This is a genomic window from Nocardia terrae (assembly GCF_009760405.1).
Taxonomy (GTDB): Bacteria; Actinomycetota; Actinomycetes; order Mycobacteriales; family Mycobacteriaceae; genus Nocardia; species Nocardia terrae.
Genome location: NZ_WRPP01000003.1, coordinates 571,748 through 627,657, shown reverse-complemented (window position 1 = coordinate 627,657; position 55,910 = coordinate 571,748). Strand labels below are relative to the sequence as shown.

Annotated in this window: 54 protein-coding genes and 1 riboswitch (2 of these 55 running past the window's edge); of the genes, 23 read left to right on the top strand and 31 right to left on the bottom strand. The window is 68.9% G+C overall.

Going from position 1 to position 55,910, the window contains the following annotated elements; all coding sequences use genetic code 11:
• The 3 genes from GPX89_RS18125 to GPX89_RS18115 form a co-directional block, all read left to right on the top strand.
• Positions 1–483, top strand: the 3' portion of a protein-coding gene (locus GPX89_RS18125; RefSeq protein ID WP_172416781.1) for a GTP-binding protein. 120 nt of this gene lie to the left of the window's left edge; 483 of the gene's 603 nt are visible here — the last part of the coding sequence; its start codon lies beyond the left edge, outside the window; the stop codon is at positions 481–483.
• A 57-nt stretch (positions 484–540) separates the two neighbouring features.
• On the top strand, positions 541–2,085 hold the full coding sequence (locus GPX89_RS18120) for a carboxyl transferase domain-containing protein (protein ID WP_328601954.1): 1,545 nt from the start codon (positions 541–543) through the stop codon (positions 2,083–2,085).
• 63 nt (positions 2,086–2,148) lie between these two features.
• Positions 2,149–3,006 carry an aldo/keto reductase gene (locus tag GPX89_RS18115; protein ID WP_328601953.1) on the top strand — a complete coding sequence of 286 codons (858 nt, stop codon included), beginning with the start codon at positions 2,149–2,151 and terminating at the stop codon, positions 3,004–3,006.
• Positions 3,007–3,027: 21 nt separating this feature from the next.
• On the opposite strand, the gene GPX89_RS18110 is transcribed toward GPX89_RS18115, so the two are convergent.
• Positions 3,028–4,158: an FAD-dependent oxidoreductase gene (locus tag GPX89_RS18110; RefSeq protein ID WP_328601952.1), complete on the bottom strand. Its 1,131-nt coding sequence runs from the start codon at positions 4,156–4,158 to the stop codon at positions 3,028–3,030.
• An 80-nt stretch (positions 4,159–4,238) separates the two neighbouring features.
• On the opposite strand from GPX89_RS18110, the gene GPX89_RS18105 reads away from it, so the two are divergent.
• From GPX89_RS18105 to GPX89_RS18090, 4 genes are all read left to right on the top strand, one after another.
• On the top strand, positions 4,239–4,964 hold the full coding sequence (locus tag GPX89_RS18105) for an enoyl-CoA hydratase (RefSeq protein ID WP_157388742.1): 726 nt from the start codon (positions 4,239–4,241) through the stop codon (positions 4,962–4,964).
• Positions 4,965–5,005: 41 nt separating this feature from the next.
• Positions 5,006–6,127, top strand: coding sequence for an MBL fold metallo-hydrolase (locus GPX89_RS18100; protein ID WP_157388740.1), 1,122 nt, complete (start codon positions 5,006–5,008; stop codon positions 6,125–6,127).
• 26 nt (positions 6,128–6,153) lie between these two features.
• Positions 6,154–6,465, top strand: a complete 312-nt coding sequence (locus GPX89_RS46250; protein ID WP_407939409.1) for an antitoxin — start codon at positions 6,154–6,156, stop codon at positions 6,463–6,465.
• 128 nt (positions 6,466–6,593) lie between these two features.
• Positions 6,594–8,888, top strand: coding sequence for an ATP-dependent DNA ligase (locus tag GPX89_RS18090; protein ID WP_157388739.1), 2,295 nt, complete (start codon positions 6,594–6,596; stop codon positions 8,886–8,888).
• Between the two features lie 55 nt (positions 8,889–8,943).
• On the opposite strand, the gene GPX89_RS18085 is transcribed toward GPX89_RS18090, so the two are convergent.
• Together GPX89_RS18085 and GPX89_RS18080 are read right to left on the bottom strand one after the other, a co-directional pair.
• Positions 8,944–9,588 (bottom strand): cysteine hydrolase family protein, encoded by a 645-nt coding sequence (locus GPX89_RS18085; RefSeq protein ID WP_157388737.1) that lies wholly within the window; start codon positions 9,586–9,588, stop codon positions 8,944–8,946.
• A gap of 52 nt (positions 9,589–9,640) precedes the next feature.
• Positions 9,641–10,648 (bottom strand): NAD-dependent epimerase/dehydratase family protein, encoded by a 1,008-nt coding sequence (locus tag GPX89_RS18080; protein ID WP_157388735.1) that lies wholly within the window; start codon positions 10,646–10,648, stop codon positions 9,641–9,643.
• A gap of 88 nt (positions 10,649–10,736) precedes the next feature.
• Here GPX89_RS18080 and GPX89_RS18075 point away from each other — a divergent pair, with 88 nt between their 5' ends.
• Both GPX89_RS18075 and GPX89_RS18070 read left to right on the top strand, forming a co-directional pair.
• Positions 10,737–11,366 carry a TetR/AcrR family transcriptional regulator gene (locus GPX89_RS18075; protein ID WP_157388733.1) on the top strand — a complete coding sequence of 210 codons (630 nt, stop codon included), beginning with the start codon at positions 10,737–10,739 and terminating at the stop codon, positions 11,364–11,366.
• A 43-nt stretch (positions 11,367–11,409) separates the two neighbouring features.
• Complete coding sequence (locus tag GPX89_RS18070) at positions 11,410–12,171, top strand: dienelactone hydrolase family protein (RefSeq protein ID WP_157388732.1); 762 nt, start codon at positions 11,410–11,412, stop codon at positions 12,169–12,171.
• Positions 12,172–12,419: 248 nt separating this feature from the next.
• On the opposite strand, the gene GPX89_RS18065 is transcribed toward GPX89_RS18070, so the two are convergent.
• The 4 genes from GPX89_RS18065 to yczE all read right to left on the bottom strand — a co-directional run bounded on the left by GPX89_RS18065 (position 12,420) and on the right by yczE (position 15,502).
• Positions 12,420–13,730, bottom strand: coding sequence for a family 1 glycosylhydrolase (locus GPX89_RS18065; protein WP_157388730.1), 1,311 nt, complete (start codon positions 13,728–13,730; stop codon positions 12,420–12,422).
• 67 nt (positions 13,731–13,797) lie between these two features.
• Positions 13,798–14,358, bottom strand: a complete 561-nt coding sequence (locus GPX89_RS45915; RefSeq protein WP_328601951.1) for a TetR-like C-terminal domain-containing protein — start codon at positions 14,356–14,358, stop codon at positions 13,798–13,800.
• On the bottom strand, positions 14,351–14,773 hold the full coding sequence (locus tag GPX89_RS44665) for a DUF4260 family protein (RefSeq protein ID WP_235947489.1): 423 nt from the start codon (positions 14,771–14,773) through the stop codon (positions 14,351–14,353). Before GPX89_RS44665 ends, GPX89_RS45915 begins: the two co-directional genes overlap by 8 nt.
• Positions 14,774–14,860: 87 nt before the next feature.
• The gene (gene yczE, locus GPX89_RS18050) at positions 14,861–15,502 is read right to left on the bottom strand and encodes a membrane protein YczE (RefSeq protein WP_157388727.1); all 642 of its coding nucleotides are present in this window, start codon (positions 15,500–15,502) and stop codon (positions 14,861–14,863) included.
• Positions 15,503–15,789: 287 nt separating this feature from the next.
• On the opposite strand from yczE, the gene GPX89_RS18045 reads away from it, so the two are divergent.
• Positions 15,790–17,022, top strand: a complete 1,233-nt coding sequence (locus tag GPX89_RS18045; RefSeq protein ID WP_207710596.1) for a lipase family protein — start codon at positions 15,790–15,792, stop codon at positions 17,020–17,022.
• A gap of 28 nt (positions 17,023–17,050) precedes the next feature.
• Here GPX89_RS18045 and GPX89_RS18040 read toward each other — a convergent pair whose 3' ends face one another.
• The 4 genes from GPX89_RS18040 to GPX89_RS18025 all read right to left on the bottom strand — a co-directional run bounded on the left by GPX89_RS18040 (position 17,051) and on the right by GPX89_RS18025 (position 22,300).
• Positions 17,051–17,689 carry an ammonium transporter gene (locus tag GPX89_RS18040; protein ID WP_157388723.1) on the bottom strand — a complete coding sequence of 213 codons (639 nt, stop codon included), beginning with the start codon at positions 17,687–17,689 and terminating at the stop codon, positions 17,051–17,053.
• 159 nt (positions 17,690–17,848) lie between these two features.
• On the bottom strand, positions 17,849–18,616 hold the full coding sequence (locus GPX89_RS18035) for an energy-coupling factor transporter transmembrane component T family protein (protein ID WP_157388721.1): 768 nt from the start codon (positions 18,614–18,616) through the stop codon (positions 17,849–17,851).
• A complete protein-coding gene (locus tag GPX89_RS18030) occupies positions 18,613–20,685 on the bottom strand; it encodes an ABC transporter ATP-binding protein (protein ID WP_235947626.1) in 2,073 nt (690 codons plus the stop codon). The genes GPX89_RS18035 and GPX89_RS18030 overlap by 4 nt, the downstream gene beginning before the upstream one ends.
• Positions 20,686–20,845: 160 nt before the next feature.
• Positions 20,846–22,300, bottom strand: coding sequence for a flavin-containing monooxygenase (locus GPX89_RS18025; protein ID WP_157388718.1), 1,455 nt, complete (start codon positions 22,298–22,300; stop codon positions 20,846–20,848).
• A gap of 95 nt (positions 22,301–22,395) precedes the next feature.
• Here GPX89_RS18025 and GPX89_RS18020 point away from each other — a divergent pair, with 95 nt between their 5' ends.
• Positions 22,396–23,457: an AraC family transcriptional regulator gene (locus GPX89_RS18020; protein ID WP_157388716.1), complete on the top strand. Its 1,062-nt coding sequence runs from the start codon at positions 22,396–22,398 to the stop codon at positions 23,455–23,457.
• Here GPX89_RS18020 and GPX89_RS18015 read toward each other — a convergent pair.
• The 4 genes from GPX89_RS18015 to GPX89_RS18000 all read right to left on the bottom strand — a co-directional run bounded on the left by GPX89_RS18015 (position 23,438) and on the right by GPX89_RS18000 (position 27,493).
• On the bottom strand, positions 23,438–24,217 hold the full coding sequence (locus GPX89_RS18015) for a metallophosphoesterase (protein ID WP_157388715.1): 780 nt from the start codon (positions 24,215–24,217) through the stop codon (positions 23,438–23,440). The two genes, GPX89_RS18020 and GPX89_RS18015, sit on opposite strands and share 20 nt — an antisense overlap.
• 134 nt (positions 24,218–24,351) lie before the next feature.
• Complete coding sequence (locus tag GPX89_RS18010) at positions 24,352–25,134, bottom strand: RluA family pseudouridine synthase (protein ID WP_157389144.1); 783 nt, start codon at positions 25,132–25,134, stop codon at positions 24,352–24,354.
• Between the two features lie 27 nt (positions 25,135–25,161).
• Positions 25,162–26,520 (bottom strand): WS/DGAT/MGAT family O-acyltransferase, encoded by a 1,359-nt coding sequence (locus GPX89_RS18005; RefSeq protein ID WP_157388713.1) that lies wholly within the window; start codon positions 26,518–26,520, stop codon positions 25,162–25,164.
• A gap of 277 nt (positions 26,521–26,797) precedes the next feature.
• Positions 26,798–27,493 (bottom strand): HalD/BesD family halogenase, encoded by a 696-nt coding sequence (locus tag GPX89_RS18000; RefSeq protein WP_157388711.1) that lies wholly within the window; start codon positions 27,491–27,493, stop codon positions 26,798–26,800.
• A gap of 226 nt (positions 27,494–27,719) precedes the next feature.
• On the opposite strand from GPX89_RS18000, the gene GPX89_RS17995 reads away from it, so the two are divergent.
• Complete coding sequence (locus tag GPX89_RS17995) at positions 27,720–28,577, top strand: LLM class flavin-dependent oxidoreductase (RefSeq protein ID WP_157388709.1); 858 nt, start codon at positions 27,720–27,722, stop codon at positions 28,575–28,577.
• 3 nt (positions 28,578–28,580) lie between these two features.
• On the opposite strand, the gene GPX89_RS17990 is transcribed toward GPX89_RS17995, so the two are convergent.
• Positions 28,581–28,985, bottom strand: coding sequence for a hypothetical protein (locus GPX89_RS17990; RefSeq protein ID WP_157388707.1), 405 nt, complete (start codon positions 28,983–28,985; stop codon positions 28,581–28,583).
• A gap of 325 nt (positions 28,986–29,310) precedes the next feature.
• Between GPX89_RS17990 and ctaD the strand changes: the two genes are divergently transcribed.
• From ctaD to GPX89_RS17975, 3 genes are all read left to right on the top strand, one after another.
• On the top strand, positions 29,311–31,047 hold the full coding sequence (gene ctaD, locus GPX89_RS17985) for an aa3-type cytochrome oxidase subunit I (RefSeq protein WP_328601950.1): 1,737 nt from the start codon (positions 29,311–29,313) through the stop codon (positions 31,045–31,047).
• A 181-nt stretch (positions 31,048–31,228) separates the two neighbouring features.
• Positions 31,229–32,137: a quinone oxidoreductase family protein gene (locus GPX89_RS17980; protein ID WP_198347487.1), complete on the top strand. Its 909-nt coding sequence runs from the start codon at positions 31,229–31,231 to the stop codon at positions 32,135–32,137.
• A 347-nt stretch (positions 32,138–32,484) separates the two neighbouring features.
• Positions 32,485–34,029 carry an AMP-binding protein gene (locus tag GPX89_RS17975; RefSeq protein WP_157388705.1) on the top strand — a complete coding sequence of 515 codons (1,545 nt, stop codon included), beginning with the start codon at positions 32,485–32,487 and terminating at the stop codon, positions 34,027–34,029.
• Between the two features lie 52 nt (positions 34,030–34,081).
• On the opposite strand, the gene GPX89_RS17970 is transcribed toward GPX89_RS17975, so the two are convergent.
• A complete protein-coding gene (locus GPX89_RS17970) occupies positions 34,082–36,337 on the bottom strand; it encodes a M28 family peptidase (protein ID WP_157388703.1) in 2,256 nt (751 codons plus the stop codon).
• A gap of 42 nt (positions 36,338–36,379) precedes the next feature.
• Complete coding sequence (locus GPX89_RS17965; protein ID WP_157388702.1) at positions 36,380–37,141, bottom strand: SDR family oxidoreductase; 762 nt, start codon at positions 37,139–37,141, stop codon at positions 36,380–36,382.
• A 119-nt stretch (positions 37,142–37,260) separates the two neighbouring features.
• Between GPX89_RS17965 and GPX89_RS17960 the strand changes: the two genes are divergently transcribed.
• The gene (locus GPX89_RS17960; RefSeq protein ID WP_157388700.1) at positions 37,261–38,103 is read left to right on the top strand and encodes a helix-turn-helix transcriptional regulator; all 843 of its coding nucleotides are present in this window, start codon (positions 37,261–37,263) and stop codon (positions 38,101–38,103) included.
• Positions 38,104–38,115: 12 nt separating this feature from the next.
• Here GPX89_RS17960 and GPX89_RS17955 read toward each other — a convergent pair whose 3' ends face one another.
• The 8 genes from GPX89_RS17955 to GPX89_RS17920 all read right to left on the bottom strand — a co-directional run bounded on the left by GPX89_RS17955 (position 38,116) and on the right by GPX89_RS17920 (position 44,304).
• Positions 38,116–39,114 carry a cation diffusion facilitator family transporter gene (locus GPX89_RS17955; protein WP_157388698.1) on the bottom strand — a complete coding sequence of 333 codons (999 nt, stop codon included), beginning with the start codon at positions 39,112–39,114 and terminating at the stop codon, positions 38,116–38,118.
• 65 nt (positions 39,115–39,179) lie between these two features.
• Complete coding sequence (locus tag GPX89_RS17950; protein WP_157388696.1) at positions 39,180–39,356, bottom strand: hypothetical protein; 177 nt, start codon at positions 39,354–39,356, stop codon at positions 39,180–39,182.
• A 229-nt stretch (positions 39,357–39,585) separates the two neighbouring features.
• On the bottom strand, positions 39,586–40,242 hold the full coding sequence (locus tag GPX89_RS17945) for a hypothetical protein (RefSeq protein WP_157388695.1): 657 nt from the start codon (positions 40,240–40,242) through the stop codon (positions 39,586–39,588).
• A gap of 254 nt (positions 40,243–40,496) precedes the next feature.
• Positions 40,497–41,300, bottom strand: coding sequence for an alpha/beta fold hydrolase (locus GPX89_RS17940; RefSeq protein ID WP_157388693.1), 804 nt, complete (start codon positions 41,298–41,300; stop codon positions 40,497–40,499).
• Between the two features lie 58 nt (positions 41,301–41,358).
• Entirely contained in the window at positions 41,359–42,540 is a 1,182-nt protein-coding gene (locus tag GPX89_RS17935; protein WP_157388691.1) for an MFS transporter, read from the bottom strand.
• A gap of 102 nt (positions 42,541–42,642) precedes the next feature.
• Entirely contained in the window at positions 42,643–42,828 is a 186-nt protein-coding gene (gene dmpI / locus GPX89_RS17930) for a 4-oxalocrotonate tautomerase DmpI (protein ID WP_036545806.1), read from the bottom strand.
• Between the two features lie 150 nt (positions 42,829–42,978).
• Positions 42,979–43,869 (bottom strand): LysR family transcriptional regulator, encoded by an 891-nt coding sequence (locus GPX89_RS17925; protein WP_198347486.1) that lies wholly within the window; start codon positions 43,867–43,869, stop codon positions 42,979–42,981.
• A 15-nt stretch (positions 43,870–43,884) separates the two neighbouring features.
• The gene (locus tag GPX89_RS17920; RefSeq protein WP_198347485.1) at positions 43,885–44,304 is read right to left on the bottom strand and encodes a DUF6463 family protein; all 420 of its coding nucleotides are present in this window, start codon (positions 44,302–44,304) and stop codon (positions 43,885–43,887) included.
• 65 nt (positions 44,305–44,369) lie between these two features.
• Between GPX89_RS17920 and GPX89_RS17915 the strand changes: the two genes are divergently transcribed.
• Positions 44,370–44,960 (top strand): TetR/AcrR family transcriptional regulator, encoded by a 591-nt coding sequence (locus GPX89_RS17915; protein WP_157388689.1) that lies wholly within the window; start codon positions 44,370–44,372, stop codon positions 44,958–44,960.
• Positions 44,961–44,966: 6 nt separating this feature from the next.
• Here GPX89_RS17915 and GPX89_RS17910 read toward each other — a convergent pair whose 3' ends face one another.
• Positions 44,967–45,899 (bottom strand): dienelactone hydrolase family protein, encoded by a 933-nt coding sequence (locus GPX89_RS17910; RefSeq protein WP_157388687.1) that lies wholly within the window; start codon positions 45,897–45,899, stop codon positions 44,967–44,969.
• A gap of 156 nt (positions 45,900–46,055) precedes the next feature.
• Between GPX89_RS17910 and GPX89_RS17905 the strand changes: the two genes are divergently transcribed.
• The 4 genes from GPX89_RS17905 to GPX89_RS17890 all read left to right on the top strand — a co-directional run bounded on the left by GPX89_RS17905 (position 46,056) and on the right by GPX89_RS17890 (position 49,396).
• Positions 46,056–46,676 carry a hypothetical protein gene (locus GPX89_RS17905; protein WP_198347484.1) on the top strand — a complete coding sequence of 207 codons (621 nt, stop codon included), beginning with the start codon at positions 46,056–46,058 and terminating at the stop codon, positions 46,674–46,676.
• A gap of 74 nt (positions 46,677–46,750) precedes the next feature.
• Complete coding sequence (locus GPX89_RS17900) at positions 46,751–47,575, top strand: class I SAM-dependent methyltransferase (RefSeq protein WP_157388685.1); 825 nt, start codon at positions 46,751–46,753, stop codon at positions 47,573–47,575.
• 91 nt (positions 47,576–47,666) lie between these two features.
• Complete coding sequence (locus GPX89_RS17895; protein WP_157388682.1) at positions 47,667–48,611, top strand: ATP-binding cassette domain-containing protein; 945 nt, start codon at positions 47,667–47,669, stop codon at positions 48,609–48,611.
• Positions 48,608–49,396, top strand: a complete 789-nt coding sequence (locus GPX89_RS17890; protein ID WP_157388681.1) for an ABC transporter permease — start codon at positions 48,608–48,610, stop codon at positions 49,394–49,396. Before GPX89_RS17895 ends, GPX89_RS17890 begins: the two co-directional genes overlap by 4 nt.
• On the opposite strand, the gene GPX89_RS17885 is transcribed toward GPX89_RS17890, so the two are convergent.
• Together GPX89_RS17885 and GPX89_RS17880 are read right to left on the bottom strand one after the other, a co-directional pair.
• Positions 49,380–52,526, bottom strand: a complete 3,147-nt coding sequence (locus GPX89_RS17885; RefSeq protein ID WP_328601949.1) for a BTAD domain-containing putative transcriptional regulator — start codon at positions 52,524–52,526, stop codon at positions 49,380–49,382. The genes GPX89_RS17890 and GPX89_RS17885 overlap by 17 nt on opposite strands.
• Positions 52,527–52,608: 82 nt before the next feature.
• Positions 52,609–53,250, bottom strand: a complete 642-nt coding sequence (locus tag GPX89_RS17880; RefSeq protein ID WP_157388680.1) for a DUF4097 family beta strand repeat-containing protein — start codon at positions 53,248–53,250, stop codon at positions 52,609–52,611.
• Between the two features lie 204 nt (positions 53,251–53,454).
• A riboswitch (M-box (ykoK) riboswitch) is annotated at positions 53,455–53,624 on the top strand.
• Between the two features lie 313 nt (positions 53,625–53,937).
• On the opposite strand from GPX89_RS17880, the gene GPX89_RS17875 reads away from it, so the two are divergent.
• Positions 53,938–54,123 carry a hypothetical protein gene (locus tag GPX89_RS17875; RefSeq protein ID WP_157388678.1) on the top strand — a complete coding sequence of 62 codons (186 nt, stop codon included), beginning with the start codon at positions 53,938–53,940 and terminating at the stop codon, positions 54,121–54,123.
• Between the two features lie 9 nt (positions 54,124–54,132).
• Here GPX89_RS17875 and GPX89_RS17870 read toward each other — a convergent pair whose 3' ends face one another.
• Positions 54,133–54,681 (bottom strand): CGNR zinc finger domain-containing protein, encoded by a 549-nt coding sequence (locus GPX89_RS17870; RefSeq protein ID WP_157388676.1) that lies wholly within the window; start codon positions 54,679–54,681, stop codon positions 54,133–54,135.
• Positions 54,682–54,801: 120 nt separating this feature from the next.
• On the opposite strand from GPX89_RS17870, the gene GPX89_RS17865 reads away from it, so the two are divergent.
• Complete coding sequence (locus GPX89_RS17865; RefSeq protein ID WP_157388675.1) at positions 54,802–55,665, top strand: NAD(P)-dependent oxidoreductase; 864 nt, start codon at positions 54,802–54,804, stop codon at positions 55,663–55,665.
• Positions 55,666–55,668: 3 nt separating this feature from the next.
• Here the strand turns inward: GPX89_RS17865 and GPX89_RS17860 are convergent, their stop codons facing one another.
• Positions 55,669–55,910 carry the 3' portion of an SDR family oxidoreductase gene (locus GPX89_RS17860; RefSeq protein ID WP_157388673.1) on the bottom strand. 484 nt of this gene lie beyond the right edge of the window, so only the last 242 of its 726 coding nucleotides appear in the window; its start codon lies beyond the right edge, outside the window; the stop codon is at positions 55,669–55,671.

The window sequence follows — 55,910 nt, the reverse complement described above, 5'->3', positions numbered from 1 at the left end:
GTGTCGGAGATCGTTCCGCTGCGCACCGAGGCTTTGGTGACCAATGCCAGTGTGGGCGTGGACTCCCTGACCGGGGTCCCGTCGAAGGCCACCACCACGGTGGCCATGGACTTCGGCCGTATCAGCCTGGCCGATGACCTGGTGCTGTATCTGTTCGGTACGCCGGGCCAGTACCGCTTCTGGTTCATGTGGGACGACCTGATCAAGGGCGCCATCGGCGCGGTGGTGCTGGTCGACACCCGCCGGTTGGAGGACAGTTTCGCCGCCGTCGACTACTTCGAGGCGCGCAACCTACCCTTCCTGGTGGCCATCAACGAATTCGATGATGCGCCACGGTATCCGGTCGAGGACATTCGCCAGGCTCTCGCGGTGCCGGCGGACGTGCCGATCCTCTCCATCGATGCTCGTCGCCGGGAGCCGGTGAAGGGCGCGCTGGTCGCGGTCACCGAATACGCACTGCGCAAGGTAGTCCAGGGCTACTGACACACCCGGCCACCGCCGTCGGCCGTAGCCGCGACGGTGCCGGTTAAGCTCGCGCCCGTGAAGACCTCGGCGCGGGAGCTGCTCGGCGAATTGCTCGATCCCGGTTCCTTCGTGAGCTGGGATCGGCCACCGGTCGACGTACCGGCATCGCCGGAGTATCGCCGTGAGTTGCTTTCTGCTGCGGCAACGGCGGGTATCGATGAAGCGGTGCTCACCGGGGAGGGGTTGCTGCGCGGACGGCGGGTCGCCGTGATCGCGTGCGAATTCGCGTTTCTCGCGGGGTCGATCGGCGTCGCCGCGGCCGAGCGCATCGTGACGGCGGTGGAGCGCGCGACCGAGCTGGGTCTGCCGCTGCTCGCCTCGCCCACCTCCGGCGGTACCCGAATGCAGGAGGGCACAGTCGCTTTCGTGCAGATGGTGAAGGTCGCCGGGGCCATCGCGACGCACAAGGCGGCAGGGCATCCGTATCTGGTGTATCTGCGCGATCCGACCATGGGTGGGGTGTTCGCCTCGTGGGGATCGTTGGGGCACATGACTTTCGCCGAACCGGGCGCGCTGGTCGGCTTTCTGGGGCCGCGAGTGTACAAGGCGCTCTACGGCAAGAAGTTCCCCGACGGCGTGCAGACGGCCGAAAACCTTTACCGCAACGGGGTTATCGACGGTGTGGTGCCCGTGCGGGTCTTCCGTCGCATCGTGCACCGGACCCTCGCCGTCCTCTGCGATGCTCCCGCGCCGCTGCCTCGAAACGTCAGCGACGCAACGCCGCCCGGCCGGGGATCGTTCCTCGCCGGTCCTCAGGAGCGCGGCGGCCTCGCCGTGCTCGACACCCCCGAGGTGCACGCCTGGCAGACCGTGCTGATCTCGCGGCGGGCCGATCGCCCGGGCATTCGTGAGCTGCTGCGGCACGTCACCGACCGAGTTCCGTTGTCCGGCACCGGACAAGGCGAACTGGACCGGACCGTGGTGCACGCGCTGGCGCGCTTCCGCGGTCAGCCGTGCGTGGTCTTCGGCCACGATCGCGCGGGCCAGTCGCCCGAGCACACCATGGGTCCGGCGGCCCTGCGGGAAGCGCGGCGCAGTATGGCGTTGGCCGCCGAGCTGCGCGTGCCGCTGGTCCTGGTGATCGACACCGCGGGCGCGGCGCTGTCGCGCGAGGCGGAGGAGCGCGGCCTGGCTCCCGAGATCGCGCGCTGTCTGGCCGATCTCGTCACGCTGGACACGCCCACGGTCTCGGTGCTGCTGGGCCAGGGCAGCGGTGGCGGCGCGCTGGCCCTGTTGCCCGCCGACCGCGTGCTGGCGGCCGCCAATGGCTGGCTGGCCCCGCTGCCGCCGGAGGGGGCCAGCGCCATCGTGTACCGCGATACCGGGCACGCCCCGCACGTGGCCGCCGCCCAGCGGATTCGTGCGGTGGACATGGAGGCGGACGGCATCGTCGACCGCATCGTCCACGAATATCCGGACGCCGCCGAGGAACCGGTGGACTTCGCCTTGCGAATGGTGGAGGCGATCGCCGAGGAGCTGGCCGGGCTGACGGCGCTGCCGATGGCGAAGCTCCGCGAGCAGCGACATCGGCGTTATCGGCGCTTGGGTCTTCCGTCCTGATCAGGTGAGATCGCTGGCGTGCTGAGAATTAACTGGCTTGTCTGATTTGCTACGGTCGGAATGGTGACGTACCGCAGTGAGACCAGCGCGATCCCCGCGATCGTCCTGGGTGACGGACAGATCATGCCGAAGCTCGGGTTCGGTGTGTACAAGATTGCCGGGGATGAGGCTGCCGGCACCATTTCGACGGCCCTCGAGCTCGGGTACCGCAGTCTCGACACCGCCTCCTTCTACGGCAACGAGGAGGAAGTGGGCCGGGCCGTGCGGGAGTCCGGGCTGCCGCGCGATGAGGTCTTCGTCACCACCAAGCTGTGGAACGCCGACCACGGATACGACGCGGCCATGCGCGCCTTCGACGCCAGCGCGAAGCGGCTGGGTCTGGACACCATCGATCTGTATCTCATCCACTGGCCGCTGCCGTCGGCCGATCTGTACGTCGACACCTTCCGGGCGTTGCAGGCGCTCAAGCGGCAGGGGCGGGTGGTCTCGATCGGCGTCTCCAATTTCACGCGGGCGCATCTGGAACGGGTGATCGGGGAGACGGGGGAGGTCCCGGCCGTCAATCAGGTTGAGCTGCACCCGTATTACGCGCAGTCGGAGCTGCGGGCCTTCCACGCCGCGCACGGCATCGTGACCGAGGCGTGGAGTCCGCTGGGGCGCGGGGCCGAGTTCAACGACTCGGTGATCATCGCGCTGGCCGACAAGCTCGGGCGCACTCCGGCGCAGATCATCCTGCGCTGGCACATGCAGCTCGGGAATGTGGCCATTCCGAAGTCCATGACGCCCGCGCGTATGGCGGAGAACCTGGCGGTGTTCGACTTCGAGCTCACCGGGCGGGAGATGACCCAGATCGCCGGGATCGACAAGAACGCGCGGCAGGGCGCGGATCCCGACCTGATGGATATGGACGCGCCCGCCTGATATGGCCGACCCCGCCGGCGTTCACTCCGCCGCGTGCGTGGGCATGCCCAGGTAGGAGGTCAGTTCGACGGCGGCCGCGCGGCCCGCGCGGTTCGCGCCGATGGTGCTGGCGGAGGGGCCGTAGCCGATCAGGTGGATGCGCGGATCGGCGTCGACCTGGGTGGCCAGGCGGCCGGCCATCTTGATGCCGCCGCCCGGCCCGCGTAGTCGCAGCGGGGCCAGATGGTCGAGGGAGCTGCGGAATCCGGTGGCCCACAGGATGACGTCGGCGCGCTGGAAAGTGCCGTCCGCCCAACGGATTCCGTCGGGTTCGATGCGGTCGAACATGGGGTGACGCTCCAGCACGCCCCGGGCCTGCATGGCCTTCACCCGCGGATCCTCCCGCAGCCCGGTCACCGAGACCACCGAGCCGGGCGGAAGTCCGCGCCGCACACGGTCTTCCACCATGGCCACGGCCGCGCGGCCGTCCTCGGGCGCGAATTGCCCTCGGCGGAAGACGGGTTCGCGCCGGGTCACCCAGGTGGTGTCGGTCACCTGCGAAATCTCGTCCAGCAGTTGGATGGCGGTGATGCCGCCGCCCACCACGACCACGTGCTTGCCGTCGAACTCCATGGCGGTGCGGTAGTCGTGGGCGTGCAGCTGGCGGCCCGCGAAGGTCTCCGCGCCCCGGTAATAGGGAATGAACGGCTTGTCCCAGGTGCCGGTGGCGTTCACCAGTCCCCGCACCTTCACGGCCTCGCCCGGCTTGAGCTCGGCGTGCAGCAGCCCGTCGACCTCCTGATTCGGGCAGGTGAGCGAGGTGGCGCGGTCGCACACCACGGTCACCGACACCGGCCGGTGCACCCGCAGGTCGAAGCGCTTCTCGTAGAGCTCGAAGTAGTGCGGCACGGCCGTGGCGGCCTGCGCGTTCTCCGAGCCCCCGGGCAGGGTCTCCTCGAAGGACATGCCCGGCAGGTCGTGCACCCGGTTGACGGTGCTCAATGTCAGTGACGGCCAACGGAACTGCCACGCGCCGCCGGCGGCGGGGTAGTGGTCGACGATCAGGAAATCCCGCTCCGGCCGTAATCCGAGGCGGTGCAGGTGGTAGCCGACCGACAATCCGGCCTGCCCCGCCCCGATCACAAGGATGTCGACATCGGGTGTTGCAGTCACGGACCCGACGGTACGCCCACTTAGAGTGAAGGCCGATCATGTAAGTAGCGCAGGTGAGTTGCACAGTGGGGAAGGGACAGATGCTGGAAGTCAGCCGCGATGGCGAGGTCGTGACCATCGAACTGCAGCGTCCGGATCGCCGGAACGCCCTGAACGAGGAGCTCATCGGCCTGCTGCGGGCAGCACTCGAGGAGGCCGCGACCTCGGCGCGGGTGATCGTGCTGACCGGCCAGGGACCGATCTTCAGCGCCGGCGCGGATCTGGACGGGGTGTATTCGGACCGTTTCCTCAACGGTCTGATGGGCATGCTGCGCACCATCGAGACCATTCCGGTGCCGGTGATCGCGGCGATCAACGGCGGGGCGCTGGGCGCGGGGGTGCAGCTATCGCTGGCGTCGGACCTACGGGTCATGACGCCGGACTCGTTCATCGCCGTTCCGGCCGCGAAACTCGGTATCTCCGTTGACCGTTGGACCGTGCGGCGGCTGTCGAACCTGATCGGACCCGGTCCGGCGCGCACCATTCTGCTGGGCGCGGAGCGGGTCTCGGCCGCGGACGCCTACACCTTCGGCTTCGCCAACAAGATCGGCACGCTGGCCGACGCACAGGCCTGGGCCAAGCAGATCGCCGAGCTCGCGCCGCTGTCGCTGCGGCACATGAAGCTGGTCTTCAACGACGACGACACCCGCGGCCCCGACACCGCCGAGCAGTCCGCGGCCCTGGACGCGGCGTGGCAGAGCGACGACGCGCAGGAGGCGCGCGCGGCGCGCCAGCAGAAGCGGCCCGCGAAGTTCGAGGGCCGATGAACGGGCAGCGCGCGACCGCGAAGACGCGGAAACTGGTAGGTATGGCTGCGGGTGCATTCGGTATTTCCTGGTTGGTCCGGGCGGCGTGGGGGATTCCCTCCGCCATGGGCGCGTCCATCTCCGCGATCGCGCCGACCGCGCACGGGTCGGCGTCCTATCGCAATCGGCAGTTCCACAACACGGAGCCGAGCAGTCAGATCACCGGTTCCCCGGTCGAGCTGATGTATCAGCTGGTCACCCAGCGCAACAACGGCCGCCCGCCGGGCGAGATCCCGCTGGTGACGCCCGAGCTGCCCGCGCAGGCCGCGGATCTGGCGGTCACCTGGTACGGGCACGCCACCTGCCTGATGGAGGTGGACGGCTATCGGGTGCTGGCCGATCCGGTGTGGAGCGAACGGGTTTCGCCGTCGCCGCTGATCGGTCCGGCCCGGCTGCATCCGGTGCCCTCGCCGCTGGCGGCGTTGCCGCCGCTGGACGCGGTGCTCATCTCGCACGACCACTACGACCACCTCGATCGCGACACCGTGATCGGCCTGGTGGACAGCCAGGACTGCGTGTTCATCGTGCCGATCGGCATCGGCGCGCATCTGCGGCACTGGGACGTGCCCGAACAGCGCATCGTCGAATTGGATTGGGCGGCATCGGTTTCGCTGTCCGAGCTGGAGCGCGATCACGGTGACGGCACCGATCTGGTGATCACCTGCGCGGAGGCCCGGCACTTCTCCGGCCGCGGTCTGGTGCGCAATACGACGCTGTGGGCATCCTGGTCCATCGCCGGTCCCACCCGGCGCGTCTACTTCGGCGGCGACACCGGCTACACCAAGGCGTTCGCGGAGGCGGGCGCGCGGCTGGGCCCGTTCGACCTGACGTTGCTGCCCATCGGGGCCTACGACCGGCACTGGCCCGATGTGCACATGAACCCCGAGGAGGCGGTGCGCTCCCACGCCGATCTGTGTGTCGGCGATCCGGAGTACGGACTGCTGGTGCCGATCCACTGGGCCACCTTCAATCTGGCCTTCCACGGCTGGTCGGAGCCGGTGCGGCGGCTGGCGGACGCGGCGCGCGAGGCGGGGACACGCATCGCCGTGCCGAAGCCCGGGCAGCGGATAGACGCGATTGCCCAGCCACCACGCGAGACGTGGTGGGAAGATGTTTGCCAATAATGGACCGAGATTGAAGGAGCAGTGCTGTGGGTTTCGTGGACACGCTCAAAGGCTTGGTCGGCAAGGGCAAAGAGGTGGCGGCCCAGAACGCCGAGAAGATTGAGCAGGCCGTCGACAAGGCCGGCCAGGTGATCGACGAGAAGACCGGGGGGAAATTCTCCTCCCAGATCGACAAGGGCGCGGAGGCGGTCAAGAACGCCATTCCGACCGAGCAGGCGGCCGAGGCTCCTGCCGAGGCGGCCGCGGAGTCAGCACCCGCCGAGGCGGCGGCCGAACCCGCCCCGGCGCCGGAAGCGGCGCCGGAACCCGCTCCCGAGGGCGAGAAGCCCGCGGAGTAGTCGTACCGGTCGTTCCACGGGCCGTTCGGAGGCAGGCGAGAGGCGTTGCTGACCCGAACGGCCCGTTGGCTTTTCGCGGGTTCTGTAGGTTACGGGGATTTGTCGGTGGGCGGACCTAGACTGCTGTTATGGGGTCCCGCAGGGATTTCGGGGGTATCGAGGTTGGGCTGACCAACCTCGACAAAGTGCTGTATCCGGCCGTCGGGACCACCAAAGGCGAGGTCATCGACTATTTCACGGCGATCGCGCCCGCTTTGCTGCCGCATATCGCCGAGCGGCCCGTGACGCGCAAGCGGTGGCCGAACGGGGTCGAGGAGCAGTCGTTCTTCGAGAAGAATCTGGCCGAGCACGCGCCGAAATGGTTGGAGCGGAGGACGGTTCAACATTCCGACCGGCCGGTGACTTATCCGCTCATCGACAATGTCGCGGGCATGGCCTGGCTGGGCCAGCAGGCGGCGCTGGAACTGCATGTGCCGCAATGGCGTTTCGACGGCGCCGAGGTGGGGGACATCACGCGCCTGGTCTTCGATCTGGATCCCGGTCCGGGGGCCGGGCTGGCGCAGTGCGCCGAGGTGGCCTTGATCCTGCGGGATGTGGTGCGCGAGGTGGGGTTGGCGGCGTACCCGGTCACCAGCGGCTCCAAGGGGATTCACGTCTATGTGCCGCTGGATCGCAAGCTCGGGCCCAACGGGGCCTCGGCGGTGGCCAAACAGGTGGCCACGAACCTGCAGCAGCTGCGGCCGGAGCTGGTGACGGCCACTATGTCCAAGGCCGCGCGGGGCGGGAAGGTGTTCCTGGACTGGAGCCAGAACAATCCGGCAAAGACCACCATCGCGCCCTACTCGCTGCGCGGGCGGGTCGAGCCGTGGGTCGCCGCGCCGCGGGCGTGGGAGGAGATCGAGAAGCCGAAGCGGTTGCGGCACTTACGGTTCGAAGACGTGCTGCGGCGGTGGGAGGAAGACGGGGATCTCCTGGCAGGGCTCGACGAGCCGCTGCCCGAAGAGCCGGACCAGGTTCTGCCCGAACCGGTTCCGGACCGGCTCGACACCTACCGTTCCCTGCGCGATCCGCGGCGGACGCCCGAACCGGTGCCGCCGGGCCCGCCCGCCGCCGGACCGGGGAATCGGTTCGTGGTGCAGGAACACCACGCGCGGCGACTGCACTGGGACCTGCGGCTGGAACGCGACGGCGTGCTGGTGTCCTGGGCGGTGCCCAAGGGCCCGCCGACCGATACCGGCGAGAACCGACTGGCCGTGCACACCGAGGACCATCCGATGGAGTACCTCACCTTTCACGGGACGATCCCCAAGGGCGAGTACGGCGGCGGCGAGATGACCGTGTGGGACACCGGCACCTACGAGACCGAGAAGTGGCGCGACGACGAGGTCATCATCTGGTTGCGCGGGGAGCGGCTCGACGGCCGGTACGCGCTGATCCAGACCAATGGGAATCAGTGGCTCATGCACCTGATGAAGGACCAGTCGCGCCCCGGCGCGGAAGGCAATGGGGCGAAGCCGGTTTCGCCGCCGCGCACGCCCGCGCCCCTGCCGCACGGCCTGACGCCCATGCTGGCCACGCCGGGCGATGTGACGACCCTCGACGCCGAGCACTGGGCCTTCGAGACCAAGTGGGACGGGTTCCGCTTGATCGCCGAGATCGAGGACGGGGCGGTGACCTTGCGCAGTCGCGCCGGGCATGTCGTCACCGGGAAATACCCCGGCGTGGCGGTGCTGGGGTCCGAACTGTCCGGCCACAGTGCGGTGCTCGACGGCGAGGCGGTGGTCTTCGACGACCACGGCGGGGCGAACCTCGGTCTGCTGCGGGAGGATTCCAAGCGCGCGGTCTTCCTGGCCTTCGACCTGCTGTATCTGGACGGGACCTCGCTGGTGCGCAAGCGCTACGACGATCGACGGCGGGTGCTGGAAGCCCTTGCCGCACAGGCGCGTTCGCTGATCGTGCCGCAGCAGCTGAAGGGTTCGGGCGCGGAAGCCCTGCGCTACAGCCAGGATCACGGCATGGAGGGTGTGGTCGCCAAGCGGCGGGATTCGGTCTACCTACCGGGGCGGCGGGGCCAGTCGTGGATCAAGACCCGCAATTGGCGCACGCTGTCGGTGGTGGTCGGCGGGTATCGCCGTTCGGAGGTGCGGCAATTCGCCTCGCTGCTGGTCGGTGTGCCGCACGAGGGGGAGTTGTACTACCTCGGCCGGGTGGGCACCGGATACAGCGAGCAGGAGATGAGCGAGCTGGCCGATCGCCTGCGCCGCCTGGAACGCAAGACCAGCCCGTTCGGCAACGAGCTCACCGCCGACGAGCGCAAGGACGCGGTGTGGGTGACCCCGAAGCTCACCGGCACGGTCCGGTTCATGAACTGGACCGAGACCGGACGCCTCTGGCATCCGGCCTGGATCCCCAGCTCCGACTAGCAATTACCCGACTCCCGGGAACTCTCGGGGGCAAGCCCCTGAAACCCTGTGGAGGTCAGGCGGTCTTCTCCAGCAGCGGCACGATGGTGTCGATATCGGTGACGATGGCATGCCCCTGGAACGCGAAATCGTCCCAGGCGCGCTGCTTTCCGGCCTCGTCGCGCCCGCCGACGCCGTCGCGGATCACCACCGGCAGGAAGCCCAGATCGGTCGAATGGCAGACCGTGGGCGCGATGCCGATCTCGAGGGCGACACCGACGATGGCGTACGCGCCGATGCCGAGGTCGCGCAGGGTGGAGGCCAGCGGCGTGCCTTCGAAGGCCGACATGGAGGTCTTGTCGAAGACGGTCTCGCCTTCTTGGGGCTGCAACTCCGGAACCAGGTGGAACCCGGGGGTATCCCGCTGCAGGATCGGCACGACCTGGTCGGCACTGTCCACGCCCTGCCAGCTCATCGCCATGCGCAGCGCGAACGAGCCCATGAGGCGCTTCGGCAGGAAGATGTGCCGCAGGAAGATCACCGGGTAGCCGCCGCGCCGGGCCGCCGCCACGACCTGCGCGACCCGCTCGGTGATCCGCGGCCCGTCCTCGAGCTGTGAGAGCACCCCGACCTGCATGTCGTACACGACCAGCGCCATCCGTTCCGGAGCGCACACATCCTCGAGTGTCTCCGGAATCTCGAGCCCGTTCCCGTGCCGCATCTGACCTCCGCTATCGCCTTGGGTCCCAGCTACTTTCGCTCCACTGTAGGCGCTACGCGGCGGCCCGGGCGCTCCTGGGCGAGCCCGGGTCTGCGACCAGTCCGGTGTCGATGAGGCTGGCCGCGGTGTCGTAGAGGGAATCGGCGAGCGGGCGCATCGTCCAGCCGAGTTCCTTCTCGGCCTTGGCGGCGCTGAGGTTCTCGTGGCGGCCGAGGAACCGGGCCGCGAGTCGGGCATCGGGATTGAAGCGGGCGACCAGGCGGACGAGCCAGTCGGGGAGGACGCGGGTGGAGACGCGGTAGCGCTGCGCGAGGATCTCGGCCATGGCCGGGAAGGTGGTCTCGGGTCCGGCGCAGATGTAGCGGTTTCCGGCGGCCGCGGGGACTTCCATGGCCAGACGGTGGGCGACGGCCAGGTCGCGGACGTCGACGGTGGCGAAGTTGAGGCGTGGGACGCCCGGCATGTCCCCGGCCAGCACGGTCCGGATGCCGCCGACCGACGTGCCCGCCTCGGCGCGCAGGACGGGTCCGATGATCATGCCCGGATTGATCACGGCCAGTTCGAGTTCCGGGTGTTCGGCGACGAAATCCCAGGCGGCGCGCTCGGCCAGGGTCTTGCTCTTCTGATAGGCGTCGCAGCGCGCGGTGTCGGACCAGTCGGCCTCGGTGAGCGTGTGGCCCTCGTTCCCGACCTCGACCGCCGCGATGGACGAGGTGACGACGACGCGTTCGACTCCGGCAGCGGCGGCCGCGCGCAGCACGCGCAGGGTGCCGTCGACGGCCGGGCGGACCAGTTCGTCCTCGTGCTTCGGTTCGGCGGCGGGGAACGGGGAGGCGGTGTGCACGACGTAGCGGCAGCCCTCGACCGCCTCGGCCCACCCGGCATCCGATCCCAGATCGGCCTCGACCAATTGGGCCCCGGCCAGCACGTCGGCCACCGCGGCGGCGCGTGCGACCGAACGCACGGTGCCGCGCACCCGGTAGCCGCGACCGAGCAATTCCTGAATGACATGACCTGCGACGAAGCCGGACGCGCCGGTGACGAGAACGAGATCGGACATGGGCCGTACCCCAATCTGAGCAGTGTTTAGAATCTGAACAATGTATAGATTGCGGGGCCGTGGATCGTCAACCCCTTACGCTCGACCCATGCCGCCCAAGGACCGCTATCACCACGGAGACCTCCGCGAGGAACTACTGCGCGCCTCTCTGCAGCTGATCGAGTCCGAGGGGCTGGCCGCGGTGAGCCTGCGCAAGGTCGCCCGGGAGGCGGGCGTGAGCCCCGGCGCGCCGTACCACCACTTCGCCGACCGTGCCGCCCTGATGTCCGCGCTCGCGGCCCGCGGGTTCGAACTCCTCGGCGCGGCAATGACTTCCGTCCGGGAGACCGCCCCCGACCCGCGCGCCGCCCTCATCGCCATGGCCATCGGTTACGTCGACTTCGCCCGCGATCACGCCGCCTATTTCCGGATCATGTTCCGCCCCGAGCTGTCTCAGCCCGAGAAGCACCCGGACACCGAGGCGGCGGGCGACGCCGCCTTCGCCGTCCTCGAATCCACCGTCGCCGAGGCCGTCGCGTCCGGCTTCCTCCCCGCCGCCGACGCCGAGACGATGGCGCTGGCCTGGTGGTCGCTGGCCCACGGCATGGCAGCCCTCACCGTCGACGGCAAATTCGCTCTGCGCGCCACCCAGTCCGGCACCACACCGCAGGAGCTGACCGCCCGCATCACCCGAATTTTCGCCGACCTCATCGACGGACGCGGCTCGAGCGGGCACTGATGGGTTAAGTTCGAAACATCCCACGCGAGCGGAGGATTCGACGATGACGGCAGTGCACGGGGAATCGCTCGACATTCGGACGCCCGACGGTGTCGCCGACGCGTACGCGGCGTATCCCGACGATGGCCGCCCCCACCCGGGCGTGCTGGTGATCCAGGACGGTTTCGGGCTGCGCCCCAACCTGCGCGCGCTGGCCGATCGCATCGCCGCCGAGGGCTACACGGTCCTGCTGCCCAACGCCTTCTACCGGCACGGCCGCGCACCGGTGATCGACCTGCCGGATTTCATCGACCCGTCGCAGCGGCCGGAGATCTTCCAGCAGGTCTTCCCCATGATCCGCGAGCTGACCCCCGACCGCCTGCGCTCCGACGCCGACGCCTACCTCTCCTGGCTGGCCGCGTCCCCGCGGGTCACCCCCGGAAAGGTCGGCGTCACCGGCTACTGCATGGGTGCGCGCCTGGCCGTCCTGACCGCCGCGATGTTCCCCGAGCGGGTCGGCGCGGTGGCCGGCTTCCACGGCGGCCCCCTCGTCACCGACACCCCCGACAGCCCGCACCTGACCGTCGGAAACATCGCCGCGGAACTGTATTTCGCCCACGCGGGCGAGGACCGGCACATGACCGCGGACCACATCGACGCGTTCGACAAGGCCCTCGAGGCCGCCGGCGTCACCTTCCGCACCGAGGTCTACCCGGGCGTCCAGCACGGCTACACCCAGGCCGACACCGCCGCCTACGACGAGGAAGCGGCCGAACGCCACTACCGCGAACTATTCGCCCTGTTCGCCCGCACCCTGCGCCCGTAGCGGATTCGCCGCCCAGCCCCGCCGATCAACTGTTCCGCCAGGTCGCCCGCCTGCCGAATACCCGCCCGGAACGCATCCGGCCAGCCCGCGAGCACGTCCGGATCGGCTGCGTACCTGGTGAACACGCCGATCGCGCCCGCGCCGGGCCCGCACCGCACGATGCTCCCGGCCCCCGCACCCGCGGACGTCCCGACAATCCCCAAATCGATTTCCCGGGCATTCCCGTGCCTCAGTGCGTGCTCGTGGGGTCAGGGGGTTGTGACCGGGGTGGTGCAGCTGGCGGGGGGATCGACGAGGGTGCAGTCGGTGGGTTTGCGGGTGGGGAGGTAGTCGGTGGGGTCGCCGTTGGCGGTGATGATGGTGCGGTAGGTGGCTACTGCGTCGGTGGCGGTGCGGGTGAGGGTGGGGTCTGTGCGGACGTTGACCGTGTAGAGGCCGAATCTTGGTGTGTAGGAGGACCATTCGTAGTTGTCGGTGAGGCTCCAGTAGTTGTAGCCGATGATGTTCATGCCGTCGGATTTGGCGCGTTGGAGCCAGTAGACGGTGTCTCGGAGGTGGTCGGAGCGGGTGTAGCCGTCGGGGCGGGGGTGGGCGTCGTCGGTGGGCATGCCGTTTTCGACTATCCACAGGGGTTTTCCGGGGAAGCGTTGTGAATAGTGCTGCAGGGCAAAGTAGATGCCTTCGGGGTAGACCGGGAGGTCCCACATGCCGGGCGGGGTGGCGGGGGTGTTCGCGGCCGCGAGTTGCGGGGGTTCGTAGCCGAAGTAGTAGTCGATGCCGATGAAATCGAGTTTGTCGCCGATGAGGTCCATGAGCGGTCCGTTGACCTTCGACTCCGCGCCGGCGACGTAGCCGACATTGCTGGTCACCTGCGCGCCGGGCTGCACCTGATGGATGTAGTCGTAGATGCTGTTGTGCGCCTGCGCCACCTCGCTCAGCATCTGGTCGGCGTCGGTTCCGTTCTTCGTCACCTCGTGCATGATGTAGGCGACCGGCTCGTTGACGGTCACCCAGACCGGGGCGCGCGGCGCGTAGCGGTCCACGACCTTGCGCATATTGGTGAGCCAGTCGGCCACCATGCCGGGGTTGCGCCAGCCGCCCCGATCGGCCGCCCAACCGGGATACACCCAGTGGTCGAGGGTCAGCATCGGGCGCATACCGGCCGCCACGATGGCCTCGACCACGTCGTCGTAGTACTCGAAGGCGGCCGGATCCCACACTCCGGGTTGCGGTTCCAGCCGTGCCCATTCGATGCCGATCCGAAACACCTTGACGCCGAGCCGCTGCGCCAGGGCGATATCGGATCGAAACCGATCCCGGAAGTCGACGGAATCACCGAGCCGGTCCCAACCCGGATTGGCCTCGATATAGCGAGTCCAATTGCTGTCCGGTGACTGGCCTTCCGATTGGAATCCGGAAGCCGCCACGCCCCAGAGAAAGTCGTCGCCGAGCACACTGACCTGACTTTCCGGTGCGGTGCGGGCGGCCCCGGGGACCAGCAGCAGGGTGGCGGCCATAACGAGCCCGGCCGTGGCGAGACAGCGAAATCGAGTGCGCATCAGCACTTCCCCGGGAGCAGCACTCGAAATGAGTGAAAGCGGTAACTTACTCCTGGATAGCTGACATTTATTGCGGGGATGTGCCAGGTCGATAGTGGTTTGGCATTACCTCGCCGAAGGATTCGAGTCCGGCGCGCCAGGCGGCGGCGAGGTCGGCGTCATCGGGAAATCGGCCGTCGATTTCCAGGCTCACCATGCCGTGAGCGAACGCCCACAATGCCCGGGCGCGTGCCGGATCGCCGCCGACCGCCGCCGCCAGCGGTCGCGCGGTGCGCTCTTCGAGGCCCGCGGGAAGCAGATCCCGGCGCAGCGGGCGGTAGTTCATGAGCCGGTAGACGTGGGGATGGCCGATGGCGTAGTCGCGGTACGCCGCGGCGATGCCCGTAAGCCCCTGCGGGACAGCCGCTTCCAGCGCATCGGCGATCTCGGCGAAGCCGTCGGCCACCACCAGGTGCTCGAGCGCGGTCTTGTCGGGGACGTGCTTGTAGAGAGAGGGCGCCTTGATCCCCAAGACCTCGGCCACATTTCGCATGGTCAGCGCCTCGGGCCCCTGCTCGTCCAACAGCGCGCGAGCGGCCGCGGCGATCTGCCGCTGCCGCTCGGTGAGCGTTCCGTTCGGGTCAGCCACGGATGAATCCGTCCGCGGTGCGCAGCCCGTACCCGGCGCTGCGGTCGATGCCGATGTGCAGCATCCAGGCCACCAGGAAGGTGAACAGGGCCGGAATCTGCAGGGGGCCGAAGGCATACGCGATGGCCGGCGCCAGCGGGATCCAGGTGCGGTGGGCCGCGTTGTAGAACGGCACCGCCCGACGGGGCAATTGCCCCTGCCGCACAGGGTCTTTCGCGCCGATGGCGGCGAAGAAGGTGAGGTCGGGAGCGATGAGTCCGGCCACCAGGGCCAGCCAGGAGCCGGTGCCGTGGTTGACGCCCTCGACGACCGCGAAGGCGGCCAGGAACAGGGTCCAGGCGATCCACGCGGCCTTGCGGACAGCGGCGGGCAGGCGGTGGTCGGTGGTCGACAGGTTGGCGGCGATGGTGGTCATCGGACCCTCCGAGGGCTTCGAGCAGGGGCTAACGTTGTTAGCCACTACGGTAAGGCTAACGCCGTTAGCCTGTCAACCCCGGAGGTGTCAGGCGGCCATCGGCTCGGCCGCGGGCTCGATCGCCCCCTCGGACGTCTCCGGGCGAAAGCCCGGCAGGTACCGATCCACGAATGGGATCATCAGCTGGATAAGCGGTCCGATGCCGAACGCGTAGACGACGGTGCCGACGCCGACACTGCCGCCCAGGATCCAGCCGACCGACAGCACCGTCGCCTCGAGTCCGGTGCGAATGAGCCAGACCGGTCTGCCCGAGCGCCGGACCAGACCAGTCATCAGTCCATCGCGAGGCCCCGGACCCATCCCCGCGCCGATGTAGAGCACCGTCGCCACCGCGTTCAGCACCACCGCCGCGGCCATCGCCCCGATCCGCACCGGCAGCGCGTGCGGCTCCGGCAGCAGCCACAATCCCGCGTCCACCGACACCCCGATGACCACGACATTGCTGACCGTGCCCAGACCGGGCCACTGTCGCAAGGGAATCCAGAACAGCAACACCACCGCACCCGTGATCGCCACGATGGTGCCGAAACTCAGCGGCACCTGACCGGCCACACCCTGGTGGAACACATCCCACGGGTCCAGGCCGAGCGCCGCGCGAATCATGACGGCCATGGAGAAGCCGTACAGCCAGAGTCCGACATACAGGGCGAAGAGGCGGCGCAACAACATTGACCGAGCATGCCCGCGACTGGCATGCAGTCGGTAGATCCAGTTGGCAATCCCTGGACCTCGAATTGGCTACATACTTCGGTACTAGAAACCGCGCAACACCATGGTCACGACGCGCCCGAAGTCGTTGACCGGCGGACACGCCAGCAGTAGCTTTGGATCTCCGATGCGCTGGAGTTCTATCGGCGCACAGTGCGGGTCCGTGGTCTGGAGCGTCGGGCGATACGACGCTGGAGGGCGTTATGCGGCGGGATGACGCATGGTCGGGGGCGCACGCGCGGGGAATGATGCGGCGCCCGAGGGGATTTCGGCACTGGTGGCGCGCCGGGCTGATCGCCGCGGTCGCCCTCGTGGCGGCGGCGGTCGTGGTGCCCCGCACCCGCGCCGACCTGCCCTACCCGGATGACGATCCGTTCTACGCGACCCCGATCTCGTTGGGCGAGTATGCGAACGGGGCGATCCTGAACTCCCGGCCGATCGCCGTCTTCGGGCTGCCGCTGCCGGTCGCGGGCTGGCAGGTGCAGTACCGGACCACCGACTCCGCCGATCGGGCCGCCGCCGACGTGGCGACCGTGCTGGAACCCATCACGCCGTGGAGCGGCCCCGGCGACCGGCCGCTGCTGTCGTTCCAGATCGCCGAGGACGGTCTCGGAACCCGTTGCGCGCCATCGTTCGCGCTGCGTGGCGGGCGGGACTTCTCGATCGCGACCACCCTGCTGGATGTGCCCTTCCTGGCCGAGGCGCTGCGCCGCGGCTGGGCGGTGGTGGTGTCCGACTACGAGGGACCGCGGTCTCGATTCTTCGACGGCGTGAACTCCGGCCGGGCGGTGCTGGACGGCGTGCGCGCCGCTAAAGCCTTTGCACCGCTGGGTATTACCGATTCCAGTCCGCTCGGGGCCTGGGGCTACTCGGGTGGGGCCTTCGCGACCCTGTGGGCCATGCAGCTGCGGGCGGGCTACGCTCCCGAACTTTGGTTCGCGGGCGTCACCTCCGGCGGCGTGCCCACCGACATACCCGCCATCGCGCGCGGAGTCGACGGGAGTTACCAGGCCGGACTCGCGATGCTCATCCTGATTGCCCTGGCGCGCAACGATCCCGGTTCCGGCCTCGCCGGCGTCCTCAACGACAGCGGGCACACGCTGCTGGCGCAGGAGGCCGCCGCGTGCGGCGGCGATCTGGTGGTGCGGCACGTGTTCGGGCACATGGACGACTACTCGAACGTGCCGGAAATCCTTGACAGCCAAGCCTTTCTGGTGGCCGGCAACCATCAGGAGCTGGGCGGCTGGGCGCCCGACGTGCCGCTGTACCTGTATCACAGCAATGCCGACGACGTGATTCCCCCGGCGGGCTTCAACGCCCTGGTGGCTCGCTACTGCGCGTTGGGCGCGACCCTCACCGCCGTGCACAGCCCGATACCGGGCCACAACCCCGCGGCCATCGCAGAAGCGTTGGGGGCCATGAACTTCCTGTCGGACCGCTTCGCGGGCCTACCCCTGGTTGCCGGGTGCACCGTGCGCTGAACCCAGCCCGGCGCACCCGACGTCTGGGTTAGTTGTTGCCGGGCTCGGACCACTTGGTGGTGCCGGGCGGGGCGGCCAGCGTGCTGATCAGGTCGATACCGGCGATGAGCAGTGCCGGGCCGCCCACGACCAGGGTGCCGATGACCGCACCGAGGCCCGCGGCGAGCGGTACCGTCGCGAGGCCGAACGCACCGCCCGCGAATCCGAGGAGGCCGATGCCGGCGCCGATGGCCAGGCCGACGAAACTGCCGATGGCGGTGGCGATTCCGAACTGGCCGTTGAAGGCCTGCATGGCCCGGTTGTTCTCGCCGAGCGAGGCCACCGGGTGCAGCGCCGGCGTGGCCGCCGCGACGTCCTTGACCGCGGTGATGCTCAGGGTGGTGCCGTCCTGGCTGACGCTGGAGGGCATGGCGTAGCTCAGGCCGTCCTCGGCGAAGGACAGCGGCATGGTGAGCAGGATGTCGCCCGCGGTGTCCTTGATATTCACCGAACCGCCGGCCAGTTCGAAGCTGCCGTTGGTGAGGGTGGTGACGACGGTATTGCCGACCAGTTGGGCTTGGTAGCCGATGTCCGGGACGCCCGAGTCGGCGTGTGCCACACCGGCTCCGGCGATGGCGACCGCGGTGACAACCGGGGCCGCGACTGCGGTGATCTTACGCAGCATCATGGGTGTTCCAATCTTCATCAGGTTTTCGTGGCAACACAAGGCTCGGCTGTGTAATTCCCCCTTTATGAATGCGAGAGCCGTGTTGCGTCAGCAACGCGTTCTATCGAGAATCACGGTAGCGCGCGACACCGACGCGCAGGATAAATTTCGGCTCGAGACTTACTGAAACAGCAGTTCGACACCGATTCCCAGGGCGCACACGAAAGCCACCACCAGCAGGGCCACCACGTCGGCGCGGCCCGGCGAGCCGGGACGGGCGGTCAACTCGCCGGTGCCGCCGCGCGTGGTGATGGCCTCGCCGAGTTCGCCTGCGCGACGGGTGGACACGGCCATGCTCGCGGTCAGAATGTCGACCAGCGGGTTCTCCGAGGCGCGGTGCACGAGCGAATCCTTGGGCCGCAGTTTGCGAGCCGCGCGCAGGATCCGCATCTCCTCGAGCAGCAGGGGCAGGCCGCGCAGGGTCAGCGCCACCACCACCGCCCACTCGTCGACCGGAACGGTGCGGCGGACGCCGTCGCGAGTCCAGCCGATCTTCTTCAGCGGCGCACCGAGTTTCGCCAATGCGGGAGCGATCTCACCCATGGGGGTCGTCCAGGCGACCAGGAAGGTCGAACCGAGCAGCAGGAATCCGAACACGATGACCTGTGCGTAGCGCACCAATGCCGACACACCGACCGGTACGTTGATGGCCGCGCCGAGGAGAACGCCGATCCACACCCACCACGGGAAGCGCGGCAGGGTGCCCAGCGGCAGTTTCGCGATCACGAACACCGTGCTCAGGAACAGTGCGGCGATACCGAGCAGCCACCAGGACGGGACGAACATGAGCAGCAGGCTGAAGGCGAAGACGCCGATCATCTTGGTACCGGCCCAGAGTCGGTGCACGGGGCTGTCGACGGGGACTTCGCGCAAGACGACACTGCTCATCGGATGCCTCCGCTGAAATCGTGGGCCGGGACGTGTGCGGCCGCATCGGACTCGACGAGGCGTCCGTCGCGCAGGTGAACGGTGCGGTCGCACACCGCGGCCATATCCGCGACGTCGTGTGAGATGACGATCAGGGTCAGCCCCGAATCCCGTAGTCGGGCCAGCAGTTCCACCACTCCGGCGCGGCCGCCAGGGTCGAGTCCGGCGAGCGGCTCGTCGAGCACCACCACCTGCGGGTGACTGGCCACGATCGCCGCCAGCACCACGCGTTTGGCCTGCCCGCCACTGAGCCCCTCGACGGAATGCGAGGCGAGTCCGCGATCCAGGCCCACCGCGTCGAGCGCCTTGGCGACCGCGTAGGTGCCGCGACCGCCCCAATCCTCGATCTCCTCGCCGACGGTCTGGCGTTGCAACTGCAGCCGGGAATGCTGAAAGGCCAGCTGCACGGCCCCGATTCGCTTGTGCACGGGACGGGTCTTGGTGAATTCGTGCAGGTCGCAGGTGCCCGCCGTGGGCATGGTGAGCCCGGCCATGATCCAGGCCAGCGTGGACTTGCCGGATCCGTTGCCGCCCACGATGAGCAGCGCCTCGCCGCGGCGCACGGTCAGATCGATGTCGTGCAACGCGGGGGCTTCCCACGGGGTGCCGCGGTTGTAGGTGTGTCCGACGCCGCGCAATTCGAGAACGGGTTCACCCATCGGACGCCGGCGCGGATCGCTGATCGGGCGCGGCCAGGCGGGCAGGTGCTCGACGGCCCGGCCGTTCGCCAGATGGACCACGCGGTCGGCGGCGGCCGCGTCGGCCTCGTGATGGGTGACCAGGACGACCGCCATCCGATGCCGTCGCGGCAGAGCCGCCAGCAGCGCGACCAGATCGCGGCGGCCCTCCGGATCGATCATCGAGGTGGCCTCGTCGGCGAGCAGCAGCGTGGGCCGCCGGGCCAGCGCGGCCGCCACGGCGAGCCGCTGCTGCTGGCCGCCGGACAGCGTCGCGGTCTCGCGTCCGCCCATGCCCGCCAGGCCGACCTCGGCGAGCAGCGCGTCGATATCGACCTCGGCGGCGTACTCGGTGGGCAGACCCCACACCACGTCGTCGGCGACGAGCACGCCGAGGGTCTGGCTCTCGGGGCGCTGCAGCACCATGGCGGTGCCGCCGCGCACCCCCAGGCCCGCCGCACCCGGGCGGGTGACAGTGCCGGCCGTGGGCGGACGGCCCGCGAGAATCCTGGTGAGCGTGGACTTTCCGGACCCGTTGTGGCCCACGACCGCGACGAACTCGCCGACGTCGACGGTGAGATCGATACCCTGCAGGGCATCAGCGCGCGCTCCCGGATAGCGGAACGCGACCTGCCGCAAGGTGACCGGCAGCGGCGCCACCGGCCGGTCGTCGTCGGGCGCGTCGAGCAGGTCGTTGCGGCCCGGCAGCCAGGTCAGCCGGTCCAGCACCGATCCCAGCACGAACCACGAGAAGACGCCGCTGGCCACCATCGCCGCGATGATGCCGCCGCCCACGAACGCCCACCACCAGTGCAGCACCGTATCGGTGAGGTCGCTGACGGCCCTGCCCAGCGGCTCCAGCGAAGACTGCCGCGCCGCAAGGTTTTCCACGCCCTTGGCCAGGTTGCGAATATTGTCGAACAACAGGTGCCGCGACTTCGCGAGCGCCAACAGCATCCCGACCGTCAGCACCGCCATGATGATCCCGGCCAGCGCCGACAACGCGGTGGCCGCGGGCAGCCCGCGCCCTCTGCGCTTGACCGTCCCGATGATCCCGCCGATCACCGCTACCCCGACCAGGTTTTCCGCGGACAACAGCCCGGCCGCCACGAAGGTGACGAGCGTCCCCGCGATGGCGGTCGCAAGCTGCGTCCGAAACCGGTACCGATGCGCCAGCAAGCCCATCGGCACCGCCGCCACCAACTGCAGCGCCGCGGCGAAAGGCACCAGCGTCCCCAGGGTCACCAGCCCCACGGTCGCCCCGCCCAGCACGGCGGCCGCCGCCAGCTCGATCGGCCGCAGCGCGCCCGTGGGCAGCGCCCCCTCGGAACTCCCGGTCCGGCCGTCACTCAGCCCACCGCGAATCCGGTACGAATCGGTCACGCCTACCAGTCTGCCGTGTCCCCGCCCCAACCCACCGCTCCCTCTCAACATCTCCACAGACTCATCCCCCCGTGCCCACACCCTCGAACTCACTGGGTTCGGGGTGGGTGGTCGAGGGGCGATTCGCTGTTCAGGAGCTGATCGGGGTGAAGGTGTAGTCGGTGAGGTTCAGGGTGCGGGTGCGGCGGCGGTAGCTGCGGGTGGTGCCGGGCCAGTTGTTGGTGATGCGGCCCGACGGGGTGCGATACCAACTGGTGCAGAAGTTCCAAGGGGTTCGGGCGAGTCGGGATTGGAGGGCCTCGTTGAAGTCCCGTTCGGGGGTGGGGAGGACTTCGAGGTAGGTGGCGGGGTGTTCGGCCAGGAGTTGGATGGCGTGGCGGATGTAGCGGGCCTGGGATTCGATCATGTAGATGATGGAGCCGACGCCGAGGTTGGTGTTGGGGCCGTAGATCATGAACATGTTCGGGAACTCGGGGACGGTGATGCCGAGGTAGGCGTGCGCGCCGTCGGACCAGACGTCATCGAGGTTGCGGGAGGCTCTGCCGCGAATCTTCATGGGCCACAGGAACTCCGTGCCCTTGAAGCCGGTGCCGTAGATGATGACGTCGGCTTCGTGCAGGACGCCGTCGGCGGTGCGGAGGCCCTCGGGGACGATTTCGGTGATCGCGGTGGTCTCGACATCGACATTGGGTTCGCACAGGGCGGGATAGAAGTTGCTGGAGAACAGCCCCCGCTTGCAGCCGATGGGGTAGTCGGGGGTGAGCTTGGCGCGCAGGACCGGGTCGGTGACCTGTTCTTCCAGGTGCTTCTCCGCCATGCGGGAGACCATGCGGACGATGCCGGGAAACTCCACCAGCCCCAGCGCCACGAATTCGCCGATGAGCCACCAGGAGAAGCGTTCCGCCACCGGCATTCCCGGGATCTCGACGAGGATCCGCTGATGCACCGGCTTGTAATCGGTGTCGAACTTCGGCAGGACCCAGGGCGCGGTGCGCTGGAAGAGGGTCAGATGCTCGACGACCGGCTGGATCTCGGGCACGTACTGGATGGCGCTGGCCCCGGTCCCGATGCAGGCCACGCGTTTTCCGGCCAGCTTCACGTCGTGATCCCACTGCGCCGAGTGGAACGATGCCCCGGCGAAGAGCCCGATCCCCGGAATCGACGGCATGGCGGGCCGCGACAGCTGCCCGACCGCGGGCACCAGCACATCGGCGGTGCGTGCCACCCCGTCCGAGGTCAGCACCGTCCACCGCCCGGTCGACTCGTCGAATTCCGCCTCGGTCACCTCGGCCCCGAACACGATGGCGTCGAGCAGGTGGTGCCGCTCCGCGACCCCGCGCATGTACGCCCAGATGTCCTCGCGGGTCGAATACCGCTGCCGCCACTTGGGTTTGGGTTCGTGCGCGAACGAGTACAGCGGTGACGGCACATCGCAGGCCGCACCGGGATAGGTGTTCTCCCGCCAGACTCCGCCCAGGTCGGCCGCCTTCTCGAGGATGGTGAACTCGTGGAAGCCATTGCGCTGCAACTCGATCGCCATGGCGAGCCCGCCGAATCCCGCACCGATGATGATGACCGACGGCATTGTGGTGCTCCTCACATCGAAGTCCCTTTTCACTGTAGGAGCGAGCGTTCGATTTAGTGGGCGAGAAGATCGAGAATTTCGGCCATAATCAGGCTATGGGCACGGAGCAGGAGGCGGGGATCAGGGATTGGGACTTCCCGCGTGGGGTGGCGAGCGTCGCGCTCATGGCGGGATTCGCGCGTGAGCACGGGGTGCCGCTGGCGCGCATGCTGCAGGGCAGCGGGCTCACCGAGAAACAGCTGGCCGACCCGGACGCGCAGATCGACGCGCACACCGAGCTCGCGGTCATCCGGAACCTGGTGCGGGAGTTGGGGGCGCGGCCGAATCTGGGCCTCGAGGTCGGACGGCGGTATCGGATCTCCACCTTCGGCATCTTCGGATTCGCCTGCGTGTCCAGCCCGACCCTCGGCGAGGCCATCGCCTTCGCGCTGCGCTACCTCGAGCTGAGCTTCACCTTCTGTATTCCGGCGGCCCGGGTCCGGCCGGGCGAATTCGTGGTCCACGACGAGCGGGTGCCCGCGGATGTGCGGCGCTTCCTGGTGGAACGGGATGTGACGGCCATGCACCAGGTGCTGTCGGACCTGCTCGGCCACCCCGTCGAACTCCTGCGCGCCGACTTCGACTTCCCGGCCCCGCCCGACCTGGACCTCTACACCGAAATCTACGGCCTGCAGCCGCATTTCGAGCAGCCGCACACCACCTTCACCCTGGACCCGGCGATACTGGAGCAACCGCTGCCCCAGGCCAACGACCACACCTGGGCCATGTGCCTGGCGCAGTGCCGGGACCTGGTGTCCCGTCGGCGCGCTCGCACCGGCATCGCCGCCGAGGTGCGGGGGCGGCTGGTGCCGCGCGGCGGATTGGACGGATTCGCGGTGCCGCCCGGAATCGATCTCGTGGCAAGGGATCTCAATATGAGCACCCGTACCCTGCGCCGCCACCTGGATGCCGCGGGCACCAGCTACCGGCAGCTGCTGGACGAGGTGCGGCGGGCGCTGGCGGAGGAAATGCTCACCGCCACACCGCTTTCGGTGAGCGATGTGGCGATCCGGCTGGGTTATGCGGAGGCGTCCACCTTCATTCACGCCTTCAAACGCTGGACCGGCACGACCCCGTCGGTCTACCGCCGCGCCGCGATCACTCCGCCGGTTCGCTGAGCCAGCCGCCCATGGCGATGGGCCGGAACATGGACAGCAGCCCGGCGTCGGTGACGGAGTGGAAGACCAGCGACGGGTCGGGCGCGAAGTCGATCGGCACGTGTCCCGGTGCGGCCGTTTCCCATTCGCAGCCGATGGTGGAGGACACGCTCGGCGCGACGATCAGCGGCTTGCCCGCGAACTGCGTCATGAGCCCGGCGTGCACGTGGCCGGTGAGCACGGCCGCGATGCGCGAATCGCGGGCCACGATCTCGGCGAGGCGTTCGGGATTGGTGAGGCGAATGGGGTCCACGACGGTCGACTGCACGGCCACCGGCGGATGGTGCATGGCCACGAGCACGGTGTCGTCCGCGGCGGTCTGCGCGAGCGCGTCCTCGAGGAAGGCGTAGGTGACCTCGTCCAGATGGCCCTCGGGCTTGCCGGGAATGCTGGAATCCAGCAGTACGACGGTCAGCCCGTCGCCGCGGTGCACATTGTTGATGGGCTCGTAGTTCGGGTCCTGCCCGAAGAGCACCTGCCGCATATTGCCGCGATCGTCGTGATTGCCGGGCAGGACCAGCACGGGCAGATCGGAAGCGAGCGCGAGGCGCGCCTGCCGGTATTCCTCCACCTCGCCCTCGTCGGCGATATCGCCGGTGACGACGATCAGATCCGGTCGCTGCGGCAGCTCGGCGAGAAAGGCCATCACCCGTTCGACGCGTTCGACATTGCGTGCGCCCATATTGAAGTGGGTGTCACTGAGCTGAGCCAGCAGAACCATCGGCGTTCGCTTTCTGTGAAGGGCCGCATCGTTGCGCCCGGCTGTGCCGCCGCACCGCGGTCACCTCGAACAGGCTAATTGACCTGCCCCGATGTGAACCGGTGAGACCCGCCACCCAATATAGCGAACCAATATCAATGGGCGGTCGGTGTGGTGTCGGCCATGAGTTCGCTTGCGCTGCTCAATAGTTGCCGAGGATCGGCGGTGACGGACTCGGCGACGGGTTGCCAGAAATCGGCTCCCGGCTCGGCCTCGAGTTCCAGTAGACCATTCGGACGCCAGGGTGCGTCGAGGGTCAAACGCCACGAATGCAGATGGGTGCGCTCGAACGCGCCGGTCCTGTCGAAGAGCGGATCGCCGACGATGGGGTGGCCGATCCAGGCCAGGTGCACGCGAATCTGATGCCGCCGACCGGTGATCGGGCGCAGCGCCAGGACGGTGTGGGAATCGGTGCGGGCGACCGTGGCGAATTCGGTCACCGACGGATAGTTCTTGCCCGCGAGCACATCCTGCTCGTCCACCAGCCAGGTGTCGCCCGCGCGGCGAATGCTCTCGCGGGGCGCGGCGATTCGCACCCGATTCTTGCGGCCGACGCTCAACGGCAGGTCGATCACGCCGCGATCGGGCAGGCCGGTGGACGCGGTGACGGCCAGATACGCCTTCTGCGCGGTGCGCTTGTTGAACTGGCGGGTCAGCACGCCGTGCGCGGGCAACTCCTTGGCCAGCAGGACGAGACCCGAGGTGACCTTGTCGATGCGATGCACCGGATACAACGTCTCGCCTTGTGCCGCCGCCATTTCCACGATGTCGGTGTCGTGGCGCTCACCCGTCACCGAGATCCCGGCGGGCTTGTTCAACGCCAAGACCGCCTCGTCCTCGAGGATCAGGCACTCTTTCCGCAGTTCGGGCCACGACATTTCCACGCGACCCAGCGTAATCAGCCGTCAGGCGGTGGCCTTCTCCAGCTCGGCCAGACCGTTCTCCAAATAGCCGATCATGCGATCCAGATCCGGCACCGTGCGGCGGCAGCCGACGAGCCCGAAATCGAGATTGTCGCCATTGGTGGTGACGGTGATGTTCATGGCCTGCGATTCGAACGGGATCGACAGCGGGTAATTGGCGTCCAACCGCGCGCCCTGCATATAGACCGGTTTCCGCGGCCCGGGCACATTCGAGATCACCAGGTTGAACGGCATGCGCGGCAAGGCTTCGAAGCCCGGTAGTAGAGACACCCCGAGCGGCGTCATCAGGGCGGCCGACAGCAGCATCGCCTCGAGCTTCGGCAATTGCGTGAACACCTGTTTGGCATTGCGCATGGAAGTCCGGATGACCTCCAGCCGCTCGGCCGGATCCTCGATGTGCGTGCCGAGATTCGCCAGGCAGGCCGCGACCATATTGCCCTCGGAGGTATCGGATTCGGCGGCGCTACGCACGTTCACCGGCACCATGGCGATCAGCGGCTCGTCCGGCAGTCCGTCGTGATCGATCAGGTAGGAGCGCAGGGCGGACGCGCTCATGGCGAGCACCACGTCGTTGACCGTCGCGCCGGTGGCGAGGCGGACGGCATTGATGCGCTCGAGCGGCCAGGACCGCACGGCGATGCGCCGGGCCCCGCCGATGGAGGTGTTGAGCATGGTGCGCGGCGCGGTCATCGGCAGGGTGAGGCGGCCGTCGATGGCGCCCCGCAACGGTGCGGCGATCGATCCGGCGCCGCGCAGCATCCGCGGCACGGCCCTGCGCATCTGCGCCCACGGGCTTTCGGGTTCGGCGCTGTCGTCGCGGATCACCGGCGCGGTGCCCCACGGCACGCTCAGCCGGGTGTCGAGGGGGTCGTCGGTGAGGGTGCGCTGCATCAGCCGCATGGCCGAGACGCCGTCGATGAGGGCGTGGTGCATCTTCATGTAGACCGCGAAGCGGCCGTCGGCCAGGCCCTCGATGAGCCGGCCCTCCCACAGCGGGCGGTGCCGGTCGAGCAGGATGCCGTGCAGGCGCTCGGTGAGATCCAGCAGATCGGCCATGCCGCCGGGCGCGGGCAGGGCGGATCGTCGCAGGTGGTAGCCCAGATCCACGGTCTCGGCATGGGACCACGCGAGGCTGGAGAAGCCGCCGAGCAATCGGCTGGGCCTGCGGCGGAAGCGGGTGCGGACCTCGGTCTTCGCGGCCATGGCGGAGAAGAGCTCGTGGGTGTATTCGGGGCCCGCGTCGGCGGGCGGTTCGAACAGTTGCAGGCCGCCCACGTGCATGGGGTGCTCGCGGGATTCGATGGCCAGGAAGATCGCGTCGATCGGGTTGAGAAGATCCATGGGAGCGCCTGAAACGTGAGGGCAGAACTGCCCGGGCGGAGCACGGTGCGGCGACGCTGCCCCCCTGCGTTAACGGTGAATCAGGTTACCACTGTATATGATTCGCATCACTCTCGCCCGGCGAGCAAACTCTCGGCAGCGCGAACTCCGGGGTCGGGTAGCGTCCGTCGATTGTCGGCGTGACAACTGGTTTCGTGACGTTCGGGGTAACTCACCGGGTACGCCCGAAATCGTTTCGGCACCATTCGCGGGCGCGGATACGAGGCCGGCAACGGCTCTATGCCGTCCGCTGAAGTCCCGGGGAGGCGGAAAAAGCCATCGTGAGGGTGGTGCGGCGGCCGTTCTCGAAGGGGTGGACCCGGTGCAGGGTGGTGTCGGCGCGCAGGAGGTAGAGGTCGCCGGGGTAGAGCTCCCAGGAGTGAATCGGGTTGCGCGTCAAGGTCCGATACACGTCGGCGTGGTCCCAGTCGCGGCGGGTGTGCGCCACCGTCTGCACGAAGCCGCCGTCCGACAGCGGCGGGCACTCGACCACCAGGATCAGGGCGAAAGAGTAATCGTCCCAATGCCATTGGCCTGCGGCGTCGTCGTGGTGCCGGCGGCTGACGGTGTAGCGGCAGGCATCCGGGCAGGGCAGCACCGGCTCCGCGGCGATCACGGAAAGGTTGTGCCGCAGGGATTCACAGTCGTAGAGCCCCGGAATGCAGGACGCGTGCGCCGCCACCTCCTGCCGACTCAGATCCACCGGCCGGCGGGCGCTGCCCTCGCCCTCGGGCAGGAGTTCGCCCCACTGCCGGTGATGGTCGAGCAGGGCCAGCGCCTCGGCGGCCAGCATGCGTTTGACCCGATGCGGGAGCAGGAAGCCCAGGCGCGCGATTCCGGTCTCCGCCAAGCGGTTCCGCGCGTGCGCCAGTGCGGAGGGATCCACCTTCCGCAGGTGGTTGGCCGCCACGTCGATCGTGCTGTGAACCTGCACCGCGCACGCCCCTTCACCCGGCCGCCTCGCGCGCGGCCTGACCGTCGAGAAGACCGTGCCGGGGCACCGGACGGCCCGGTTTCAATTGTAATTCGTTGCCCGGCAACGACTATGGAATCGGATTGCCGGTTGATCACGATCTGAAACGGAGACGGTCAACCGGACTCGCCGAGCCGACGCGAGATCGTCCCGCCGTCGCGGGCCGAGCGGTAGCTTGGTATTCGCTATGGCGGATTACGGGCATGAGCTGAGGTTCGGGATCTTCGTTCCGCCCGAGGCGGCGCGCGGGCGTGCGCTGCTGCGCCTGGTACGCCAGGCCGACGAGTCCGGGCTGGAAGTGCTGGCCGTTCAAGATCATCCGTATCAGCCGGCCTTCCTGGACACCTGGACACTGCTGTCCTACGTCGCCGCCGTCACCCGCAACCTGACCCTCATGCCCGCCGTGGCGAACCTCCCGCTGCGCCCGCCCGCCGTGCTGGCCCGCAGCGCCGCCAGTCTCGACCTGCTCAGCGCGGGCCGCGTCGAACTCGGCCTGGGCGCGGGCGCGTTCTGGGATGCCATCGAGGCCATGGGCGGCGACCGCCGCACCCCCGGCCAGGCCCTCACTGCCCTGCGTGAGGCGATCGGGGTGGTGCGCGCGCTCTGGGGCGAGGGCGAACGCTCCCATCTGCCCGGCGACTACTACCCGCTGCGCGGCGCGAAACCCGGCCCACCCCCGGCGCATTCGATCGGCATCTGGCTCGGCGTCTACGGTCCCCGCGCCCTACGCCTGACCGGTGAACTCGCCGACGGCTGGCTCGGCAGCTTCAGCTACGCCCCGCCCGACCGCCTGCCCGCCCTCATGTCGGCCATCGACACCGGCGCCCGCGAATCCGGCCGCGTCCCCGCCCTCATCCGCCGCGCCTACGTCACCGACCCCACCATGACCCCGGCCCAGCTCACCGAAGCGGCTCTCGCCCACGGCATCAGCGAATTCCTGCTCCCGGTCGACCCCGACGGCGAAGCCGCCACCCACCACTTCACCACCGAAACCGTCCCCGCCGTCCGAGCCGCGGTGGCCGCCGCCCGCGCCGGGCGTCAATGACGCTTATCGCGCCCCGAAGAAGCGGTTGTGCATGATCTGGCGGATGGGGGAGAGGATGCCGTCGAAGCTGACCCGATCCGACTTGACCGTGTGCATGCTCGCGTCGCCGCGTTTGGGGTCCTCGCAGATCACACGCAACTTCTGCTTGCCGTTGCTCCTCCCGGCCGCGAGGGTCAGGGTGACCGTGCCGTCGGTGTCGACCGTGCCCCACGGTCCGCTCACGTCGGCGGCCGCGATCTGGCATTTGTTGCCGGGCTTCTCACCGGTCACACGTGCGGTCACGTCGGCGCGGCCGTGAATGACGGCCTTGGGTTCGTCGGTGGCGGTGGCGGCACCGGCCGCGAGCAGGGTTGCGAGGGTGCCGACCACGGCGACGGTGGCGACGCGGGTGCGCGTGGATCGAGACATGGTTCCGATAGTGAATCGCGACTCGTGAGGTTTTCGTGACGTTGCGGGATGAACTGATGTTGAATAACGCGCCAAAATTGTTTCCGGACGGTCTGTTTCGCTGGATACCAGGTCGATCCCCACCCTCGCAGACCTTAATCCGATCGCGCCCCGAATGCGAAGGGGCGTTTGCCCTGCAGTATCTTGCAGTTCGATCGCGATTCGCACCACCTGGAGTGTTCTCGGAGTGTTTTCGGCGAAGATCTATTTGCTGTAGGTACGCTGTGCGCCGTTCTATGTGCCCCGATTGGTAGAGCTGGACGGAACCCCTCCCGAGGAGGACGTGGTGACAGCAGTTGCTCCAAAGCCCGAACAGAACGTCGAGTGGGCCCGCCCGTTCCCGGCGCGCCACGGTCTCAAGGGCTCGTTCATCTACAAGGCGATCACCACGACCGACCCCAAGATGCTCGGGATCATGTATCTGACCACCGCCATCACCTATTTCCTGATCGGCGGCATCATGGCGCTGCTCATGCGCGCCGAGCTGGCCCGCCCGGGCATGCAGTTCCTCTCGCCCGAGCAGTTCAACCAGCTCTTCACCATGCACGGCACGATCATGCTGCTGTTCTACGCCACCGCGATCGTGTTCGGTTTCGCGAATGTGATTCTGCCGATTCAGATCGGCGCGCCCGACGTGGCCTTCCCGCGCCTGAACGCCTTCAGCTACTGGCTGTACTTCTTCGGCGCGGCCATCGCCACCGCGGGCTTCCTCACCCCCGGCGGCGCGGCCGACTTCGGCTGGACCGCGTACACCCCGCTGTCGGACATCGTCCACTCGCCGGGCGTGGGTGGGGACCTGTGGATCCTGGGTCTGGCCGTCTCGGGTCTGGGCACCATCCTCGGTGGCGTCAACATGATCACCACGGTGGTCTGCCTGCGCTGCCCGGGCATGACCCTGTTCCGCATGCCGGTCTTCGTCTGGACCATCTTCGTGACGAGTTTCCTTATCCTGGTGGCCTTCCCGATCCTGACCGCCGCGCTCTTCGCGCTGGCCTACGACCGGCACCTGGGCGGGCACATCTACGACCCCGCGAACGGCGGCAGCATCCTGTACCAGCACTTGTTCTGGTACTTCGGCCACCCCGAGGTGTACATCATCGCGCTGCCGTTCTTCGGCATCATCTCCGAGGTCATCCCGGTGTTCGCGCGCAAGCCGATCTTCGGTTACACCACCCTGGTGTACGCGACCTTCGCGATCGCGGCGCTGTCCATCGCGGTGTGGGCGCACCACATGTACGCGACCGGTGCGGTTCTGCTGCCGTATTTCTCGTTCATGACCTTCCTCATCGCGGTCCCGACCGGTGTGAAGTTCTTCAACTGGATCGGCACCATGTGGAAGGGGCAACTGACCTTCGAGACGCCGATGCTGTGGGCGGTCGGCTTCATCGTGACGTTCCTCTTCGGTGGTCTGTCGGGTGTCATCCTGGCGAGCCCGCCGCTGGACTTCCACGTCTCCGACTCGTATTTCGTCGTGGCGCACTTCCACTACGTGCTCTTCGGCACCATCGCCTTCGCGACGTTCGCGGGCATCTACTTCTGGTTCCCGAAGATGACCGGTCGCATGCTCGACGAGCGCCTGGGCAAGTGGCATTTCTGGGCCACGTTCATCGGCTTCCACACCACGTTCCTGGTGCAGCACTGGCTGGGCACGAAAGGCATGCCGCGCCGCTACGCCGACTACCTGCCCAGTGACGGATTCACCACGCTGAACACCGTTTCCACCATCGGGTCGTTCATCCTGGGCGCGTCGATGCTGCCGTTCGTGTGGAACGTCTTCAAGTCATTCCGTTACGGCGAGGTCGTGACCGTGGACGACCCGTGGGGCTACGGCAACTCCCTGGAGTGGGCGACCCCGTGCCCGCCGCCGCGGCACAACTTCTACGAGCTGCCGCGCATCCGTTCGGAGCGTCCGGCGTTCGAGCTGCACTACCCGCACATGGTCGAGCGCATGCGCGCCGAGGCCCACGTGGGCTGGGGTTCGAAGCATCACGAGGTGCTCGAGCACGAGAAAGCCTCCACCTAGTTCCTCCCGCAGCTGAGCGCGGTGGTCGTCCTCGGACGGCCGCCGCGCTTTTTTATGCCCTGAGCCGGCAGTTCTCGCATCAAGAGAAATTTAGGTTTGACATACGAATCGGACTCGGACTAACTTTAGGTCCAACATAAGAACTTCGACGGTCGGTCGGAGCAGATCGAAAGGCCCGCCAGTGCGCAAGATTCAGTTCTCCGGTCGCCGCCCCGCCGTCGTCGCCGCCGCGGAGCTCGTGTCCGGTCCGGGTCAGCTGCTGGTGCGGACCGAACTGGCCGGCGTGCACCTCGGCCTGCTGCGAATGCTGCAGCGTGACAACGGCCCGACGGGCCCCGACGGCGGTGAGATCGTCGGGACGGTCGTGGCGGCCGGGCCGGATCTCGACGAGTGGGTCGGCAAGCGGGTCGGCGGGGTGGTGTTCGACGGCGCGTACGCCGAATTCGCCCTCGCCATGCCGCTGTTGATCACCGAGATCCCCGACGGCGTCACCCCCGCCGACGCGCTGGCCCTGGTGCGCGGCGGTGTCATCGCGCTGGGCCTGCTGCGGACGGCGCGCCTGGTCCCCGGCGAATCGGTGCTCGTCGCGAGCGCGGCCAGCGGGGTCGGTCACCTCGCCGTGCAGCTGGCCGCGGCCCTGGGCGCGGCGCGGGTGATCGCGGCCGTCGGCTCCGCCGATAAGGCCGAGTTCCTCCGCGAGTGCGGCGCGGACGAGGTCGTCACCTACGACGAGACGTGGACCGAGCGGGTCGACGTCTTTCTCGACGGCGTCGGCGCGGAGATGGTGCAGCGCGGCGTGGATACCCTCGCCACGCACGGCCGGCTCATCGCGTTCAGCGCCTTCGGCGGCTCCGTCGACGCCAACACCTTGCTCGGCGGTCTGAAGACCGTCACCGGCTTCTCGATGGGCGTGCTCAGCCGGGAGTCCGCCGACCTGCTCGCGACCTGGCGGGCCGAACTGTGGAAACTGCTGGCCGAGGGGCGAATTCGCCCGCGCCACACCATCCTTCCGCTGGATCGGATGGCCGGTGCGATCGAGCTGATCGAGACGCGCCGCAATCTCGGCCGGGTCGCGGTGAGCATGATCTGAAATTTGGGTCATCCAACCGATACCGTTCCGGCGCGAACACGCCTAACGTGGGCTGGCGGGCCCGGATTCACCACCGGCCCCGTACCCCGGAGCTCCTCGTCGCGCCGGGGGCCCCGTCGGCCACTGCCCGGTCCGGCGGACAGAATCGGCCCGGTGCGGACACCCGCATCGGGCCGATCTCGTCGAGCGCTCTGATCGATTGTCCATATAACGCCTGATCATTCGTCCATCTGCGGCACGGATCGAATAGCAGTGGACTTGCTGCTCCGGTGCTGTACTGTCCGCAGTCGGAGCGCGAAACCGCCGCGCTCCGGCGCAATCCGCAGGTCTCGACTTCGGGAGGGACAATGCTCGCCGATTCTCCGGATGTTTGCGAAACCGCACCGGCAGGTCCCGGCCGCACCGCCGAGTCCGCCCGGTCCGGTGACTCCGCCTTCGAATGGCAACGGCAGCTACGGAAGTGGAACGACACCAGCTCGGCGATCGCACTGACGCTGCCCCAGCTGCTCACCCGGGCCGCCTCCTACGATCCGGAGGCCACGGCCGTGGTGTGCGGGCGCACCACCCTCACCTACCGCGAGCTGGCCGAACACTCGAACGGTGTGGCGCGCAGGCTGATCGAGGCGGGTGTCGGGCCGGAGGACGTGGTGGTCGTCGGGCTGCCGCGCTCGCCGGAGTGGGTCGTGGCGGTGTGCGCGGTCGCGCATGCCGGGGCCGCCTTCCTGGCCGTCGATCCGGACTCGCCGCCGGCGCGCATCGCCCCGATTCTGGTGGATTCCGGTGCGGTCGCCGGGATTACGACCGACTATCGGCTCGACCAGCTGCCCACCCTGGCGGGCGCGGGCTGGCTGCCGATGGCCCCCATCGGACCGCTCGAGCGGCACGGCGCGGACGGCGGGGCCGACCCGGAGGTACTCGACGCGCGAGCGCGGGAGCTGGTGGCCGAGGGCGCGGACACGCCGATGCGCCGGACCAGCGGCGAGAGCGCACCCGGCACGGCCGGGGTGTGGTCGGCGCCGATCGCGGCGCCGGTCACCGACGCCGAACGAGTGCGGCCGCTGCTGCTGCAGCATCCGGCCTACGTCGTGTATCCGAACGCTTCGAGCGGCATCGTCCGCGGCGCGACCCTCACCCACGCCGGACTCGCCAACCTCGTGGTGACCCAGGCTCAGCGCTGCGACACCGATCCCGACGCCCGCGTGCTCGCCGCGGCCACACCGGGTCGCGATGCCGCGATCTGGGAGCTGTTGCTGGCCTTGGCCTCCGGCGCGACGCTGGTGCTGGCTCCGGCCGGGCCGTACGCGGGCGCGGACCTCTACGAGCTGATGGTCGACGCCCGCGTCACGCACGCCGTGCTGACCCCGCACATCCTGGCCACCCTGCCGGGCGCGGAACCGCTGCCGCACTTGCGCCTGCTCGCCACCGCGGGCGCGGCCTGCCCGCCCAAGCTGACCGGAATCTGGTCGGCCGGAAGGTCGTTCGTGAGCGGTTACGGCTGGGCCGAGGCGGGCCTGTGCGCCACCATGAGCCGCCCGCTGGGCGCGGTCGCCCCGCACGCCGCGGTGTCGATCGGCGGCCCGGTGGTCGGCGGCCGGTGCTACGTGCTCGACGAGAAGATGAACCAGCTCCCGCCCGGCGTGGTCGGCGAAATCTATGTGGCCGGGGCGGGATTGGCCCGGGGCTACCACCGCCGCTCCGGAATCACCGGCTCCCGATTCGTAGCCGACCCCTACGGCAACCCCGGCGACCGCATGTACCGCACCGGCGAATTGGGTTGCTGGCGTGGCGACGGCGAACTCGACCACCACGGCCGACTCGGCTCGGTCCCGATCGGCCAACTCGTCGGATACGGCAACGCCGCGGTCCTGACGAGCACGGCGGCACACCCCTGACCGACGCGCCCGGCCGCGGAACCGGGCGCGGTGCTGCGTCCGACGCGACGGTTTACGGCAAGGCCACTGTCCTGAACACGGCGGCGGCGGAGTTCTGCTGGAAGTAGACGTCGCCGGGTGGGCTCGGAAGGGCGTCGAGGTGGGAGTCGGGGAGCCAGGAGTAGTCGGTTAGTCGCAGGGTGAGCGGTCCGGCCGGGGCCGTCAGTTCGACCTCGATGCCTTCGGGGGCGGGAGCGTAGAAGTGGAAACCCTTGGCGGGCGCGGGGGTTATCTCGCGGCCGGCCACGCGTAGGGACCGCGGAGCGTTGTCCCAGCTCAGGTCGATGCGGGTCGCGGAGCGCGGGGAGGTCAGCCGCAGGCGCAGTGTGCGGGTGGCGGCGTCGGTGCTGTCGGCGAGTATTTCGGCGGTCGGAGCCGGAAGTGGTTGTAGCGGTGCCGGTCCGCTCGACACCATCGAGTCCCACAGTCCGTCGTAGCGAGGGCCGGGTGCGGTGTGCCCCACGAAGGTGCGGGTCCAGTCGTCGGGTGGGAGGGTCGAGATCCACCGGGCTTCATTGCGATCCGCGTCCAGGGCGTAGGCGAGCGGGGTCCGGCGGGGATGCTGGTCGTCGAACCGGTCGACGGCCAATCCGGCGGCGGCCAGGGCGGCGACGACGATCAGGGCGGTGAGCGGAATCGGCCAGCTCCGCCGTGGCCAGGATCGCGCGAGGACCATCAGGAGCAGACCGCCGAACAGCACGGTCACCGGTGCGGCGAGGTAGGGCGCGGTGCCGAGTCCGGCCTGCACCCCGGACCACGCGGTGAGGCCGAGGAAAACGGCCGCGGGCAGCAGGAACACGGTGAGCAGCGGCAGTCGCCAGCGTTCGGGGACGACGAAGGTCAGGGCCGTACCGACCGCTGCCGGGGCCGTGGGCGCCACGATCACCTGGGCCGCGGCGGGTGCGAGCGCGGCGAACACCGCGCCGAGCGCGACGATGCCGGTCAGCAGTCCGATCGGCGCTGCGGTGGTCCCGAAAACTCTGCGCGCGAAGGCATACCAGGCCAGCAGCACGGTGACGGACAGCGTCAGCACCGCGACGTGGAAGAACTCGGGACGGAAGGGATCCACCGGTCCGCTCGCGTACGCCGGGCGAATCCACCGCAGCAATGTCCACAACCCGGACGTGGCGGCGATGGTGAGCGGGACCGTCAGCACGGCGGTGGCCGGAGCGAGGACAAGGCTTGTGGCGGTGGCCTCGCCGGTGCGGTGCACCTGCCGGATCGTCCACGCCGCCGCGAGCACCATGACCACCGCCAGCGCGATGATCACCCACACGGGCACGACGGCCAGCGTGCCGAAAGGCAGTGCGAAGTACGCCGGATTCGACCGATCGCCGGTGTCGCCCAGGTCCTGGGACCCGAATTCCCGTGCCTGCGCGAGGGTGTTCTCGCCCAGCTGCTGCAAGGTGGCCTTGTCCACGTGTGCCGGATCGTCCATGCGGCTGTGGTAATACGCGCTCTTGCCGGTGTACGCCCAGTCGAGCACCCGCAGGCCGCCGGGCTTGAAGGACGTGAAATCGGTATTGCTCGAGGTCCCCTCACCCGCCACCGCGGTGGTCAGCGAATCGCTGTTGGCGTGCGGTACCGCGTCGGCGACCGCCTCGATGAGCGCGCCCTCCGGCCGCGTGAGCCGCCACAGCAGCGGCGGCCCGCCCGCGCCCCGGGCGTCGTGATTGATGACGACACCGTGGTCGCGGTCGTAACCGCCCTCCGCCACAAAGGCTTCCGCGCCGAGCAGCCCGGGCTCCTCGCCGTCGGTCAGCAGGACCACCAGATCGTTGCGCAGCCCGGCGGGGTTCGACCGCAACGCTCGCACGGTTTCGAGAACGGCCCCGACACCCACGCCGTTATCGTTCGCGCCCGGTGCGGAGGGCACCGAATCGTAATGGGCCGCAAGGTATACCGTGCCCGTGGACGCCGTGCCCGGGATGCGGCCCACAATGTTGTCGACTCGCCCGAGGTTCGGGTTGTCGTCACGCAGCCCCCGGGGGAAGCGGCCGACACCGGTGCGGATCTCGGTCTCGACACCCAGTTTTCGCAGTTGATCGGCCAGATAGTCGCGGACCCGGTCATGTTCGGCCGTGCCGACCGGATGGGCCGTGCCGCCGATCTCCCGGACGTGAGTGAATGCTCTTGCCGCACTGAACACATCGTCCGGGGCGTTCGCGTCCCGGTATCCGTGCGGCTGCTGCGCCCACGCGGTGGCCACCACCACCGCGAGCAGCAGTGCGAATGACAGGAATCCTCGAAGCCCGCGTCCCACCCGCATCACCCAATAGTAGGCATGGCGGGCACCAAGATTCGGTAAAAACTATGCCTGCTGGGTCGGCAGGACGATGACCTGGCGCAGGTTCACGTAGGCCGGGCGGCTGGTGGTGTAGGCGATCAGGTCGGCGATGTCCTCGGCGCGCAGCGACTCCATGAACTGGAACATGCCGTCCAATTGGCCGCTGAGTTCGGCATTGTCGATGTGGTCGCCCAGCTCGGTCGCGGTGAGGCCCGGCTCGATATTGGTGACCCGCACCTTGCGCGGGCCCAGCTCGGTGCGCAGGTTCGCCGACAGCTGGGTGATGGCGGCCTGGGTGGCCCCGTACACCGAGTAGCTGGGGAAGGTCAGGTGCGCGCCGATCGAGGAGATGTTCACCAGGTCGGCGGTCCGGCCCGCGTCGGCGGCGGCCAGCAGGTCCGGGACGAACGCGCGGATCATGCGCAGCCGCCCGGCCACATTGGTCTCCAGCATCCGGGTCCACTCGTCCTCGCGGCCCTCGGTGATCGGGTTGGGCAGCATGACACCCGCCGAATTCACCACCAGATCGACGGGTCCGAACGCCGCGTGCACGGCCTCGGCCGCCGCGGCGACACTCGCCGAATCGGTGACGTCCACCGCGACCGCCAGCGCGGTCCCGCCCTCGGCCTCGATCTTCGCGGCGAGGGTCTCCAGCCGATCCGCGCGCCGGGCCAGCAGTGCCACCCGGGCCCCGTTGCGGGCCAGCAGCAGTGCGGTCGCCTCACCCATGCCGCTGGCGGCTCCGGCGATGACGGCGGTCCGGCCGGACAGGTTCTCGTAGCTCATTTCCGTGCTCCTTCGCGTTCTTGCTCGTGCACTCATCCTGCGAGCGCGCCGCGAAGGCAGCGAGGGTTCAACCTTTCCTGGGTCTGCCAGTACCAGGATGACTTCGTACGCTGGATCCCATGCAGAACGATCTCGGCGACTTCCTGCGCTCGCGCCGGTCCCGCCTCAGCCCCGCCGACGCGGGCCTGCGCGATTACGGCCGCCGCCGAGTCCCGGGCCTGCGGCGGGAGGAGGTCGCCCAGCTCGCGGGCGTCAGCGTCGACTACTACATTCGCCTGGAACAGGGCCGCGGCAAACACGTTTCGGATGCCGTCCTGGACGCGGTGGCCCGCGCGCTGCGCCTCACCGATACCGAACGCCTGCACCTCTACGCCTTGGCCCGGCCCCACGGCGTGGTCGACGCGCACGTGGCAGCCCCGTCCGGCGCGTACCGCGACAGCGTCGCCCCGGGCATCCAGCTGATGCTCGACGCCCTGGCCGCACCGGCGTTCGTACTGGGCCGCCGGATGGACGTCCTGTCCTGGAATCTGCTGGGCGACTTGGTCTCCGGCTTTTCACGCGTCCCCGCCGCGCAGCGCAATCAGGCCCGCTATCTGTTCCTCGAGCCCGCCGCGCCCACCTTCTACCCGGAGTGGGAGACGGTCGCCGCCGAAACGGTCGCCTTCCTGCGCCGCGACGCCGGTCTGCACCCCGGCGACCCGAAGCTGACCGCCCTGGTCGAAGAGCTCTCGGCAGCCAGCCCGGCCTTCCGCCGCCTGTGGATCGCGCATCCGATCAAGGAGAAGACACGCGGGGCCAAGCTGATTCACCACCCGGAGGTCGGCCGGTTGGAGATCGGCTACGAAACCCTCACGCTGCCGGGTGATCCCGATCAGCTGATGGTGGTGTACACCGCCGCACCGGATTCCCCGGCCGCGGCCGCGCTGGCTCGGCTCGCGGAGTCGCACGCCGCCACGGTGTGACTGTGCCGGCCCTCAGTTCGCGGCGGAGGTCTTGCGGTGCACCGGGCCGTGCGGTTCGGCGCAGTGGGGTTCGTGGTCGTGGTCGACGTCGGGTGGGCATTCGTCGTGGTCGGTGAAGTCGACCTGGAGGACCGCGTGGTCGATGTGGTGCTTGTCGGCCAGCATGTGGGCCACGGCCGCGCGCACGGACTGGCTGTCCGCGCCGGGGGCCACCAGGATGTGGGCCGACAGGGACGGGACGCCGGAGGTGATCTCCCAGATGTGGAGGTCGTGGACCTCGACGACCGAGTCGACGTCGGCCATTTCGCGGCCGATCTCGACGGGGTCGAGGTAGGTGGGAGCGGCCTCGAGGAAGATGCGCCCGGAGGCGCGGACCAGGCCGACACCGGCCTTGACCATGAGCACGACCACGATCAGGGTGGCGATGCCGTCCGCGCGGGTGAAGCCGGTGAGCATGATGATCAGACCGGCGACGGCGGTGGCGATGAAGGCGAACAGGTCGTTGAGGATGTGCTGGTAAGCGCCTTCGACATTGAGGCTGGTGCGGTTGGCGCGGCTGATCATCCAGCTGGCCAGCACATTGACCACGATGCCGACCAGGGCGGTGACCAGGACCAGCCCGCCGGTGACGTCGGGGGGATCGATGAGACGCCGGATCGCCTCGTAGGTCAGCCAGGCGGCCAGACCCAGCAGAGTGAGGCCGTTGGCCTGGGCGGAGAGGATCTCGGCGCGCTTCCAGCCGTAGGTCATGCGGCCCTCGGCGGGTTTGGCGGCCAGGCGGATCGCCCACAGCGCCAGCACGATCGAGGCCGCGTCGGTGAGCATGTGCGCCGCGTCGGAGAGCAGGGCCAGCGATCTGGCGACGAGGCCGACGACGACCTCACCGAGCAGGAATGCCACGATCACCGCCAGCGCGCCGGCCAGCCAGCGCTTGTCGCTGTCGGCGGTCGCGCCGTGCGAATGCCCGGCGTGGTCGTGTCCATGCCCGTGTGAATGCTCGTGCCCGCCCATAACCCTCCTTCGGTAGTCCCGACGCAACACCATATGCATGAATCGCTATGTATGCAATATTTGTGTCATGAGAGATCGCGGAACGTCATGAGGAAACCGGCGCACGCGATGACGAACAGCGCCGAAAAAGCGACTACCCGCAGCCACAGCCAGGGCCAGTCCCGGATCCAGAGTCCGGAGAGCATGGCCCCGATCAGCATCAGCACCCCGTAGAACGGGGTCCGCTGCGGGTGGCGACCCATAACTCCTGCATACGCCTGTTTCGATGATCGGTCATGCGCGGCGCGCCGAGCCCGGGGCCCAATGGCCGCCGAGCTCGCCCCCTCCGGCCGGTCGGACGCCTAAAATCGCAGGCGTGGATCCAATCCTGACAACAATCGGTGCGGTCGTGGTCGTCGGTCTCGCGGGGGCGGCCTACGCGGCCTTCTGGGTGCTACGCGGCCGCAAATAACCGATCCCGCAAGGGGTTTCTCAGTTCGCCACCACGGGCCAGGGGTAGAAGGCCAGGTGGATCAACAGCACCACGAGTCCGGCCAGGATGATCGCGGCGACCGGGTGGGCGCGGCGCTCCAGATAGCCGACGGTGCGAAACAGCGTGGGGAAGGGGACATCTCGGCTGAAGAACATGGCCAGGATGCTCGGGACGATGACCCACATGAGGGCGATCAACCCGTAGAGCACGTAGGCGCCCAGATAGGAATGCGGGTGCATGCCGCGATCGGCGGCGGCGAACAGCACGCCGAACACGTAGGTGCCCACGGCCGCCAGCAGGTAGCCCGCGCCCAGCAGGGTGACCGGTGAATCGGCCGTGGTGACACGGCCGTTCGCGGTCAGGGTGCGCCCGCCGACCGATTGCACGACCGGCGCGGCCGCGGTGGTCAGCTGCGGGACGGCGTAATAGGCGAGCAGCACGATCACCGCGACCACGATCAGCCGCACCCAGTCGTGCCGGGTCTCCAAGTGCCCGATGGTGTTCGAGATGGTCGGCCAGCTCGCCAGTCGGAAGACCGATGCCAGTTCGGACACGGCGATTGCCAGCCCCGCGAGGCCCCACATGCAATAGCCCCAGAATTCGAGCGAACGTCCCGCCGCGGTGGGTACGGGGGGACTGACCACTACTTCAGCCATAGTGCCGGTTTATCACCCGAAATGGCTTCTACCAGGGAGCATGCGGAGTCGATACCAGGTTGGAACGGGTCCGACACCCGACCCAACCGAAGGGTCGGTCCGGTTGAGTTCCGCGAGTGGGAGCGGGGGTATCGCGGGGATGCCCGGCGTTCGCCGGATACGCCGACGCGGCCGTCCGAGTCGAACGGCCGCATCGGGTTTCGCGTGGAGCGCACGGTGTGACTGTACGGGCTGCCGCGCGCGATGACCGGGCGTCAGCGCGCGGTGTGCCGATCGAGGAACTCGGCGACGGCCTTCCCGAAGCCCGGCCCGTCCTCGAGCGGGAGGGCGTGCCCGGCGTCGAACTCGACGAGCTCGGCTCCCGCGATGGCCGCCGCCACCGCCCGCTGCTCGGCCACGGGAACCATGTGGTCCTGCAGGCTGGCCAAGACCCGTGTCGGGGCGGTGATGCGGGGCAGCAGCGCCCGGATGTCGGCCACCCGGTCGAGTTCCACCTGCACCGCGTGCCGGGGATCGATCAGTCCGGCGAAGGCCGCGACCGTCTGATCGAAGTCCTCGGTCGTCCACGCCGCCATGGTCTCGGGCTTGAGCGCGCACAACGGCAGCAGCCGGGCCAGGGCGTCCCGGTCGGTGCGCAGCAGGTCCAGCCAGAGGCCGAACTGCCCGGCGCCGCGAGCGGTCGGCGCGGCCCACGGGGCGTGCAGCACCAGGGAATTCACCCGCCCGGGGCGCAGTCCGGCGAGGGCGGCCGCGGTCACCGCGCCCAGCGAATGGCCCGCCAGATGGAAGGTGGCCAGTCCCGCGTGGTCGGCGGCGGCCAGGACCTGCGCGGCCAGATCCTCGACGGTCATCTCGGCGGGATGGGTGGTGGCCCCCGATCCGGCGAGGTTCGGCGCGACCACCGTGTACCGCGAGCCGAGTTCGGCCATCAGCTCGGTCCACTGGGCCTCGGCGTCGGCGAAGGTGCCGTGCACCAGCACGACGCCCGGCCCGCTGCCGGTGACGAGGTATTCGACGTCGCTGGGTCCGTTGCCGAGGGTGACGGGTGCGAAAGGCATGGGAATTCCGTTCTTCGGGAGATCTGTCAGGGTGACGAGGTGTGCTGGCAGCCGACTGTCAGACGAGGATCAGGTCCTCGGCGATCGGCGCGGCAGTCGCCGACCGGTCGGCGGCGAGGCCGCGCAGCGCTACGGCCAGGCCGAGCGCGGTGAACAGCGCACCGGCTAGATTCAAAGTGGCGTAGCCGAATCCGGCGCTGAGCAGCGCGCCTCCGAGCAGCGGCCCGATCGTGTTGGCCAGGTTGAAGGCGGCGACATTGGTGGCCGAGGCGAGCGTCGGGGCGGCTCCCGCCTTGGCCATGATCCGCATCTGCAGCGGTGCCAGGGTGCCGAAAGCCGCTGCGCCGAAGAGGAATACGGTCACGCAGGTGGCGGCCTTGTCGTGGACGGTCAGTGTGAACACGGCCAGCACCAGGGCCAGCAGGACCAGCGAGCCCGGGGCGGCGGCCCGCGGGTAGCGGTCGGTGAAACGGCCGCTGAGCAGGTTGCCGACGAAGGTGCCCAGTCCGAAGAGCATGGTGATCCAGATGACCGTGGTGCTCGCGAAACCGGTGACCCGCGTGGCCATTTCGGCGATGTAGGTGTAGGAGGTCATGACGCCGCCGAAGCCGAGCACGGTGGTCAGCAGGGCCAGCAGCACCGGGCGTTGCCGCAGGGTGGTCAGTTCGGTGCGCAGGTGGCCCGCCGCGCTGCGGTCGGCCCGCGGCACCAGCGTGGCCACTCCGGCCAGGCCGATCGCGGCGCACACGGTCACCACCCAGAAGGTGGCGCGCCAGCCCAGATGCTGGCCGATCATGGTGCCCATCGGCACGCCCAGCACCGTGGCCAGCGTGGCCCCGCTGATCACCAGCGACATGGCCCGGCCGCGCTTGTCCTGCGGCACCATCTCCGAGGCGGCCACGATGCCGACGCCCATGAACGCGCCGTGGGCCAGTGCGGCGGCCGATCGACCGATCATGAGGACCGCGTACCCGGGAGCCAAGGCCGACAGGACGCTGCCCGTCAGGAACAGGCCCATGAACCCGGTGAGCAGGCGACGGCGTTCCACCCCGCCGGTCAGGGCGGTGAGCAGGGGAGCGCCGATGACGACGCCGAGGGCGTAGCCGGAGACCAGCAGGCCCGCGGCGGGAATCGTGACGTGCAGGTCGGTCGCGATATTCGGTAGGAGTCCGGCGACCACGAACTCGGTGAGTCCGATGGCGAAGGCGCACAGCGCCAACGCGAAAACTGCGATGGGCATGGAAAGTCCTCGGGGAGAGCGTGATGCGTGCGGGCGCGTGGGGCGAGACGGCCCACCGCGGGCGAATCGGGTGATCGACCGCGGCGGACCGACCGGCACCGGCTATTTGCCGTCGGCGGTGAGCCGGCCGGCGGTGCCCCAGCTGTCGGCGGGGGTCTCGTGGATCCAGACCTGCACGGCCTCGGCCGGGATCTGGTAGGCGTCGACGAACGCGTCGGTGATGCGGCGAACCAGATCGCGCTTCAGCTCGACGGTGCGCGGACCCTGCTGCACGGTGACGATGGGCATGACTGTTCTCCTTCGCGAAAAGCATTGGAATACAGGCCATTTCGGAGCTTCTCGCTCCGAGTTCCGATCCTTTCGGCGGCCTGTGAACAGTTCACCGGAATTCCGCGCCCCGACCAATGAGCAGGTCGTTAGCGCAGCGATAAGCGATCCTTATTGCTCGGCCTCGGCGAGCAGCGCTCCCAGCAGCCGCAGATTCGGCGAGGCGGCCTCGGCGCGCACGGCCAGCGCGATGGGCAGGCTCATGCCCGGGTCCGCGAAGGCGCGGAACGCCACGCGCGAGTTGTGTACCTGACGGGCATTCGACTCGTAGACGACGGTCCACATGGGCGAACCCGCGCCGATGGCGGCCAGCGTGTCCTGCAGCGTGGTCGAGGTGGGCGCGGGAATCGGCTCGAAACCCGCACGGACGCAGGAGTTCAGGACCAGATCCACCAGCGCGGGGTGATTGCGGCGCTCGGTCAGCCGCAGCGGCACCGTGGCCAGGTCGGTCAGATTCACCGAATCCTGTTTCGCCAGCGGGTGTTTGGCGGGCAGGGCGACCACCAGCGGATCGTCCCACGCGGGCAGGAAGTCCAGGTCCGGACTCTGCTCCGGTTCCGGGGAGCGCACGAAGGCGGCGTCCAGGCGGCCGTCGGCCACCTGGGCCAGGCGCTCCCGCACGGGCAACGCCATCAGTTCCACCTGCACCTGCGGCGCCTGCTCGGCGAAGGCGTCCAGGACCGCGTCGAGTCGTTCGCCCAGGCCGGTCACCGTTCCCAGCCGGAACAGTTCGGCCCGCCCGCCGGTGAGATCCGCGATGGACGCGCGAGCCTGCTCCGCGGCGACGAGCACGGCCCGGGCCGCGGGCAGGAAGCGCAGCCCGGCCTCGGTCAGCCGGACGCGCCGGGGGGATCGATCCAGCAATTGCACCTTCAGATCGCGTTCGAGCCGCTGTACCTGCTGGCTGACCGCGGGTTGCGCGATGTGCAACCGCTCGGCGGCCCGGCCGAAGTGCAGTTCCTCGGCGACGGTCACGAAATACCGCAACTGGCGCAATTCCACCGAGCCATCAAAACATCAGCGTCGCGCGCGCCGTGCGGCGACCAGCAGTCCGGTGGGTATCAGGCCGAGGATGAAGCCGGACGGGAAGAGCAGGGCGCAGTTCACGGCGGACCAGAGGCCGAGCGAAACACCCACGGTGCGCGGGACTTCGCGGTCCTCGCGGGCGGACTTGGTGACCATCACGCCGAGGGCGATGAGCGGGACGACGAAACTGCCGGGGAGGGCCCAGAAGTCGGCCATCGACTGTGCGTCGGACGGGTTGTCGCCGTGGCGGGAGAGGTCGCCGGAAATCCAGTCGGACCAGCTCGGTCTGGTGACGGGAAGGAAGTACGCGATGTGCAGGACGGCGATGCCGATGAGGGAGCGCCCGGCCCACAGGGTGCGGGTGCGGGCGGGATCGCGGGGGAGGGTGGGGATGCTCTCGACCGTGGACATGGTCTGCTCCTCTGGAGAATATCGATACTCGAGTTTCGAAACTGGAGTATCGATATAGTGACACCGTGAGCACCCCGCGACAAGGCCCCGGTCGGCCCCGAGAGGATCGGATAGATCACAGTGTGCTGGCCGCCACCCGGAAACTGCTCGCGCGCAAGGGATATGGCGCGCTGACCGTCGACGCGGTGGCGGCCGAGGCGGGGGTGAGCAAGGCCGCGATCTATCGCCGGTTCGGCTCCAAGGCCGAAATGGCCTTCCGGGCCGCGGTGCACGCCGCGGAGCTGCCGTCGCCGGTCGACACCGGTTCGCTGCGCGGCGACCTGCGGGCGCTGGCCCGGGTGATCAAGGCTTCGATGGGCAACCCGCTGGCCGTGCAGTCCGGTCCCGCCCTGATCGCGGAACTGGCCAAGGATCCGGCGCTGGCCGAGCGGTTCCGGGAATCGGCGCTGGGGGTCGAGGTCGACTACGTGCGCGGCATCCTCGAACACGCCGTCGCGCGCGGCGAATTGGCCGAGCCGCCCGACCCGGCCCATGTCCACCTGTTGATGGCGGGCCCGATGTTCTACTCGCTGTTCGGGTTTCAGCAGGCGGTCGGCGACGATCTGTGCGAGCGGATCGCGCAGACGGTCGCCGATGGGCTACTGGCCGCTCGTTAGCGGGTCTCAGGCGAGATAGCGTCCGTACCAGTCGATTACGCGTCGCCAGGCTTCGGCGGCGGCGGTGGGCTGGTAGCGCGGCCCGGTGTCGTTGAAGAAGGCGTGATCGGCATTGTCGGCCACGAAGCTCTCGTGCGTCAGGCCCGCCTTGTCCAGCGCCGCCTCGGCGGCCGCGCGCGAAGCATCGACGCGGGCATCCAATGCGCCGTAGATGGCCAGGACGGCGGCCTTGGAGCCGGTGACCTGGCCGCCATCGGGGAACGGTCCGTAGAACGGGGTGGCCGCGGCCAGTTCCGGGGTGCCCGAGGTGAGCAGTAGCCAGGTCAGTCCGCCGCCGAAGCAGAAGCCGGTGGCTCCCAGCTTCTTTCCGGGGACCCGTTCGCCGAGCTCGGCGAGGCCCGCGCGCAGGTCGGCGACGAAGCGGTCCTGGGGGATCTTGCTCAGGGCCGCGGTGGCGGCGGCCTCATCGGTGAAGGAGGCGGTGCCGCCCTCCTCGGACAGCAGATCCACGGCCAGCGCGGAATAGCCGACGCCGGCGAAACGCCCTGTCACGGAACGAATGTGATCGGTGAGCCCCTTGTTCTCGTGGATCACCAGCACCCCGCCCTTGGGCTGTGGTGCTTCCGCCCAGGCCGCCTGCAGCGTGCGGCCCTCGGGACCCGGAAGGGTGATGGCGGTGGGCTGCAGCGCCGTCGCCTTCCCCGGCGGTGCGGCGGCGGGAGATCCGGAAGCCCCACCGGTCGGCGACCCGGAGGCGGCCGCCGTTGTGGTGGGAGCGGACTGTTCGGCCGATTCTCCGCACGCGGCCAGCAGGGCCACCGCCGCGGGCGTCCCCATGCCGAGCAGGCCCAGCCGCCGCAGGGCCTCCCGGCGGCTGAGCAGCCCCTCGACGTGATCGGTGGCGATTTCCTCTGCGATATAGCGCTGCAGCGGCGTCATGCCCACAGCCTAGGCTGTGGGCCTCGGTCAAGCCCGTTTATTCCGGGGCTCTCAGCCGAATAACAGCGCCGCTCATTCGAACGAATGTTTCTGTGGGGGAATTGAACTGCTCGTGGCGCCACCGACCATGCCCGACGACCCGAAAGCGAAGTGATCATGAAGGCCCTTCTGACCGCGGCCGCCGCCATCCTGCTGGTCGGCGCCTTGTCCGGGTGCGACCCGAACGGTTCCACACCCGGCGCGCAGGGAACCAGTCCGGCCCAGGTCACCACGACCGCGGGGCAGGGCAATCCCGGCCCGGGCACCACGGCCGCCAAGGCCACGACCACCACCGCGGGACTACCCAACCGCGACGACGCGAATGTCGACGCGCGTGACTTCCAGCAGCAAGGTCACTACTACTTCCAGTCGCCCAGCAAGAACATCAAATGCGGCATCGACGTGGACAACCTGCACATCGCGGGCTGTCAGCTGAAGAACGCCACCGCCATCCCCTCCGGGCTGTCCTGCGCCAACAATCCCGCGCACGAGGTGGCGGCCGAAATCCTCAGCGGCGGAACCAAGTTCGAGTGCCTGAACCAGGGCGTGTTCGTCGGCCCGCCCACCGACGGCTCGACCGCCCCCGGCAACCACGAGGGCGGCGGCAAGGTCCTCGAATACGGCCGGATACTCGCCGTGAAGAGCATCATCTGCGAATCCATGACCTCGGGCGTGCGCTGCTCCTCGGGTGACGGCCACGGTTTCTTCATCGCGGCGGAGAACCAGTACTTGTTCTGAGCCCGGATGGGCGCGGTCGGCGTAGCCGTCCATAACCCGCGCATGGCCGGAGCGAATGCGGAGGTACGCATACCATGGGCGGCGTGACCATCGATCCGCTGTCGGTGAATCGCCGGAACTGGGATGCCCGCGCGGGTATTCACGCCGCCAGCAGCTTCTACCGGGACCGCGACGCGAGCTTCTGGTTCGCGCCGTTCGAATGGCAGACGCTAGGCGACGTGCGCGACCGCGATGTCGTGCACCTGCAGTGCCATCTGGGCACGGAGACGGTCGAATTCGCGCGGCGCGGGGCCCGCGCGGTCGGCCTGGACTTCTCGGCGGAGTCGGTACGGCACGCACGCGAATTGGCCGGGGGCACGGTCGAATACGTGTGCGCCGACGTGTACGACGCCCGGGAAGCCTTGACCGGCAGGACTTTCGACATCGTCTACACCGGCAAAGGCGCGCTGTGCTACCTGCCGGACCTGGACCGCTGGGCGCGGGTGATCGCCGATCTGCTGCGGCCCGGCGGCCTGCTCTACCTGGTCGAGTTCCATCCGCTGCTGCACGCGCTCGGCCCCACCCCGCCACCGGGTGTGGACCCGGATCTGCTTGTCCTGCACGACGATTACCTCGAAGGTCGCGGCGCGCAACGCCGTGACAGCGTGCACACCTACACCGACGGCCCCGATCTGACCACCGACACCACCGCCTACGAATGGCGGCACGGCCTGGGCGAGGTCGTCAACGCCCTGCTGGCCGCGGGCCTGCGCATCACCGGGCTCACCGAGACCGACACCCTGCCGTGGCCGCGCTGGCCCGGCATGGTCCGGACGGACGACGGCTGGTGGCGGCTGCCGCCGACCGCGCCGATCATCCCGGTCCTCTACGGTCTCGCCGCGACCCGACCGGCGGCATAGAAAGCCACTGTGAACAGGGGAAACCCTGTGTCAGACGCCGTGTCAGGTCGGTGTCAGGCCCATATCAGGCGGGCCGCCGAATGTAGTCCCCATGAACAGCACAGCAATCGCGGCCTCCGGGTTGCGCAAGGCCTACGGGGACAAGACGATCCTCGACGGCATCGACCTGAATATCGGTGCCGGAACCATCTTCTCGCTGCTCGGTCCCAACGGCGCGGGCAAGACCACCACCGTGAACGTCCTGACCACGCTGCTGACCGCCGATGGCGGCACGGCACGGGTGGCCGGATACGACATCGCCACCGAGACCAAGGCGGTGCGCGCCTCGATCGGCGTCACCGGCCAGTTCGCGGCGGTGGACGATCTGCTGACCGGCGAGGAGAACCTCCAGCTGATGGCGGATCTGCACCGGCTGAAGGGCAACGATCGCAAGCAGGTCGTCGGCACGCTGCTGGACCGCTTCGATCTGACCGCGTCGGCGCGCAAGCCGGCCTCCACCTACTCCGGCGGTATGCGCCGCAAGCTGGACCTGGCGATGACGCTGGTGACCAAGCCGCGGATCGTCTTCCTCGACGAGCCGACCACCGGACTGGACCCGCGCAGCCGCCGCACCATGTGGGAGATCGTCCGGGAACTGGTCGCCGACGGCGTGACCATCTTCCTCACCACCCAGTACCTCGAGGAAGCCGATCAGCTCGCCGACCACATCGCGGTGCTCGACGGCGGCCGCATCGTCGCCGAGGGCACCCCCGACGACCTCAAGCGCCGGGTGCACGGCAGCTACCTGCAGTTCCGATTCGTCGATCTCGCCGTGCTCGACGCGGCCGCGCAGGTCCTGCCCGGCTCCACCGCCGACCACGAGGCCCTGACCCTGCAGGTGCCCGGCAACGGCGGCACGAAAACCCTGCGCGCCCTGCTGGATCGGCTCGCCGACCACTCCCTCGAGGCCGAAGAGGTCTCCATCCACACCCCTGATCTCGATGACGTTTTCCTCGCCCTGACCGGGCACGCCACCACGGAGGCCGAAGCACAATGAGCACCGCAACCACCACCGTCGCCCCCGGCAGCCTGTCGACCTCGCTCGCCGATTCGTCGATCATGCTGCGCCGCAACTTCAAACACATCCTCCGCAACCCGGTCACCGTCTTCAACGCCGCGCTGATGCCGGTGATGATGCTGCTGATCTTCGTCTACGTGTTCGGCAGCGCCTTCAATGTCGGCGGGCACTACATCGACTACGCGACGCCGGGCATGCTGCTGCTGGCCATCAACTACGGACTCTCCGGCACCGCGGTCTCGGTGAGCTCGGACATGGCCAAGGGCGTCATCAACCGGTTCAAGGTCATGGACGTCTCCCGCGGAGCCGTGCTGACCGGCCACGTCGCGGCCACCATCCTCACCAACGTGATCGCCATCGGCGCGGTCCTGGGTGTGGCCTTCGCCCTGGGCTTCCGGTCGCCGGCCAGCGCCGGTGAGTGGCTGGGCGCGATCGGCGTCATGCTCGCGGTGTCGTTCGCTTCCTCCTGGCTGGTGGTCGCGCTGGGCATGGCGGCCAAGACTCCGGAATCCGCGGGCATGTCCGTGGTGCCGCTGATCATGCTGCCCTTCCTGAGCAGCGCGATCGTGCCCGCCGACAAGATGGGACAGGGTGTCCGGCAGTTCGCGGAGTACCAGCCCTTCACCCCGATCATCGAATCCCTGCGCGGGTTTCTCACCGGACACCCGTCGGGCGGCTACACCGTCGTCGCGCTGGCCTGGTGCGCCGGGTTCGCCATCGTCGGATACCTGTGGTCGCGTGCCACTTTCAACAAGCGAGCGTGATCGAGACCAAATTGCTCCAGTCCGCTTCCGACCCCTTCCGCATCGCCTCGGTGAAGTCCGCTTCACCGAGGCGATTTCGCGTTTCCGCCTCGATCCGGGTCGCGTCCGGCAGCGAACGATCGGGTAGGCCGCGCACCGTCTGGCTCGCCGCCAGCAGGTGCGCGGCCTGCTCGTTCTCGTCCTCGCGCAGGGCCAGATCCGCGATGCCCACGATGATCTGGGCGATCAGCTGCGAGTGGCCCGCCTCCATCGCGGCCTGGAAGGCGGTGGCGAAGTGGGCTCGCGCCTGGTCCAGATCCTCGGCGAGATAGCCGCGCAGCGTGTGGATCATCGCGGAGACGTAGGGAGTGTCCTCGCCGCCGTCCAAAAGGTCCGCGGCACGGTCGATCTGGCGATACGCCTCCGCGGAATCTCCGCTCCACCGGGCCAGTTCCGCCCGCGTCAGCGCCAATTCCGCCAGAGCATTGGGCCACCCGGACCGATCGACGGCCCGCTGCGCCTGCGCCAGCGCCGCCGCGCTCGCCTCCGAATCGCCCAGCAGCCAATACAACTGGGCCTGACGCGATCGGATGCGGACCACATCCTCGAGCGTGCCGAGCTTGGTGACCACCTCGATCGCTTGGTCCAGCAGCTCGCAGGCGGAGACGAATTCGCCGCGCATGGCCATACGTTCGGCCAGTTCGGTGAGCGCGAACGAGATTCCCCACCGCTCGCCGATGGCGCGGAACTCGGTGAGCGCCTGCTCGAAGTACTCGTCCACCTCCGGCCCGTCCTGCCCGAGCACCACCCGCATCTTGCCCATCTGTAGCCGGGCCAGGGCCCGGACCCACGGATCGGCGTCGGTGAGCTCCGGTTCGAACGCGGTCAGCATCGCCTCCGGACCCTGGAACAGGCGCTCGAGCGCGGCGACCAGCGCGACCGTTGGGTGGTGGCCCGGTCGGCCCTGGCTGAGCTCGTAGGCCTTGTGGATCCATTCCTGTACTTGGCGTTGGTCATTGGGGCCCGACGACAGGAAATGGGAGACCAGCCCGTACACCGTCACCCGGGTGTCGACGTCGACCTCGGCGGGCAGGTCGGCGGCCGCCGCCACGAACTCCAGGCCCTCGGCCTTGTGCCCGGCCAGCCACCAGTACCAGCCCGCGGCCGCCGCGAGCCGCATGGCCTCGGCCCCGTCACCGGCCGCGAGCGCGCCGCGCATGGCGGACGCGATGTTGTCGTGCTCGGTATCGAGGACGGCGAGCCACTCCACCTGGTCGGCGCGGCGCAAGCGCGGCTCCGCCTGCGCGGCGAGATCGGTGAAATACGAAAGATGCGCTCTGCGTACGAGTTCCGCCTCGCCCGCCGCCTCCAGGCGTTCACGGGCGTACTGCTTGATGGTGTCGAGCATGCGGTAGCGGGGTCCGCCGTCCTCGGTGACCAGCAGCAGCGATTTCTCGGTCAGCGCGGTCAGCAGTTCGAGCACCTCCCACTGTTCGACCGCGCCGCCGTCGGTATCCGCGCAAACCTGTTCGGCCGCTTCGAGACTCGCGCCGCCGGAGAACACCGCGAGGCGGCGCAGCACCGTGCGTTCGGCCTCGGAGAGCAGCTCCCAGCTCCAGTCGACCACGGCGCGCAAGGTCCGGTGCTGGGCGATCGCGGTGCGGCTGCCGCCGGTCAGCAGGCGGAAGCGGTCGTCGAGTCGGGTGGCGAGCTGATCGAGGGACATGGTGCGCAGGCGGGCGGCGGCCAGTTCGATGGCCAGTGGGATCCCGTCCAGTGCGCGGCAGACGCGGGCCATGGTGGCCAGCGCCGCGGCGTCGGCCGGGAGGTCCTTGCGCACGGCGCGGGCGCGGTCCAGCAGCAGCGCGACGGCGGGGGAGGATTCGATGGCGGCGGGGTCGGCGTCCTCGGCGGGCAGGGCCAGCGGTTCGACCTGCCACAGCGCCTCGCCCGTAATGCCCAGCGGCTCACGGCTGGTCGCGAGGATGCGCAGCCGCCGGCACTCCCCGAGCAGCCGGTGCGCGAAGCTCGCCGCGGCGTCGATCAGATGCTCGCAGTTGTCCAGGATCAGCAGTGTTTCGCGTTCGCGCAGGGCCGCGACGAGGCGGTCCATCGGTTCGGCGTGGCTGCCGCTGCCGAGCAGCGCGTCGCGCAATCCCAGTGCGGCGAGCGCGGATTGGGCCAGGTCGCCGCTCGCGTCGGTGGCGGCCAGTTCCACCAGCCACGCGCCGTCGGGGAGGTCCTCGAGCAAGGTGCGGGCGGTTTCGAGGGCGAGGCGGGTCTTGCCGGAGCCGCCGGGGCCGGTGATGGTGGTGAGCCGATGGTCGGCGATGAGTTCGCGCACGGCGGCGACATCGGCGAATTTGCCGACGTAGCTGGTCAATTCGGCGCGCAGGTTGGTAGTGCGGTCGGTGTTCTTCGCCCCGACCTCCCCGCGCAGCAGGGCGACGTGCAGGGCGGAGAGCTCCGGCGAGGGGTCCGCGCCCAGTTCGTCGGCGAGGGCCTCGCGCACCCGCTCGTAGGCGGTGAGCGCGTCGTTGCCGCGCCCGGCCTCGGCGAGGGCCCGCATGAGCGAGGCGGCCAGCCGCTCCCGCATCGGATGCTGGGTGGTGAGCTCGGTCAGTTCGGCGATGAGTTCGGCGCCGCGGCCGAGCCGGATCTCGGCCTCGTAGAGATCCTCCATGGCGGCCAGGCGCAGGCCGTCGAATCGGACCAGCACCGCGTTGACGTCGTCGCCATCGGGCACCCCGATGTCCTGCAGGAACGCGCCGCGCCACAGGTCGAGGGCCTCGCGCAGCAGCCCGGCCCGATGGGCGTCGTCCCCGCCGCGCGCCCGGTCCACGAGCTGTTCGAACCGCACGGCATCCACGGACTCGGGCGCGACCAGCAGCCGGTAGCCGCCCGCCTGCACCTCGATCGAGCCGTCGGGCAGCAGCCGCCGCAGCCGGGAGACCAGGGCCTGCAGGGCGTTCGCCGCGTCGGCGGGCGGCTGCTCACCCCAGATCCAGTCGACCAGCTTCGTCTTCGAGACCGCGCGGCCGGGCTCGAGCGCGAGGGCGATGAGCAGCCCGCGCAGTCGCGCGCCCGGTACCTCGATCGGGGTCCCGTCCTCGGCTCGGATGTCGAGCGGTCCAAGCATCCTGATTTGCACCCGGCCATTCTGCCGCGCGGGCCTGGCGGCCGCCGGTCATGCCCGGCGACGTGGGGACGCGTGCGGGCGGTGCGGGCGCGGGTCACGCGGCGGCGGTGTGCCGAATGACGATGTTGCCCAGGGAGTTCCGCGCGAACACCTGCACGACGTCCTGGGTGCCGGAGGGTGCGACGACCTGCATGTCGTTGCGCACCGAGCCCTTCTGCGTCGCGGTCTCGGTCCGCACCGCGCTGCCCGGCCGGATGCCGATCTCGAGCTCGCCCATCGACGTCTGCAGGCGCAGCACGCCGCGGGTCGCCTCTCCGATGCGGATGTCGCCCTTGGCGACCTTCGCGGTCACCGATCCGAGCGGGCGGTCCACGACGATGTCGCCCAGCGCGAGATCCAGTGCGCACTCACCGAGTTCGCCCACGCCATGGATCTTGCCGACGCCGGCGGTCGCCTTCAGCCGCGACCCCGTCGGCACGTGCACGGTCACCGCGATCGAGGCATTGCCGCCGAACGGGGTGTAGGTCCGCCAGTTCTTCGGCATCCGCACGCTCAGCGTGCCGTCGCTCAACTCGACCACGGTCTGTTCGGCGGCCCGCACATCGGCCTTCTTGGAGGCATCGGCCGCCCGCACCTCGACGACGGTGTCGGCGCGGTCGGAGGCGATGACGGTGACATTGCCGCACAGCACGTCGATGTCGAGGGCGATGGGGGCCGGGGTGGCGAAAGTGGTCATGTCGGAAGCTCCTTCAGCAGGGTGGTGGCCGGTACGGAAACGACTGTCCACGGTCCCGCTGATATCGACCTGACGCCGGCCTGACACGGGTGCTCGTGAAAAAGGCTCGGGATCAGTGACATTCCGGGAATTCGGCCGTAAGGAAGTCATCAGGAAAAACGAATCGATTTGACTTGCCGTGCTGGAGAGGACAATATGGGGTGGTCAGCACCTCGCTAGGCGAGGCTCCTGTACGAATACAGGCCACTGATCCGACGACGTCGAGAGACGCCCAGGGTTAGGACAGATCTCCCCGGATTAAGGGGTGATCCAAAGTGGCTTCCCGCAAGGGGATACGTCGTGCAGTGCCGAAGCTCTGACGAGAGGGGTGCCCGCAATGCCGCTGGTGGCGGCGTTGTTTCCGCCCCTCCCCGGTGCTGGTACCCGTTGATGTGGTCGACGCGCCCGTGCGTCCAGGCGGCAAGGAGGTGAGGGACGAATGAAGTCCGGCGATAGTCCGTATCCGAGTCCGGTTCGAAAACAATCATCGTTCCCGGCTCGCCGCATGCCGACCGGTTCCTGATTTCCCATCGCTCGCCCGACAATTCGGCGATCGTGTATTTCGCATGCCCGAAAAAGGCTGCCACCGGAGAAATCCAACCGATTCGGAAATCTGCGGCGTGCCACTTTCTCCGAGGAGTTTCTGTCATGGCCGTCATCGCGTTCCCGCGCACCCGCAACCCACTGACCGTCCTGTCCGTACTCGGCGACTCCGCCCGCCGAGTACGCGCCCGGCACACCTTGACCGAGTCCGAGCGCGCCAACCTCCGCATCGCCCGCTCCCGGGCCGCCGTGTACACCGCCTCCCTCGGCGGCCACCCCTTCCACGCCTAGACCGGGCGGTCATCTGTCGGCGAGCCGGGCCTTCTTGACCCGGTTGCCGCACGTGTTCATCGAGCACCAGCGGCGGTTCGCGCCGCGGCTGGTGTCGAGGAACAGACCGGCGCAGCCGGGGCCTTCGCAGGCTTTGATCCGGCTGCGGTCGGGGCCGCCGAGTATCCGAATGGCCTCGGCGGCAAGCACTCCCAGGGCGTCGGGTACCGGTGATTTCCCGCTCAGGTGCCAGACCGCGAGTCCGTTGTCGAGCGCGGGCCGCGGCCGTCCCGCGGCCGCGACCCGATTCAGGATCGTCGCGTCACCCGGATGGGGATGCCGGGTGGCGGCGACGGCCGATCCGGCCCGGTAGATCGCTTCCCGCAGGGCGATCGCCTCCCGGAGTTCGGCGGGCGAGACGCCCGGCACGCCGAGACCCGCGGCATCCAGCCAGAGTTCGAGCAGGTCGGGGCTGGACAGCCGCTCGCGAGGCGCCGTGCCGGCCCGGTCGCTCACCGTGGCCGTGAAGCGGAACGCCAGCACCTCGTTGTCGAGCCGGAACAGTTGACGGGCCTCCATCGCCACCACCTTCCATACCGGCATGGACCGCTGCGTGAACCATCTTAGACGGTTCGACATCGAGATCGATTCCCGCCATAATCGAACCGTCTTGGCCGGTTCATGTTGGGAGGTTGTGCGATGGGCGAGGTTGCGGTCATCGGTCTGGGTGCGATGGGGCGGGCGATCGCGCGCAATCTGGTCCGGGCCGGACACGAGGTCGTCGTGTGGAACCGTTCGGCCGGCACCGCGGAAGAGCTCGCGGCCGACGGTGCCCGGCGCGTCGCGTCCGTCGCGGACGCCTTCCGGTGCCCGGTGGTGTTCTCGGTCCTGTCCGACGACACCGCTTGTGCCGAGACCTTTTTCGACTCCGGAGTCCTCGGCGAGGCCCCGCCCGGGGCGATCCACGTCAACGTGGCCACGGTGAGCGTCGAGCTGGCCCGCCGCGCCGCGGCCGAGCATGCCGCGTACGGGATCGGCTATGTCGCCGCCCCGGTGTTCGGCCGGGTCGATGTGGCCGAGGCCGGTGCGCTGAACATCCTCGCCGCGGGCGCGCCCGAGCACGTCGACCGGGTTCAGCCGTTCTTCGACGTCATCGGATCGCGCACCTGGCGGCTGGGCGAACGGCCCGAGCAGGCCAATATCGCCAAGATCCTGGGCAACTACCTGATCGCCTGCGCGATCCAGTCCCTCGGTGAGGCGGTCGGCCTCGCCGACGCGACCGGCACCGACCCGGGCCGGTTCGTCGAACTGCTGACCTCGACGCTCTTTCCCGGACCCGTCTACGCCGGATACGGGTCGATGATCGCCGAGCGCAGATACCAGCCGGCCGGGTTCACCACCGCGCTCGGACGCAAGGATCTCCACCTCGCCCTCGACGCCGCAGTCGGCCAGGCGGTCTCCCTGCCGTTCGGTGAACTGCTCAAAGGTGTTTTCGACCAAGCGATCACCGACGGGCACGCCGCGGACGACTGGGCGGTGATCGCCGAGCAGCAGCCCCGCTGACCCTCACCAGGGCACGGCTCCGGAGTCGTCGAAGAATCCGCCGGTCGGACCGTCGTCGGGCAGCGTCGCGAGGTGAATCGCGATCGCCGCCCCCTGCTGGGGTGTGCGGACGCCCTGGAAACCGTTGAGGTCGGTGGCGGTGTACCCGGGGCAGCCGCAGTTGATCAGGATGTCGGTGTCGCGCAGTTCCTTCGCGTACTGCACGGTGACCGCGTTGAGGAAGGTCTTCGACGCCGAGTAGGCGG

Excerpts from the sequence above, each read along its gene's own strand:
- GPX89_RS17895 (WP_157388682.1), top strand. The coding sequence starts at position 47,667 with ATGAACAGCACAGCAATCGCGGCCTCCGGGTTGCGCAAGGCCTACGGG.
- yczE (WP_157388727.1), bottom strand. The coding sequence starts at position 15,502 with ATGTTGTTGCGCCGCCTCTTCGCCCTGTATGTCGGACTCTGGCTGTAC.
- GPX89_RS17905 (WP_198347484.1), top strand. The coding sequence starts at position 46,056 with ATGAAGGCCCTTCTGACCGCGGCCGCCGCCATCCTGCTGGTCGGCGCC.
- GPX89_RS18045 (WP_207710596.1), top strand. The coding sequence starts at position 15,790 with ATGCGGCGCCCGAGGGGATTTCGGCACTGGTGGCGCGCCGGGCTGATC.
- GPX89_RS17870 (WP_157388676.1), bottom strand. The coding sequence starts at position 54,681 with ATGGAGGCCCGTCAACTGTTCCGGCTCGACAACGAGGTGCTGGCGTTC.
- GPX89_RS18100 (WP_157388740.1), top strand. The coding sequence starts at position 5,006 with ATGGCTGCGGGTGCATTCGGTATTTCCTGGTTGGTCCGGGCGGCGTGG.
- GPX89_RS18080 (WP_157388735.1), bottom strand. The coding sequence starts at position 10,648 with ATGTCCGATCTCGTTCTCGTCACCGGCGCGTCCGGCTTCGTCGCAGGT.
- GPX89_RS17965 (WP_157388702.1), bottom strand. The coding sequence starts at position 37,141 with ATGAGCTACGAGAACCTGTCCGGCCGGACCGCCGTCATCGCCGGAGCC.
- GPX89_RS17865 (WP_157388675.1), top strand. The coding sequence starts at position 54,802 with ATGGGCGAGGTTGCGGTCATCGGTCTGGGTGCGATGGGGCGGGCGATC.
- GPX89_RS18105 (WP_157388742.1), top strand. The coding sequence starts at position 4,239 with ATGCTGGAAGTCAGCCGCGATGGCGAGGTCGTGACCATCGAACTGCAG.
- GPX89_RS18025 (WP_157388718.1), bottom strand. The coding sequence starts at position 22,300 with ATGCCGTCGGTCATCATCATCGGTGCGGGATTCGGCGGGCTCGCCATG.
- GPX89_RS18090 (WP_157388739.1), top strand. The coding sequence starts at position 6,594 with ATGGGGTCCCGCAGGGATTTCGGGGGTATCGAGGTTGGGCTGACCAAC.
- GPX89_RS18070 (WP_157388732.1), top strand. The coding sequence starts at position 11,410 with ATGACGGCAGTGCACGGGGAATCGCTCGACATTCGGACGCCCGACGGT.
- GPX89_RS17935 (WP_157388691.1), bottom strand. The coding sequence starts at position 42,540 with ATGCCCATCGCAGTTTTCGCGTTGGCGCTGTGCGCCTTCGCCATCGGA.
- GPX89_RS18010 (WP_157389144.1), bottom strand. The coding sequence starts at position 25,134 with ATGTCGTGGCCCGAACTGCGGAAAGAGTGCCTGATCCTCGAGGACGAG.
- GPX89_RS17990 (WP_157388707.1), bottom strand. The coding sequence starts at position 28,985 with ATGTCTCGATCCACGCGCACCCGCGTCGCCACCGTCGCCGTGGTCGGC.
- GPX89_RS17910 (WP_157388687.1), bottom strand. The coding sequence starts at position 45,899 with ATGACGCCGCTGCAGCGCTATATCGCAGAGGAAATCGCCACCGATCAC.
- GPX89_RS17995 (WP_157388709.1), top strand. The coding sequence starts at position 27,720 with ATGGCGGATTACGGGCATGAGCTGAGGTTCGGGATCTTCGTTCCGCCC.
- GPX89_RS17970 (WP_157388703.1), bottom strand. The coding sequence starts at position 36,337 with ATGCGGGTGGGACGCGGGCTTCGAGGATTCCTGTCATTCGCACTGCTG.
- GPX89_RS18020 (WP_157388716.1), top strand. The coding sequence starts at position 22,396 with ATGGGCACGGAGCAGGAGGCGGGGATCAGGGATTGGGACTTCCCGCGT.
- GPX89_RS17975 (WP_157388705.1), top strand. The coding sequence starts at position 32,485 with ATGCTCGCCGATTCTCCGGATGTTTGCGAAACCGCACCGGCAGGTCCC.
- GPX89_RS18075 (WP_157388733.1), top strand. The coding sequence starts at position 10,737 with ATGCCGCCCAAGGACCGCTATCACCACGGAGACCTCCGCGAGGAACTA.
- GPX89_RS17950 (WP_157388696.1), bottom strand. The coding sequence starts at position 39,356 with ATGGGTCGCCACCCGCAGCGGACCCCGTTCTACGGGGTGCTGATGCTG.
- GPX89_RS18065 (WP_157388730.1), bottom strand. The coding sequence starts at position 13,730 with ATGCGCACTCGATTTCGCTGTCTCGCCACGGCCGGGCTCGTTATGGCC.
- GPX89_RS17880 (WP_157388680.1), bottom strand. The coding sequence starts at position 53,250 with ATGACCACTTTCGCCACCCCGGCCCCCATCGCCCTCGACATCGACGTG.
- GPX89_RS17940 (WP_157388693.1), bottom strand. The coding sequence starts at position 41,300 with ATGCCTTTCGCACCCGTCACCCTCGGCAACGGACCCAGCGACGTCGAA.
- GPX89_RS17875 (WP_157388678.1), top strand. The coding sequence starts at position 53,938 with ATGGCCGTCATCGCGTTCCCGCGCACCCGCAACCCACTGACCGTCCTG.
- GPX89_RS18035 (WP_157388721.1), bottom strand. The coding sequence starts at position 18,616 with ATGAGCAGTGTCGTCTTGCGCGAAGTCCCCGTCGACAGCCCCGTGCAC.
- GPX89_RS18040 (WP_157388723.1), bottom strand. The coding sequence starts at position 17,689 with ATGATGCTGCGTAAGATCACCGCAGTCGCGGCCCCGGTTGTCACCGCG.
- GPX89_RS18015 (WP_157388715.1), bottom strand. The coding sequence starts at position 24,217 with ATGGTTCTGCTGGCTCAGCTCAGTGACACCCACTTCAATATGGGCGCA.
- GPX89_RS18085 (WP_157388737.1), bottom strand. The coding sequence starts at position 9,588 with ATGCGGCACGGGAACGGGCTCGAGATTCCGGAGACACTCGAGGATGTG.
- GPX89_RS17960 (WP_157388700.1), top strand. The coding sequence starts at position 37,261 with ATGCAGAACGATCTCGGCGACTTCCTGCGCTCGCGCCGGTCCCGCCTC.
- GPX89_RS17955 (WP_157388698.1), bottom strand. The coding sequence starts at position 39,114 with ATGGGCGGGCACGAGCATTCACACGGGCATGGACACGACCACGCCGGG.
- GPX89_RS17945 (WP_157388695.1), bottom strand. The coding sequence starts at position 40,242 with ATGGCTGAAGTAGTGGTCAGTCCCCCCGTACCCACCGCGGCGGGACGT.
- GPX89_RS17920 (WP_198347485.1), bottom strand. The coding sequence starts at position 44,304 with ATGTCCACGGTCGAGAGCATCCCCACCCTCCCCCGCGATCCCGCCCGC.
- GPX89_RS18005 (WP_157388713.1), bottom strand. The coding sequence starts at position 26,520 with ATGGATCTTCTCAACCCGATCGACGCGATCTTCCTGGCCATCGAATCC.
- GPX89_RS17900 (WP_157388685.1), top strand. The coding sequence starts at position 46,751 with ATGGGCGGCGTGACCATCGATCCGCTGTCGGTGAATCGCCGGAACTGG.
- GPX89_RS44665 (WP_235947489.1), bottom strand. The coding sequence starts at position 14,773 with ATGACCACCATCGCCGCCAACCTGTCGACCACCGACCACCGCCTGCCC.
- dmpI (WP_036545806.1), bottom strand. The coding sequence starts at position 42,828 with ATGCCCATCGTCACCGTGCAGCAGGGTCCGCGCACCGTCGAGCTGAAG.
- GPX89_RS17890 (WP_157388681.1), top strand. The coding sequence starts at position 48,608 with ATGAGCACCGCAACCACCACCGTCGCCCCCGGCAGCCTGTCGACCTCG.